61 protein-coding genes and 1 other annotated feature (2 of these 62 running past the window's edge) are annotated in these 57,671 nt (G+C 44.4%); of the genes, 56 read left to right on the top strand and 5 right to left on the bottom strand.

The features are described 5' to 3' along the window. The 5 genes from CS060_RS00910 to CS060_RS00890 all read left to right on the top strand — a co-directional run. A protein-coding gene (locus CS060_RS00910; protein WP_035046505.1) for a YlbD family protein crosses the window boundary here: on the top strand, nt 1–289 show its 3' portion. It extends 41 nt beyond the left edge of the window; only the last 289 of its 330 coding nucleotides appear in the window; the start codon falls outside the window, past its left edge; it ends in the stop codon at nt 287–289. Between the two features lie 11 nt (nt 290–300). Then, entirely contained in the window at nt 301–543 is a 243-nt protein-coding gene (locus CS060_RS00905) for a YlbE-like family protein (protein WP_035046508.1), read from the top strand. A gap of 35 nt (nt 544–578) precedes the next feature. Beyond that, nucleotides 579–947 carry a hypothetical protein gene (locus CS060_RS00900; RefSeq protein WP_099668641.1) on the top strand — a complete coding sequence of 123 codons (369 nt, stop codon included), beginning with the start codon at nt 579–581 and terminating at the stop codon, nt 945–947. A 71-nt stretch (nt 948–1,018) separates the two neighbouring features. Beyond that, nucleotides 1,019–1,468 carry a YlbF/YmcA family competence regulator gene (locus CS060_RS00895; RefSeq protein ID WP_035046509.1) on the top strand — a complete coding sequence of 150 codons (450 nt, stop codon included), beginning with the start codon at nt 1,019–1,021 and terminating at the stop codon, nt 1,466–1,468. Nucleotides 1,469–1,490: 22 nt separating this feature from the next. After that, a complete protein-coding gene (locus CS060_RS00890; protein ID WP_035046621.1) occupies nt 1,491–1,757 on the top strand; it encodes a YlbG family protein in 267 nt (88 codons plus the stop codon). Between the two features lie 36 nt (nt 1,758–1,793). Here the strand turns inward: CS060_RS00890 and CS060_RS00885 are convergent, their stop codons facing one another. After that, a complete protein-coding gene (locus tag CS060_RS00885; RefSeq protein WP_035046511.1) occupies nt 1,794–2,183 on the bottom strand; it encodes a DUF7147 family protein in 390 nt (129 codons plus the stop codon). Between the two features lie 143 nt (nt 2,184–2,326). On the opposite strand from CS060_RS00885, the gene CS060_RS00880 reads away from it, so the two are divergent. From CS060_RS00880 to coaD, 3 genes are all read left to right on the top strand, one after another. Then, nucleotides 2,327–3,655 carry a hypothetical protein gene (locus tag CS060_RS00880; RefSeq protein ID WP_035046513.1) on the top strand — a complete coding sequence of 443 codons (1,329 nt, stop codon included), beginning with the start codon at nt 2,327–2,329 and terminating at the stop codon, nt 3,653–3,655. 275 nt (nt 3,656–3,930) lie between these two features. Then, on the top strand, nt 3,931–4,497 hold the full coding sequence (gene rsmD, locus CS060_RS00875) for a 16S rRNA (guanine(966)-N(2))-methyltransferase RsmD (protein WP_035046515.1): 567 nt from the start codon (nt 3,931–3,933) through the stop codon (nt 4,495–4,497). Nucleotides 4,498–4,499: 2 nt separating this feature from the next. Then, nucleotides 4,500–4,997, top strand: coding sequence for a pantetheine-phosphate adenylyltransferase (coaD, locus tag CS060_RS00870; protein ID WP_035046517.1), 498 nt, complete (start codon nt 4,500–4,502; stop codon nt 4,995–4,997). Here the strand turns inward: coaD and spoVV are convergent. Then, the gene (gene spoVV, locus CS060_RS00865; RefSeq protein WP_035046519.1) at nt 4,994–6,199 is read right to left on the bottom strand and encodes a dipicolinic acid transporter SpoVV; all 1,206 of its coding nucleotides are present in this window, start codon (nt 6,197–6,199) and stop codon (nt 4,994–4,996) included. The two genes, coaD and spoVV, sit on opposite strands and share 4 nt — an antisense overlap. Nucleotides 6,200–6,298: 99 nt before the next feature. On the opposite strand from spoVV, the gene CS060_RS00860 reads away from it, so the two are divergent. Together CS060_RS00860 and CS060_RS00855 are read left to right on the top strand one after the other, a co-directional pair. Next, nucleotides 6,299–7,075 carry a patatin-like phospholipase family protein gene (locus CS060_RS00860; RefSeq protein ID WP_035046521.1) on the top strand — a complete coding sequence of 259 codons (777 nt, stop codon included), beginning with the start codon at nt 6,299–6,301 and terminating at the stop codon, nt 7,073–7,075. Then, entirely contained in the window at nt 7,072–8,085 is a 1,014-nt protein-coding gene (locus CS060_RS00855; RefSeq protein WP_035046523.1) for a SepM family pheromone-processing serine protease, read from the top strand. The genes CS060_RS00860 and CS060_RS00855 overlap by 4 nt, the downstream gene beginning before the upstream one ends. Here CS060_RS00855 and CS060_RS00850 read toward each other — a convergent pair. Next, nucleotides 8,080–9,282: a nucleotidyltransferase gene (locus CS060_RS00850; RefSeq protein ID WP_099668589.1), complete on the bottom strand. Its 1,203-nt coding sequence runs from the start codon at nt 9,280–9,282 to the stop codon at nt 8,080–8,082. The two genes, CS060_RS00855 and CS060_RS00850, sit on opposite strands and share 6 nt — an antisense overlap. 141 nt (nt 9,283–9,423) lie before the next feature. Between CS060_RS00850 and CS060_RS00845 the strand changes: the two genes are divergently transcribed. The 46 genes from CS060_RS00845 (at nt 9,424) to pyrE (ending at nt 55,219) form a co-directional block, all read left to right on the top strand. After that, a complete protein-coding gene (locus CS060_RS00845; RefSeq protein WP_035046526.1) occupies nt 9,424–9,939 on the top strand; it encodes a YceD family protein in 516 nt (171 codons plus the stop codon). Nucleotides 9,940–10,002: 63 nt separating this feature from the next. Next, nucleotides 10,003–10,176: a 50S ribosomal protein L32 gene (gene rpmF / locus CS060_RS00840; protein WP_003395111.1), complete on the top strand. Its 174-nt coding sequence runs from the start codon at nt 10,003–10,005 to the stop codon at nt 10,174–10,176. 103 nt (nt 10,177–10,279) lie between these two features. Continuing rightward, nucleotides 10,280–11,032, top strand: a complete 753-nt coding sequence (locus CS060_RS00835; RefSeq protein ID WP_069201714.1) for an enoyl-CoA hydratase/isomerase family protein — start codon at nt 10,280–10,282, stop codon at nt 11,030–11,032. 57 nt (nt 11,033–11,089) lie between these two features. After that, complete coding sequence (locus CS060_RS00830) at nt 11,090–11,536, top strand: RsfA family transcriptional regulator (protein WP_035046530.1); 447 nt, start codon at nt 11,090–11,092, stop codon at nt 11,534–11,536. A 68-nt stretch (nt 11,537–11,604) separates the two neighbouring features. Continuing rightward, nucleotides 11,605–12,498, top strand: a complete 894-nt coding sequence (locus CS060_RS00825) for a 2-dehydropantoate 2-reductase (RefSeq protein WP_035046532.1) — start codon at nt 11,605–11,607, stop codon at nt 12,496–12,498. Then, complete coding sequence (locus CS060_RS00820; protein WP_035046534.1) at nt 12,495–12,890, top strand: DUF3397 domain-containing protein; 396 nt, start codon at nt 12,495–12,497, stop codon at nt 12,888–12,890. The genes CS060_RS00825 and CS060_RS00820 overlap by 4 nt, the downstream gene beginning before the upstream one ends. A 19-nt stretch (nt 12,891–12,909) precedes the next feature. Beyond that, complete coding sequence (gene bshC / locus CS060_RS00815) at nt 12,910–14,520, top strand: bacillithiol biosynthesis cysteine-adding enzyme BshC (protein ID WP_035046536.1); 1,611 nt, start codon at nt 12,910–12,912, stop codon at nt 14,518–14,520. A 150-nt stretch (nt 14,521–14,670) separates the two neighbouring features. Further along, complete coding sequence (gene rsmH / locus CS060_RS00810) at nt 14,671–15,603, top strand: 16S rRNA (cytosine(1402)-N(4))-methyltransferase RsmH (RefSeq protein WP_035046538.1); 933 nt, start codon at nt 14,671–14,673, stop codon at nt 15,601–15,603. 17 nt (nt 15,604–15,620) lie between these two features. Then, complete coding sequence (gene ftsL / locus CS060_RS00805; protein ID WP_035046540.1) at nt 15,621–15,983, top strand: cell division protein FtsL; 363 nt, start codon at nt 15,621–15,623, stop codon at nt 15,981–15,983. Nucleotides 15,984–15,989: 6 nt separating this feature from the next. Beyond that, nucleotides 15,990–18,167 (top strand): penicillin-binding protein, encoded by a 2,178-nt coding sequence (locus tag CS060_RS00800; protein WP_099668588.1) that lies wholly within the window; start codon nt 15,990–15,992, stop codon nt 18,165–18,167. A gap of 64 nt (nt 18,168–18,231) precedes the next feature. After that, a complete protein-coding gene (locus CS060_RS00795) occupies nt 18,232–20,148 on the top strand; it encodes a stage V sporulation protein D (RefSeq protein WP_035046542.1) in 1,917 nt (638 codons plus the stop codon). 68 nt (nt 20,149–20,216) lie between these two features. Further along, the gene (locus tag CS060_RS00790; protein WP_099668640.1) at nt 20,217–21,683 is read left to right on the top strand and encodes a UDP-N-acetylmuramoyl-L-alanyl-D-glutamate--2,6-diaminopimelate ligase; all 1,467 of its coding nucleotides are present in this window, start codon (nt 20,217–20,219) and stop codon (nt 21,681–21,683) included. A gap of 23 nt (nt 21,684–21,706) precedes the next feature. Continuing rightward, the gene (gene mraY / locus CS060_RS00785; RefSeq protein ID WP_035046556.1) at nt 21,707–22,681 is read left to right on the top strand and encodes a phospho-N-acetylmuramoyl-pentapeptide-transferase; all 975 of its coding nucleotides are present in this window, start codon (nt 21,707–21,709) and stop codon (nt 22,679–22,681) included. Then, the gene (murD, locus tag CS060_RS00780) at nt 22,681–24,015 is read left to right on the top strand and encodes a UDP-N-acetylmuramoyl-L-alanine--D-glutamate ligase (protein ID WP_035046558.1); all 1,335 of its coding nucleotides are present in this window, start codon (nt 22,681–22,683) and stop codon (nt 24,013–24,015) included. The genes mraY and murD overlap by 1 nt, the downstream gene beginning before the upstream one ends. A gap of 32 nt (nt 24,016–24,047) precedes the next feature. Further along, nucleotides 24,048–25,148 carry a stage V sporulation protein E gene (gene spoVE, locus CS060_RS00775; RefSeq protein ID WP_035046559.1) on the top strand — a complete coding sequence of 367 codons (1,101 nt, stop codon included), beginning with the start codon at nt 24,048–24,050 and terminating at the stop codon, nt 25,146–25,148. A 56-nt stretch (nt 25,149–25,204) separates the two neighbouring features. Continuing rightward, nucleotides 25,205–26,296, top strand: a complete 1,092-nt coding sequence (gene murG, locus CS060_RS00770) for an undecaprenyldiphospho-muramoylpentapeptide beta-N-acetylglucosaminyltransferase (protein ID WP_035046566.1) — start codon at nt 25,205–25,207, stop codon at nt 26,294–26,296. Nucleotides 26,297–26,336: 40 nt separating this feature from the next. After that, nucleotides 26,337–27,245 carry a UDP-N-acetylmuramate dehydrogenase gene (gene murB, locus CS060_RS00765; protein WP_035046567.1) on the top strand — a complete coding sequence of 303 codons (909 nt, stop codon included), beginning with the start codon at nt 26,337–26,339 and terminating at the stop codon, nt 27,243–27,245. 131 nt (nt 27,246–27,376) lie between these two features. Then, nucleotides 27,377–28,159 carry a cell division protein FtsQ/DivIB gene (locus tag CS060_RS00760; RefSeq protein ID WP_035046569.1) on the top strand — a complete coding sequence of 261 codons (783 nt, stop codon included), beginning with the start codon at nt 27,377–27,379 and terminating at the stop codon, nt 28,157–28,159. Continuing rightward, the gene (locus tag CS060_RS00755; protein ID WP_082180247.1) at nt 28,122–28,835 is read left to right on the top strand and encodes a DUF881 domain-containing protein; all 714 of its coding nucleotides are present in this window, start codon (nt 28,122–28,124) and stop codon (nt 28,833–28,835) included. Before CS060_RS00760 ends, CS060_RS00755 begins: the two co-directional genes overlap by 38 nt. 11 nt (nt 28,836–28,846) lie before the next feature. Continuing rightward, the gene (locus tag CS060_RS00750; RefSeq protein WP_035046570.1) at nt 28,847–29,563 is read left to right on the top strand and encodes a DUF881 domain-containing protein; all 717 of its coding nucleotides are present in this window, start codon (nt 28,847–28,849) and stop codon (nt 29,561–29,563) included. A gap of 5 nt (nt 29,564–29,568) precedes the next feature. Continuing rightward, entirely contained in the window at nt 29,569–29,928 is a 360-nt protein-coding gene (locus CS060_RS00745; protein WP_006321460.1) for a small basic family protein, read from the top strand. An 80-nt stretch (nt 29,929–30,008) separates the two neighbouring features. Then, nucleotides 30,009–31,289 (top strand): cell division protein FtsA, encoded by a 1,281-nt coding sequence (ftsA, locus tag CS060_RS00740; protein WP_035046572.1) that lies wholly within the window; start codon nt 30,009–30,011, stop codon nt 31,287–31,289. A 28-nt stretch (nt 31,290–31,317) separates the two neighbouring features. Beyond that, the gene (ftsZ, locus tag CS060_RS00735; protein ID WP_035046574.1) at nt 31,318–32,436 is read left to right on the top strand and encodes a cell division protein FtsZ; all 1,119 of its coding nucleotides are present in this window, start codon (nt 31,318–31,320) and stop codon (nt 32,434–32,436) included. A gap of 133 nt (nt 32,437–32,569) precedes the next feature. Beyond that, nucleotides 32,570–33,463 (top strand): sigma-E processing peptidase SpoIIGA, encoded by an 894-nt coding sequence (gene spoIIGA, locus CS060_RS00730; RefSeq protein ID WP_035046575.1) that lies wholly within the window; start codon nt 32,570–32,572, stop codon nt 33,461–33,463. Between the two features lie 48 nt (nt 33,464–33,511). Further along, a complete protein-coding gene (gene sigE / locus CS060_RS00725; protein WP_035046577.1) occupies nt 33,512–34,231 on the top strand; it encodes an RNA polymerase sporulation sigma factor SigE in 720 nt (239 codons plus the stop codon). Between the two features lie 65 nt (nt 34,232–34,296). Continuing rightward, nucleotides 34,297–35,076, top strand: a complete 780-nt coding sequence (gene sigG, locus CS060_RS00720) for an RNA polymerase sporulation sigma factor SigG (RefSeq protein WP_035046579.1) — start codon at nt 34,297–34,299, stop codon at nt 35,074–35,076. A gap of 104 nt (nt 35,077–35,180) precedes the next feature. Continuing rightward, nucleotides 35,181–35,423 carry a YlmC/YmxH family sporulation protein gene (locus CS060_RS00715; protein WP_032101528.1) on the top strand — a complete coding sequence of 81 codons (243 nt, stop codon included), beginning with the start codon at nt 35,181–35,183 and terminating at the stop codon, nt 35,421–35,423. Between the two features lie 69 nt (nt 35,424–35,492). After that, a complete protein-coding gene (gene pgeF, locus CS060_RS00710) occupies nt 35,493–36,293 on the top strand; it encodes a peptidoglycan editing factor PgeF (protein ID WP_035046581.1) in 801 nt (266 codons plus the stop codon). A 1-nt stretch (nt 36,294) separates the two neighbouring features. Next, nucleotides 36,295–36,978: a YggS family pyridoxal phosphate-dependent enzyme gene (locus tag CS060_RS00705; RefSeq protein ID WP_035046583.1), complete on the top strand. Its 684-nt coding sequence runs from the start codon at nt 36,295–36,297 to the stop codon at nt 36,976–36,978. Then, nucleotides 36,978–37,400 (top strand): cell division protein SepF, encoded by a 423-nt coding sequence (locus tag CS060_RS00700; RefSeq protein ID WP_035046585.1) that lies wholly within the window; start codon nt 36,978–36,980, stop codon nt 37,398–37,400. Before CS060_RS00705 ends, CS060_RS00700 begins: the two co-directional genes overlap by 1 nt. 2 nt (nt 37,401–37,402) lie before the next feature. After that, nucleotides 37,403–37,675 carry a YggT family protein gene (locus CS060_RS00695; protein ID WP_035046588.1) on the top strand — a complete coding sequence of 91 codons (273 nt, stop codon included), beginning with the start codon at nt 37,403–37,405 and terminating at the stop codon, nt 37,673–37,675. Then, complete coding sequence (locus CS060_RS00690; RefSeq protein ID WP_099668587.1) at nt 37,675–38,448, top strand: YlmH family RNA-binding protein; 774 nt, start codon at nt 37,675–37,677, stop codon at nt 38,446–38,448. The genes CS060_RS00695 and CS060_RS00690 overlap by 1 nt, the downstream gene beginning before the upstream one ends. A gap of 62 nt (nt 38,449–38,510) precedes the next feature. After that, the gene (locus CS060_RS00685) at nt 38,511–39,014 is read left to right on the top strand and encodes a DivIVA domain-containing protein (RefSeq protein ID WP_099668586.1); all 504 of its coding nucleotides are present in this window, start codon (nt 38,511–38,513) and stop codon (nt 39,012–39,014) included. A 44-nt stretch (nt 39,015–39,058) separates the two neighbouring features. Then, nucleotides 39,059–39,274 (top strand) — a binding site (T-box leader). Nucleotides 39,275–39,318: 44 nt separating this feature from the next. Beyond that, entirely contained in the window at nt 39,319–42,075 is a 2,757-nt protein-coding gene (ileS, locus tag CS060_RS00680) for an isoleucine--tRNA ligase (RefSeq protein WP_035046590.1), read from the top strand. A gap of 72 nt (nt 42,076–42,147) precedes the next feature. Beyond that, a complete protein-coding gene (gene lspA, locus CS060_RS00675) occupies nt 42,148–42,639 on the top strand; it encodes a signal peptidase II (RefSeq protein WP_099668585.1) in 492 nt (163 codons plus the stop codon). After that, a complete protein-coding gene (locus CS060_RS00670) occupies nt 42,614–43,525 on the top strand; it encodes an RluA family pseudouridine synthase (protein WP_035046594.1) in 912 nt (303 codons plus the stop codon). Before lspA ends, CS060_RS00670 begins: the two co-directional genes overlap by 26 nt. Before the next feature lie 154 nt (nt 43,526–43,679). Continuing rightward, nucleotides 43,680–44,216 (top strand): bifunctional pyr operon transcriptional regulator/uracil phosphoribosyltransferase PyrR, encoded by a 537-nt coding sequence (pyrR, locus tag CS060_RS00665; RefSeq protein ID WP_035046627.1) that lies wholly within the window; start codon nt 43,680–43,682, stop codon nt 44,214–44,216. A 118-nt stretch (nt 44,217–44,334) separates the two neighbouring features. Then, nucleotides 44,335–45,627, top strand: a complete 1,293-nt coding sequence (locus CS060_RS00660) for a solute carrier family 23 protein (protein ID WP_035046596.1) — start codon at nt 44,335–44,337, stop codon at nt 45,625–45,627. A gap of 143 nt (nt 45,628–45,770) precedes the next feature. Further along, complete coding sequence (locus CS060_RS00655) at nt 45,771–46,697, top strand: aspartate carbamoyltransferase catalytic subunit (protein WP_099668584.1); 927 nt, start codon at nt 45,771–45,773, stop codon at nt 46,695–46,697. Next, nucleotides 46,663–47,949 carry a dihydroorotase gene (gene pyrC, locus CS060_RS00650; RefSeq protein WP_035046600.1) on the top strand — a complete coding sequence of 429 codons (1,287 nt, stop codon included), beginning with the start codon at nt 46,663–46,665 and terminating at the stop codon, nt 47,947–47,949. Before CS060_RS00655 ends, pyrC begins: the two co-directional genes overlap by 35 nt. Next, complete coding sequence (locus CS060_RS00645) at nt 47,946–49,040, top strand: carbamoyl phosphate synthase small subunit (RefSeq protein WP_035046601.1); 1,095 nt, start codon at nt 47,946–47,948, stop codon at nt 49,038–49,040. Before pyrC ends, CS060_RS00645 begins: the two co-directional genes overlap by 4 nt. After that, a complete protein-coding gene (gene carB, locus CS060_RS00640) occupies nt 49,033–52,224 on the top strand; it encodes a carbamoyl-phosphate synthase large subunit (protein ID WP_035046603.1) in 3,192 nt (1,063 codons plus the stop codon). Before CS060_RS00645 ends, carB begins: the two co-directional genes overlap by 8 nt. Beyond that, the gene (locus CS060_RS00635; protein WP_035046605.1) at nt 52,221–52,985 is read left to right on the top strand and encodes a dihydroorotate dehydrogenase electron transfer subunit; all 765 of its coding nucleotides are present in this window, start codon (nt 52,221–52,223) and stop codon (nt 52,983–52,985) included. The genes carB and CS060_RS00635 overlap by 4 nt, the downstream gene beginning before the upstream one ends. Further along, a complete protein-coding gene (locus CS060_RS00630; RefSeq protein ID WP_035046611.1) occupies nt 52,982–53,920 on the top strand; it encodes a dihydroorotate dehydrogenase in 939 nt (312 codons plus the stop codon). The genes CS060_RS00635 and CS060_RS00630 overlap by 4 nt, the downstream gene beginning before the upstream one ends. Continuing rightward, nucleotides 53,892–54,605, top strand: a complete 714-nt coding sequence (gene pyrF, locus CS060_RS00625) for an orotidine-5'-phosphate decarboxylase (protein WP_099668583.1) — start codon at nt 53,892–53,894, stop codon at nt 54,603–54,605. Before CS060_RS00630 ends, pyrF begins: the two co-directional genes overlap by 29 nt. Then, nucleotides 54,605–55,219, top strand: coding sequence for an orotate phosphoribosyltransferase (pyrE, locus tag CS060_RS00620; RefSeq protein ID WP_035046629.1), 615 nt, complete (start codon nt 54,605–54,607; stop codon nt 55,217–55,219). The genes pyrF and pyrE overlap by 1 nt, the downstream gene beginning before the upstream one ends. A gap of 40 nt (nt 55,220–55,259) precedes the next feature. Here pyrE and CS060_RS00615 read toward each other — a convergent pair whose 3' ends face one another. Continuing rightward, the gene (locus CS060_RS00615) at nt 55,260–55,934 is read right to left on the bottom strand and encodes a hypothetical protein (RefSeq protein ID WP_099668582.1); all 675 of its coding nucleotides are present in this window, start codon (nt 55,932–55,934) and stop codon (nt 55,260–55,262) included. 281 nt (nt 55,935–56,215) lie between these two features. Next, on the bottom strand, nt 56,216–57,671 hold the 3' portion of the coding sequence (locus CS060_RS00610) for an Rqc2 family fibronectin-binding protein (RefSeq protein WP_035046615.1). It continues 257 nt past the right edge of the window; only the last 1,456 of its 1,713 coding nucleotides appear in the window; its start codon lies off the right edge, out of view — the gene reads right to left on this strand; the stop codon is at nt 56,216–56,218.

Raw genomic sequence — 57,671 nt, 5'->3', positions numbered from 1 at the left:
AAAACTGATTGAAGAAGTGCGCCAAGGAAAGAAAACATGGAAAGAATTATATAACGATTGGTACGTGTTTGGCGAAGACGATGACATGTGGGACGAATATCGTTCAAGCGATGTCAAACAAGACCAAGGAGATTTGATGCAAAAGCTAGCAAGTTACGTCAAACATCTTGATGTCAACGAACTTCAAACATACATTACAAACGTTCAGCAAGCGATTGCGTCCATCCAAGAAGTCGTCCGCCAAATGCAACAGACGAAGAAAGATCCGTTTTCGTTTCGAAAAGATTAAGGAGATATGCAATGAGAAAAGACGTATATGAATACATTGTAGCGAAGCCAAAGCTTCATCAATTTTTACGTGAACAGCCGACATGGTATCGGCGACTAACAAGACGCCCGATGGATATAAAAGAAATGGAAAAACAAATGCGTCACTATTATAAACAGACGTTGCCGCATAAAGTGGAACAAGTTGTTCAAACGATCGAAATGGCAAAAATGATGATGGCGATGATGAAACTAATGAAGGACACTCATAATTAAACGAGAAACGCAAACACTATCACTATGAAAGGATGGTGAAAGGGTTGCGTTTCTTTTTTTTATGTGTTGCCCTATTGTTTTCCATGTTTGTATCTCATCATCACCCGATTGCTTTTGCGGAACAGAAACAAATGTTATTTGTAAAACATCATGTGAAAGGAAATGACGTCTTTGTCGAATGCATTGTCGACCAGTTTACTTTTATGAAAGGTACGCATCCAAAAAAAGATGGACAAGGACGTATTCATATTTACGTCAATGGCAAAAGAGTGAGCGAAACGACAACGGCTGCTTTTGTCATTCGCGGCCTGCCTGTCGGAAAACATACGATTCGGTTGGAACTTGTCCATAACGATGCAAGTAAATACAACGTCTCCCACGAATTTACGGTGACGATCTCATAAGTCTGGAGCAACCAGACTTATTTGTTTTGTGCACGAAATCATGGTATGATAACGTTGTGGAGGTGTTGCTCGTGCTTGTAGCAACGGTCGAACGATTGCAGTTGTTAGATGTTGCTGAAGAGCTTGGCAAAATGATTGTCGAATCAGACGTGGCGGAGGAATACCGTCGCTGTTTTTATCATATGCAACAAGATGAGAAAGCGCAGCAACTCATTCGTCAGTTCGTTAAATTGAAAGAGCGATACGAAGAAGTGCAACGCTTTGGTAAATATCATCCAGACTACAAAGAAGTGATGAAACAAGTGCGCGAGGCGAAACGTGAACTTGATTTATACGGTCCGATTGCCGCGTTTAAACAAGCAGAAAAAGAGATGCAGTCATTGTTAGATGAAATTAGCACGATGATCGGTCGTGCCGTATCTGAAAACATTAAAGTACCGACAGGAAATCCGTATTTTGACTCTTTATCTTGCGGTGGAGGATGCGGGTCTGGAGGTGCGTGTGGCTGTCGGACGAAGTGAGAAAAGGGGGATGGGGCTTTTTATGTTTCCAATGCGTCAAGGAATTATCGTTTGGCTGTATTCGTTAAAACATAGTAAGCAGTTGAGGAAATATGGAAACGTTCATTATGTGTCGAAACGATTAAAATATGTTGTTTTATATTGCAACATGGACGAAGCGGAAGATGTGATGAAAAAAATTGCTTCGCTCCCGTTCGTCAAACGTGTCGAACCTTCATATCGTCCGTACGTGAAGGTCGAATTTGAATCGAAAGTTGATAAAGAAAAGGAATACGAATATGGAGTATAAAAAAGGATGTCAACTGCTGACATCCTTTTCGCTTTTCTATTGTAATGGCGGAATAAATCGATTCATGCGCATAATGCCAATTAAATGTTGGTAGTATAGTTGTAAGTCGGCAAAAAAGTTGGATGGTTTGACGTCCAAATGAACAATTTCTTGATTTAATTGTTTCGCTAACTCGATAAACAGTTCATATCGTTTTGTCACTTTCACAGACGGATGTGGAATGCCTTCACGGCAAATGTATAGCGGTTGGAAATCGCCAGGATCCGTCGGATGAAGCACAACGACGAACGACGTGACCGCTTTGCCGTCTTTCATCGTATGAAAAGCAAACAAACCGGACAAACGATGGCGGTTTGACTTTGCAATTTCGATTAACTCATAAATGTCAGAATACCCTTCCCCTAATTCAATAAAACGTTGAATCATCACCATTCCCTCACTTTATGTTTTATTTCCTCATTTACTTTAACACGTTCAACTTTTTTCGACAATTAGTGAAAACGGTGTATGACAACGCGTTGAAATTTTGCTATTGTTATAATATAAAATGGTGAATGAGGAGCCTTTGTATGTGGAAAGTAGCTTTTATTTCAACGCTCCTTTTCCTTGGCGTTAGCGCAGGAGCTTTATATTATCAATGGGATGAATATCATACCGAAGCGACGAAACAATCGGTATTGCAACATGATATTGAAGCGACATTTACTGGAAAAACGATTGAAGTTGTTCATCATATACGTGGAGCGGTCGCTGACATATATGAAGTGACTGTTCCAAAAGAAGTGACACGCCTTTCATGCTTAAAGCAAAAAACATGCGTTAAACAACAAAATGGAAAAACGATTGTGAACGTATCGAAAACAAATACAGTTTCGCTCACTTATCGCATACCGATCGCGCCGAAAGAACCGCTTTTCGTTCAAGAATGGCTCGTTCGTTTTCATACGACACAACCACAACAAACAAACATATCGCTGACCGATATCGTTCATCAGAAAGGGGTATGGGCAGCAGACGGGAAGCTTGTCGGCTATGTATACAAACCGTCTTTTTCCTTTTTCATGTGGGAGAAAAAAGGCGGACAAACCGTCCCGCTTTATTTTCAATCTCAACCGTTGCAGCCAACGTTTAACGATGATTTAGTCGTATATGCGACAAAGCCGCTTCCACAAACAACGTTATCGTTTTGGAAGAAAAGCGATGTACAAACGTTAATTGTTACTTCGTCGCGTCTGCAATACATGACACCGACGTTTGTCATTATATCGGATACGTCGTCTTTTGCAAATGTACAACGCACATATGTTCGTGTACAGTTACAGCAACAGTTTCCAAATAGTGTAGTTCCGGACTGGATATGGGATTTGCTCGTTTCATATATGACAAAAACCGAGCCGATGACAAAAAAAGCGAAACTTGTTTTTCAACAATTGCAACAAACGTTGACGAAAGAAGAACAACAAACGTTTTGGACGTTGGTTAACGGAAACGCTGGTCAACCGTTGACGATGAAAAAATTAGACGAATGGTTAGGCGAAGCGTATGGAGGAAATACGACATTTTTCCAAAATGAACAACCGTACATGACATTTACAGAACGGAAAATGCTCGTCGTTAATGGAGTGGAATTGCCGAATGCGCACGTTTTATTAAAGGACGGTCAACAACTATTCCCGTTCGTTCCGATTATGCGCACGCTTGGCTATACTGTTCAACGTTCAGGTGAGGCGATATTTATTGAAAAAGGGAATGCCCGTTGGCGCTTTTTCACAAACAGCACGAATGCGGTCATTCAAGAATGGGATGGGACGTTATATGTTGAACGGACGGAATTTCCAAAATGGTTTTCAGTTTACATTAGCGAAACGAACGAGGAAATACACGTAGTCGGTCAATAAAATAAAAAAATGCCCTGTGGCATATGCCGCAGGGTCCCTTCCATTCTTTTTCAGCCAAGCCGAAAAAGAGAAGGAAAAAAGGGAGAGGAGAAACCGGAGGAAGAACTTATGGGGAACGTAAGTCTTCTCCGTGGTTGGCAACAACATCATCAACGATGTTGTTACTATCAGTATGACCATTGTTTCGCATTGTATACATCCCCATCATTTTTTTCCTTACAATGATTGTCCATTTCGTCGGTTATGATATGATCATAAAAGCGAGGTGAAATACGATGAGAGTCATATCAGGGAAGTGTAAAGGAAAACCGCTTCAAGCTGTTCCAGGAATGACGACACGTCCAACGACAGATAAAGTGAAAGAAGCGATGTTTAATATGATTGGTCCGTATTTTTCTGGCGGGCTTGGCCTTGATTTATTCGGTGGTAGCGGTGGGCTTGGGATCGAAGCGTTAAGCCGCGGATTAGATCGCGTCATTTTCGTCGATCATGATGCGAAGGCCGTTCAAACGATGAAAAAAAACGTCGCTGCCTGTCGTTTGACCGATCAAGCTGAAATTTATCGCAACGATGCTGAGCGCGCGTTGAAAGCGATCGTGAAAAGAGGTTTGACATTTCGTTTAATTTTCCTTGATCCGCCTTATAAAAATAAGCAGTTGGAAGCGCTTATCGCAATCATCGATGCGCATCAGCTTTTACAACGAGATGGCTTTCTTGTTGCGGAGCACGATGCGCAAGTCGAGCTTCCGACTCACATCGGACGTTTAACAAAAGTAAAACATGAAACGTATGGCATTACGACTGTATCGATTTACGCTTACGTAGACGAGGAAGGGGAATAAACATGGCAAGCATTGCGGTATGCCCGGGAAGTTTTGATCCTGTCACATATGGGCATTTAGACATTATTCGCCGCGGGGCAAAAGTGTTTGACAAAGTATATGTTGTCGTATTAAACAATTCATCGAAAAAACCGTTATTTTCCGCAGAAGAGCGGGTGCAACTGCTCAAGGAAGTGACGAAAGATTTACATAACGTCGTAGTCGACTCTTATCAAGGACTGCTTGTCGACTATGCGAAAAGTAAACAGGCGAGCGCGATTTTGCGCGGATTGCGTGCCGTCTCCGATTTTGAATACGAAATGCAAATTACATCGATGAACCGCATCTTAAACGAACAAATCGAAACGTTTTTTATGATGACGAACAACCAATACTCTTTTTTAAGTTCAAGCATCGTAAAAGAAGTGGCGAAATATAACGGCAACATTTCTGAACTTGTGCCAAAAGTTGTGGAAGAAGCGCTCCGACAAAAGTTTGCTCATGAAAAAAACCACCTTTAAGCAGGTGGTTTTTCACGTCGGAAAGCGATGACGACATATAAAAAGCATACAGTAGCGGTCACAAAAAAGCCGTATTGTTCGATCCAATGTATGTATAACATCGGCCAACGGACCGTCGCTTCAGGAAGCCAAACGGACAACGTTTCTACCGACTCGAGCGGCTGAACATAAAGCGGCTTCCAAAGAAGAAACGCGAAAAAAGAAGCAAAAAACCCATGGAAAATACGAGCGATAAAAAACGGCTGAAAGCGAATATGGGCTTCCGCTAAAATGCTTGCGACTTGTGCTTGTACCGAAAAGCCGCCAAAGGCAAGAATAAAGCTTGTGATCATGACTTTTTGTAATAACGTTGCGCTTGTTACTTCGCTCGTCATTTGGCTGCCGAGTGTAATTTCAAATACCCCTGCGATGAACGGAACGCTTAGTTCCCTCGGTAAATGAAAAAGCGCCAAGGCGTATTGTACGATGTCGGCTAGCCATTTCGTTATGTTTGTAATATAAAGTAGCTTATTTAAAACGGAAAATAAAATAATAAATCCACCGATCATTAAAAGGGTTTGAATGGAGGAACGAACCGCATCTCCAAGCAGTTTTCCGATCGCTTGGCTATGTTTTAAGCGTGTTTCATGCATGGCGCGAAACGCTTGGCGCAAAAGGTTCTTTTTTTGTTTTGGAATCACGTTGTTTTCGTCTTTTCCGTGAAAGCGCATCATGAAACCGACACAAATGTTGCCAAGATAATGAGACAAGGCAAGAATGATGCCGATGTTTGGATTATGAAAAAAGCCGACGGAAATGGCACCGAAAATAAAAAGCGGATTAGACGAATTTGTAAACGAAACAAGCCGCTCTGCTTCAATCGCGGAAAGCTGTTGTTGCTGTCTTAGTCGAGCGGTCAGTTTTGCGCCGGCTGGGTATCCCGAAGCCATGCCCATTGCCCAAACGAACCCACCGATGCCCGGTACTTTAAATAGCGGACGCATAAACGGCTCAAGCAATACCCCGAGAAAATGAACGACACCAAAACCGATTAAAATTTCTGATACAATAAAAAAAGGAAGAAGGGAAGGAAAAACGACATCCCACCACATATGTAATCCACGTACCGCTGCTTCAAACGAATGTTGCGGATAGCGAAGCAATGCGATACATAAACAAATAATGATCGATGATAACAGCAATGTTTTCCATTTTTCTTTCATCGTTCGTTGGCCTCCTCATTCGCCGATCGTACTCGTTTTAATATACGAGTATATGTGGACATTTTAGACCATAGTATTGAACAGGAAGGGGGAGCGGGAATGAAAATCGGGTTGGCGTTAGGTTCTGGCGGTGCGCGCGGTTTTGCGCATGCCGGGGTCATTAAAGTGCTAGAAGAAGAAAACATTCCGATTCATATGATCGCAGGAAGCAGCATGGGCGCCCTTGTTGGAGCGTTGTACGCATCAGGCGTGTCAACAGAACGATTATATCGGCTAGCGACAGCATTTCGGCGCAACGATTATATCGATTGGACAGTACCAAAAATGGGTCTCATCGCTGGGCGTCAAATTAAACATTTCATCTCGGTCATAACGAAACAAAAGCGTGTGGAAGACACGCACATTCCATTGGCAATCGTGGCGACCGATTTACAAAAAGGAGAGAAAGTCGTATTCCGCCAAGGAAGTATAGCGGATGCGGTGCGCGCAAGCATTTCCATTCCCGGCATTTTTGTGCCAGAACAGTGGAACGGGCGCCTGCTCGTTGATGGTGGGGTGATCGATCGCGTACCAGCGACCGTTGTGCGCGAGATGGGTGCTGACGTCGTCATCGCTGTCGATGTCGCTTCCGTCAAAAAGAACGATACGGTTACATCTATTTTCGATGTCATTTTACAAAGTTTAGATATTATTCAAGCTGAACTCGCTTCCCATCGCATCGCCCAAGCCGATGTCGTCATTCGCCCATCACTTGAGCGTTATAGCTCGTATGCGTTCACTCATGCGAAAGAGATGATACAAATGGGAGAGGAAGCAGCGCGCCAACAACTTCCTATCATTCGTCAATTGCTTGCAGAGAAGGGGTTTAAACAATGAATAAAAGACGGTATATTCGAATCACGATCATCATGGCACTATTACTCGCTTTTGCGACTTTTTTTCATTTGCCGTATTACGTGACGATGCCCGGAACGGCTGAACCGTTACGTCCGCTCGTTGAAGTACAAGATGGCTATAAAGAAAAAGGACAATTTATGTTAACGACTGTTCGTATGGGGCAAGCAAACCTTTTTTCGTTTGCGCTTGCACATGTGAGTAAATATAACGAGCTGTACCGAATGGATGAAGTAAGACACGAAGGGGAAAGCGACGAAGAATATACACATCGTCAATTAAAGATGATGGAAAATTCGAAAGAGACGGCGATCGCTGTCGCCTACAAAAAAGCAAACAAACCGTTTTCATATCGAAATAAAGGAGTATATGTGTTGTATGTTGTTGATGGCATGCCAGCAGCCAACGTGTTAAAAAGCGGCGATCAATTAGTTGCGATTGACGGCCGACGTCTCGATGAAGCGGACGAATTTATTCAATACGTCACCGGAAAGAAAAAAGGAGATCGCGTTCGCGTCACATATAAGCGGTCTGGAAAAGAAAAAACAGTAACATTGACGCTTGCGCCGTTTCCGAAAGAAAAGCATCGCGTCGGTCTCGGTCTTTCCGTCATGACCGATCGCGATATCGTTACCGATCCGCCTGTCCGCATTGAATCCGATCAAATTGGCGGACCTTCTGCTGGACTGATGTTTACGCTTGAAGTGTACAACCAACTCGTTCCGCAAGATTTAACGAAAGGCTATCGCATTGCCGGTACAGGAACGATCAATATTGACGGCGAAGTCGGACCGATTGGCGGCATTTCGCAAAAAGTGATCGCAGCTCATAAAGCAGGAGCGGACATTTTTTTCGCTCCGAACGAACGCGGAGCGAAACATTCCAACTATAAAGAAGCGGTGAAAACAGCAAAAGACATCGGCACAAAGATGAAAATTGTACCTGTCGACACGTTGGATGATGCGATTCAGTTTTTACAAAAATTATCATAACGGAGGGGTTTTGTATTCACGTTGCAACGCTTCCGTCCAAAGCGGCTCAGGCAAAATAGAAACATAAGCTTGCGTCGCTTTTTTTTCAATATGATATATCGGATCGTGTCGCATTTGTTTGACGCTTGTCACAAGCGGCAACGTCATTTGCTTTTTGACCGCTTGTAAATACGCTCTCCCTGTTTCGTTCATCGCTAATGGGCGAACGTATGTCGCACCTTTGTTTTCATGCGCTTTTCCCATTTCTTTTTTTGTGACGTTCGTTAGTATATGTGTGCATATGCGCTGCAACCGTGTCCACGTATATCGTTTCGTTTTAACAGCGGAAAGAAAATCGTGAAACGATGTAGCGTGAACGATGGTCTTTTTTAGACGATGCTCGATCCCTTCTTCTACTTCGGCAATTTGCTGAATGTCGTCTACTTCCATCGTCAATAACCGATATTTTAAAAGCGGAAAATATGTTTCCCAATCGTGCCATATCGTATATGTATGGCGATACGTTTGTAACGTTTCATATGTCGTTTTAGGAACGTAGCGTGCGACATCGTCATGACCGGATTGTAAAAAACGGCGAATGCTCGTTGCGCTCGCAATGCTTTGATTAGCAGGAAGCGTCTGATCGTGATAATGAGCGACCGTTCGTTGAATCGTTTCTGGAGTCATATTGCTTCGCTGTTCGATAATCGCTTTGACGTAATGCAATCCTAAAATGTTGTTCGGTTGTGAAACGTCAAGCGTATCGTGACTAATGTCATGAAGGGCAAGGGCATATGCTTTCGCATAGCTCATTCCTTTTTGTATATACTGTTTTACTTTTTCATCATGTTGTTCTTTTTGTTCAACAAGCCGTTGCGCCGTCTTCGTAAACGTTTCTATGTTTCCGTGTTCGCTCCCGAAACATAATTGCGCACAAAAAAGCGCATCGAGAATCGAAACAGCGCCATAGGCGAATCGGTCCGCTGTTTGAACAGCAAATGAATAAGGAAGTTCCACGACGAGATCGACACCGCCTGCAAGCGCCATACGAGCACGCTCCCATTTTGGCACGATCGCCGGTTCCCCTCGTTGCGTGAATGAACTACTCATGACGGCGATGACGCAGTCTGCGTTCGTTTTTTTTCGCGTTTGTTGCACATGATATAAATGCCCGTTATGAAACGGATTGTATTCGACAACGATGCCGACCGCCTTCATTTGTTGTCCACCTTTCTTTTTTGTGTAAAACGTGATACAGTGAGTATAAGCTGATTATAATGGAAGTAGTGTAAAGAAAAAATATTGACAAAACCGTTGTTCAAACGTATAATTTTCTTTGTTGTCTTGAGGTGATTGTCATTGAGATGGTCTATTCATCAACTTCATCAGTTGCAACATAAAGGGTTGACGATTGACGAAGTGGCCGATGTGTCCGAGCTAAAAGAAGTGGATACTTCCATTCGCGACATTTCACCTGTTCGTATTCACGGGCGGGCAGATGTGAGCGCGAAAAAGTTTACGTTTCACTTAACGATTGAGGGAACGATGCAGCTCCCTTGTTCTCGTACGCTTGTGGACGTGTCGTATCCATTCGCAATCGAAAGCACAGAAACGTTTTTTTTAAACGATTATGATGCAACAGATGAAGAGTCACATGTTGTTCAAGGAGATGCGATCGACTTAATGCCGATCGTCAAAGAGCTCATTCTTCTTGAAGTGCCGATGCAAGTGTTTGGCGAGCAACCGGATCATCCAGATGCTGTTCCACAATCAGGAAAAGGGTGGACGGTCATTTCGGAAGAAGAACTTGAAAACAAAATTGATCCGCGCCTTGCGAAGCTAGCGAAGTTTTTCGAAAACAAAAATGAATCTTAAGGGAAGATCCGGAACTACACCGGCCTCCATATTCGCCTAAATCTCTTTAAGGAGGTGGAAATGATGGCAGTACCTTTTAGAAGAACATCAAAAATGAAAAAGAGACTACGTCGTACGCACTTCAAATTGCGCGTACCTGGTATGGTAGAATGCCCAAACTGCGGTGAAATGAAACTTGCTCATCGCGTATGTAAAGTTTGTGGAACATACAAAGGAAAAGACGTTGTAAACAAATAAGAAAAGCGCGGGGAAATACCCTTGCGCTTTTCTTATTTTGAAGGGAAAAAAGGGCGGGAAAGCGAATAAAAAGGATGGACACGCAGTAAAGGGGAGAGGGAAAATGATTGAAAAACAACATGGCATCATCTGGTTCACGATTTGTCGCTCAGCAAGACGAAATGCGATTGATTATGCAGTCATGGACGAACTCGAGCAAGCGCTTACGCTCGTTGAACACGACGATGATGCGAAAGTGCTCGTCATTACAGGGGAAGGAGAAGACGCGTTTTGTGCGGGCGGCGACTTACAAGCGTTTCATCAGCTCAAAACAAAAGAAGAAGCGCATGGGATGTTAGCAAAAATGGGGAATATTTTATATCGTTTATTGACGTTACCAAAACCAACGGTTGCTTTAATAAATGGAACGGCGATTGGCGGAGGTTGTGAATTAGCGACCGCGTGCGATTTTCGCTTCGCTCGTGCCGGGGCGCGCCTTGGATTTGTGCAAGCGAATTTAGCGATCACGACCGGCTGGGGTGGGACCGCGATGTTGTTTGAAAAAATGCCGTACGATAAAGCGCTCGATATATTGTTACGCGCGCAAACAATGACAGCGGAAGAAGCGGCACATATCGGTTTTGTTCATCGTATTTTTCCTGATTCGTTGCGCGAACGGTGTGAAAAAGAGTTAAAAGATTATACAAATAAATCGACGGATGTATTGCGCGCTTACAAAGAAGCGGCCGTCGCACGTTGGAAAACCGAAGCATTTCGCCAACGCTTTTTCCTTGAAATTGAACGATGTGCATACTTATGGGAAAGCGAAGAGCACAATGAAGCGGTACAATCATTTTTAGCAAAACGAAACAAATAGTCTATGTTCTCTATTAGCTGCATACCCATATAGTAAATGCAGCGAGGAGGGATAGAAATGATGCGCCAAGATGCATGGACAGAAGAGGAAGATGTATTGCTTGCTGAAACGGTGTTAGCTTTTGTGAGGGAAGGTAGCACACAATTACGAGCGTTTGAAGAAGTAGGGAAAAAACTATCGCGAACGGCAGCCGCTTGCGGTTTTCGTTGGAACGCATACGTGCGCAAAAAATATGAAGATGCACTAGAGCTTGCGAAACAACAAAGAAAGAAGAAAAAAGAGCCACAACCGCCTGAACGTGACATGACGTTACAAGATGTCATCTCCTTCTTACAAACGTTGCAACAACATCAGGAAGGACATCCTGAAATCGAACAGTTGCGCCAACAAGTACGAACGCTCCAAAAAGAAAAAGAAGCGCTTGAAAAACAACTGCAAGCAGTGCAACAAGAATATCAAGCCGTCATGCACATTTTAGAGCGCGCACGTCAATTGTCCGTATAGTAGCTGATAGACGCCAGCTACTTTTTTTTATACAATAAAACATAGGAAAAAAAGAGGGGGATCGTCGGGTGCGCATCGGAATCATAGGGGGCGGAGCAGTCGGATTGTTGACAGCGGCTTACTTTAGTAAAAACCATGACGTGACGATTTATACACGTCGGCATGAGCAGGCAGAGCAATTATGTACGTATGGGCTGACCGTCATGTATGGCAATGAACGAACGACGTATCGCGTCCATGCTGAACCGTTCGTTCGAGCCATTGAAGAAGACGTGTTGTTTATTGCAGTGAAACAATACGATGTAACACATATATTAAACACGCGCATACATATGCTTCAAGCAAACGCTATTATGTTTTTGCAAAACGGCATGGGACATGTGTTACATTTACCGCATATGCCTCACAACGATATTGCGCTTGCGGTCGTCGAACATGGCGCTTTAAAAATCGATGATACAACCGTTTCGCATACCGGCGTTGGCCGAACGAAATGGAGCGTATGGCGAGGAGAGAAAGAAACATTTTCGTTTTTATCAGTGACAGATGCACGCTTTCCGTTTCAATATGTTGAAGATTGGAAAACGATGTTAATTGAAAAATTAATGGTCAATGTATGTATTAATCCACTTACGGCTTTATTAGGTGTTCCAAATGGCATGTTAGTGACACATGCCCCATATCGGCAAGCGATGGAACAGTTGTTTCACGAGGTGGCGTCCATTTTCGAACTTGAACAACAGGAACGCATATGGCAGCACGTTGAAACGGTTTGTCAACAAACAGCTGTTAATCGCTCATCGATGTTGCGTGACATTGAGGCAGGGCGGAGAACCGAGTTAGATGCCATTTTAGGCTATGTGATCGAGCGGGCGAACGAGCGACATATCCCAGCCCCAATTAGCACGTTTTTATATGCGCTTGTGAAAGGGAAAGAATTAGAGGGGGAGAAGGAAAAATGAAGGATGTGCTCGCCTCTTTTATTGCAGTAATGATTGTTATGCCGTTTTTTTCGTTTTTTTTCATGTTTGTGCTTGCCAAAACGGTTTTTCGGCGAAGAGGAAAACGCGCGTTCCATTTCGCTGTGAACGGATCGACGATTTTTTTTATTTTTGCTGTTCATGTTTTATTACAAGCCATTTTTCAACGATCGTATATCGTTGAATTGCTCATTTTTTTTATTGTAACATTTATGATTGGAATGATTTTATATTGGAAAAAAACTGGGGATGTATCGTTGCAACGAACGTTTAAGCTATATTGGAGAATGCAATTTTTATTATTTACAACCGCTTATATTGGATTGTTTATATATGGGATCATTCATCGTACTATGATCGCATTTTCATCATGAATGAGAAAGGAAGTTTACAATGGAAGTCATCGAGCTGTCATTGCCAGCAACGAACCGTTTAGCAACGGAATACATTGAAGGGACGTTTCCCGTTCACGAGGCGTTTCATCCTTGTTCGTTTGAAGAACGTTTGCACGAGTTACAAAAACGGACGTACTTACGCGACGCCCTCGTTCATCATTTGCTTGCGTATCATGAACAGTTTCAAACAAGCGAGCAAACGATTGTAAACATTGAAAAATTGCGCCATCCTGACAGTGTTGTCGTCATTGGCGGACAACAAGCCGGCCTTTTAACTGGACCACTATATACAATATATAAAATCATTTCCATCATTACATTAGCGAAACAGCAAGAACAACAGCTTGGTGTGCCCGTCGTTCCGGTGTTTTGGATGGCGTCTGAAGACCATGATATTGCAGAAATTAATTATGTGCACGTTGCTGAAGACGGCAAAGTAAAAAAATATGTATATTCGCCACTAGCGAAAGAAAAGCGAATGGCTGCCCATATTGAACTTCATGCAGACGAGCTAAAGGAATGGGTGGATGACGTATTAAAAACATACGGCGAAACAAATGTAACGAATGAGCTGCGGACATACATACATGCATGTATCGCCAAATCGAGAACGGTGGCAGACTTTTTTGTAAACGTTGTTTTGGCGTTGTTTTCCAAAGAAGGAATTGTCGTTGTCGATGCGGCTCATCCACAATTGCGGGCGATAGAGCGCGAATGGTTTATGACGCTCGCTCATGAACATGAGGCGATTACCCGCGCTCTTCAAAACCAACAACAACATCTTGGACGATTAGGCTACAAAAAAGCGATTGATGTGACGCCGATGTGCGCGCATTTGTTTTACGATGACGGTCAACGTCGTTTGTTGTATTATGACGATGCTCAACATTGTTTTTACACGAAAGATGGCGTGTACCGTTTCACACATGATGAATTAAGACAACGAATCGAAAGCGAGCCGCAATCGTTTAGCAACAACGTCGTTACACGGCCGCTCATGCAAGAGTGGTTATTTCCAACGCTCGCTTTTATTGCCGGCCCGGGTGAAATCGCTTATTGGGCTGAACTAAAACAAGTATTTGAACATTTCCGTTGGCATATGCCGCCAATCGTGCCGCGCCTTTCGGTTACACTTGTTGAACGACACATTGCTGCGGATTTGGCAGATGTGCATATGACAGTAGAAGAGGCGTTAACGGCTGGCACGAAGCGAGCGCTAGAGGAATGGATACGAAACAATCAACCTGTCGCATTTGATGAGACGTTTCATGAAGCAAAAAAACAAATGGCGCACATACACGAGCAACTTCGTCAACTCGGCATGCAAGTCGATCCACAACTTGAAGGAGTAATGTTGAAAAATGCCGAACGAATCGAGACACAAATCGATTATCTTCAACAATTGATTACACGTCGCATGCTCCAAAAACATGACGTACATGTGCGCAAATATGAGCGCATCGAACTGTCGCTACGTCCGAACGGCACGCCACAAGAACGCGTTTGGAACGTGCTTTACTATATGAATCGCTACGGTCTAGACTTTGTTGACCGTCTGGTTCATGTCGATTATCGTTGGAACGGCATGCATAAAATTGTATATATTTAACTGTTTTCGTCGATAAAAAAATCCTGTCGCGTACAGGATTTTTTTTGTATACAATAGAATAGTTCGGAAGTAAGTAGTGAATTTTGTGAAATGATGGTACAATACAATTGCACTCATTTTACGTATATGTTGTTTAGGTAGGTGACATCATTGTTTCATCATGTAACCGTATTATTAAAAGAGACAGTTGACGGATTAAATATTAAAAAAGATGGTACATATGTAGATTGTACGCTCGGTGGAGCTGGACATAGCGAATATTTGTTATCGCAATTATCGCCAGAAGGACGATTGTTTGCCTTCGATCAAGATGATGTGGCGATTCGTCATGCACAGCAAAAGCTCGAACGATATAGCGGACAGTTTACGATCATTAAAAGCAACTTCCGCTATTTGAAACAACAGCTAGCGCTTTACGGTGTGCATGAAGTCGATGGCATTTTATTCGATCTCGGCGTATCATCACCGCAGTTAGATATGCCCGAACGCGGCTTTAGTTATCAACATGAGGCGCCGCTCGATATGCGCATGGACCGCGACCAAACATTAACAGCATACGACGTTGTCAACACATGGCCGTATGAGCAACTTGTGAAAATTTTCTTCCAATATGGCGAAGAAAAGTTTTCAAAAGCGATCGCTCGTAAAATTGAGCAAACGCGCAAGCAAAAGCCAATTGAAACGACGACGGAGCTTGCAGAAATCATTAAAGAAGCGATTCCGGCACCAGCGCGTCGCACCGGAGGCCATCCGGCAAAGCGCGTGTTCCAAGCGATTCGCATTGCGGTCAACGACGAATTGCGCGCATTTGAAGAAGCGATTGAACAAGCGATTGATCTATTAAAGCCCGGGGGAAGAATTAGCGTCATTACGTTCCATTCGCTTGAAGATCGCATTTGTAAGCTCGCGTTTAAACAAGCAAGTGAAACGCCGCACTTGCCGCCTGGATTGCCGATCATTCCAGATGAGTATAAGCCGAAATTAAAAATCATTACAAAAAAACCGATCGTTCCGTCCGAAGAAGAATTGCAACATAATCACCGCGCACGCTCTGCGAAACTGCGTATTGCTGAAAAACTGTAAAAAAGGGGGAAAGTTATATGGCTGCTGTTCGTATTCAACAAAAAGTACAACAAGTACAACAAGAACAACACGTGCAACGTATGCCGAGAAAGAAACAGAAACGGAACATACGTTGGACTTTTGGAGAAAAAATCGTATTTGTTTCGTTTCTCGCCTTTACGCTATATAGTAGCGTTACGATCATTTCGAATCAATTTACCATTTATCATGTCAATAAAGAAGTGCAACAGTTGCAAATGAACATTGAAGAGCAAGAAAAACGAAACCGCGATTTATACGTGCAAGTACAAGAGTTAAGCACATACGAACGCATTTTAGCGAAAGCGAAAGAACTCGGCCTTACATTAAACGAAAATAACGTAAAAGTTGTGCAGGACTGATGCCGAATGAGAAAGCATAAACATACACATAGAGGAGCAGCTATATGTTTCGGTTTTTTTAGCTTGCTCTTTTTTATATTGTTTGGACGTTTCGTTTATTTACAAGCTACAGGTGTTGCGGATGGACAAGTGTTAGCGGTCGAGGCGCAAAAACGTTATTTCAAAAAACACACGCTTGAAGCAAAGCGCGGAACGATTTTTGATCGAGACGGAGAAGTAATCGCTGAAGACATTCCTTCATATACGGTTGCTGCCATTCTCGATCCGGACATGCCGCAACATGTGACCGATCCTGAAAAAACAGCGCAAAAGCTAGCGCCACTATTAAAAATGGACGTGGCGGACGTCGAGCGCATTTTAAAAAAGAAGGCGAAGCAAGTTGAGTTCGGCCCGAACGGCCGCGGCATTAGTCAAACGGTAAAGCAAAAAATTGAGGAGCTAAAGCTTCCAGGTATTACTTTTGTACGTGACTCAAAACGATTTTACCCGAACGGTACATTTGCTTCGTACGTTGTTGGCTATGCCCAAAAAGATGAAGCAACGAAACAAGCGGAAGGAAAAATGGGCATTGAAAAGCAGTTTAACGAGCAGCTGAAAGAAAAAGACGGGGAGATCAAGTATGAAAGCGACCCAAAAGGGTTTAAACTCCCGTATGCAGATGAACAAATCGTTCCACCGCAAAACGGTAAAAACATTTATTTAACGATCGATAAACATATTCAAACGTTTTTAGAAGACGCGATGAATGCCGTTGAAAAACAATATGAGCCGAAAAAAATCATTGCCATTGTCGCCGACCCGAAAACAGGAGCGATTTTAGCGATGAGCACCCGCCCGAGTTTTGATCCGAACAAGCGAAACATTGAAAACTATTTTAACGATGCGATTTCGTATCCGTATGAGCCAGGATCAACGATGAAAATTTTCACGCTTGCTGCTGCGGTGAATGAAGGGGTGTTTCAAGCGAACGAGACGTATCAATCCGGTTCTTATCAAGTCGGCCCCCATCGCATTCGCGACCATAATAAAGTAGGATGGGGCAAAATTACGTTTCTTGAAGGGGTGCAACGTTCATCAAACGTCGCATTCGCAAAAATTGTACAGGAAAAATTAGGGGAAGATCGCTTTTTGCAATATTTGCATCGTTTCCATTTTAACGAGCCAACAGGCATTGAGTTGCCGGGTGAAAAAACAGGAAACATTTTATATCGTTATCCGATCGAAAAAGTGACGACAGGGTTCGGACAAGGAACGTCGGTCACACCGATTCAACAAATTCAAGCAGCAACCGCCATCGCAAACGGTGGGAAAATGATGAAACCGTACGTTGTCGATCGCATTGTTGACGAAAACACAGGAAAAACAGTGATGAAGCACGAGCCGACCGTTGTTGATACGCCGATTTCAAAAGAAACAGCTGAAAAAGTATTAGACATTTTAGAAACGGTCGTCACATCTGAGAAAGGAACAGGGCGTCCGTATCAAATTGAAGGCTATCGCGTCGCAGGGAAAACAGGAACAGCACAAATTCCAGACCCAAAAGGCGGATACTTAACCGGTCATCAAAACTACATTTTTTCATTTTTAGGGATGGCACCGCGTGAAAATCCGCGCTTAATTATGTATGTTGCTGTGCAACAACCGAACATTTCATATACGGAAACAGGGGCAGCACCTGTATCGATGATTTTTAATTCTGTTATGAAAAGTAGTCTACAATATTTAAACATTCAACCAACCGTTCAGAAAAAACGAGTGAAAAAAGAAAAAAGCATCGCCCTTCCTTCGTATGTCGGTCATTCGGTTGAACAAGCCACGCAGTCATTGAAAAAACAAGGGTTACATGTAACCATTATCGGAAAAGGAACGAAAGTGCATGCGCAATTTCCAAAAGCAGGCGAACACGTCGTTGTGCCAGATCGCGTGTTGCTACAAACGGATGGGGATGCAATGATGCCAGATGTCACGGGCTGGTCGTTGCGCGATGTCATGAAGCTTGCGGAACTGTTGCAGTTAAAGCCAAGCTTTATCGGAAGCGGATACGTATTTAGGCAAAGTATTACGCCGGGATCAGTCGTCAAACGAAACGACTATATGATTGTCGAACTGGCGAAACCATCAGAAATGGATGAAAAACAACAAACCGAAACAGAACAACAAGAAACAGACGGTCCGGTCGATTAGTTCTATATGAAACGGTACAAGCATATAGTGGAACGAGCCGAAACATATAAGGAGGTTCCGCTATATGCGTGCAGTAACTGTTCGAAAACGGTTGACGACCGTTTTGCTGATCGGATTTTTCATTTTTGCGATTATTGACATTCGTCTCGGTTATGTGCAATTCGTTTTAGGAGATATGTTAACAGAGCGGGCGAAAGATTTATGGAGTCGAAACATCCCGTTTGAGCCAGAGCGTGGAGAAATCGTCGATCGTAACGGGGTACCCTTAGCAACAAATATGAGTGCCCCATCCGTGCTCGTCGTCCCAAGACAAATTGAAAACCCGTCGGAAGTAGCGAAAGAGCTCGCGCGCATATTACACATGTCAGAAGAAAAAGCGTATAAACATGTGACGAAAAAAACATCAATTGAACGTATTCATCCAGAAGGACGCAAAATTTCAAACGAGCAAGCGAAACAAATTCGCGACTTAGGGATGAAAGGTGTATACATTGCTGAAGACTCGAAACGTTATTATCCGTTCGGAAGTTATTTATCGCATGTGCTTGGTTTTGCCGGCATTGACAACCAAGGATTGATGGGGCTTGAGCTTTATTACGATAAGCAGTTGAGCGGCAAGCCAGGTTCTGTTCAATTTTATTCCGATGCGAAAGGAAAGCGCATGCCAGGGATGGCGGACGCGTATACGCCACCGGTCGATGGACTTGATTTAAAATTGACAATCGATACACGTATACAAACGATTTTAGAACGAGAACTAACGATTGCAGAAGCAACGTATCGCCCCGACGGAATCATTGCGATTGCGATGAATCCAAACAACGGTGAAATTTTAGGGATGGCAAGCCGTCCGACATTTGATCCCGCTGACTTTCAAAACGTGCCACCTGAAATTTTTAACCGCAATTTGCCCATTTGGAGCACGTACGAACCGGGATCAACGTTTAAAATTATTACGCTTGCGGCAGCTTTAGAAGAAAAAAAAGTTGATTTATTGAAAGAACATTTTTACGACCCGGGATATGTCAAAGTTGCTGGAGCGACACTTCACTGTTGGAAACGTGGGGGGCATGGCGATCAAACGTTTCTTGAAGTTGTCCAAAACTCTTGCAACCCCGGATTTGTAGAACTCGGTGACCGGCTCGGTAAAGAAAAACTATTCGAATATATTCGGGCATTTGGTTTCGGTGAAAAAACGGGCATTGATTTACAAGGAGAAGGAAAAGGTATTTTGTTTCCACTTCATCGTGTCGGACCGGTCGAACAAGCAACGACCGCTTTCGGTCAAGGGGTAGCTGTCACGCCGATTCAACAAGTGGCGGCGGTCGCCGCTGCGGTAAATGGAGGGATTTTATACCAACCTTATATTGCAAAAGAATGGCTTGATCCGGTCACAGGAGAAGTGATCCAACGACAAACGCCAAAAGCGAAAAGAAGGGTTATTTCCGAGGAAACGTCAAAACAAATTCGTTATGCGCTTGAAAGCGTTGTAGCGCAAGGAACAGGGAAGGGAGCGTTTGTCGATGGATATCGCGTCGGCGGAAAAACGGGAACAGCTCAAAAAGCAAAAGACGGTCAATATTTAAAAGACAATCACATCGTTTCATTTATCGGCTTTGCGCCAGCGGACGATCCACAAATTGTTGTCTATGTGGCGGTCGACAATCCGAAAGGAACGGTGCAATTTGGTGGCGTTGTTGCTGCCCCGATTGTTGGAAACATCATGGAAGATAGTTTACGCGCGCTCGGTGTCAAACCGCGCAAACAGCAAATTGAAAAAGAAACGACATGGCTTGATCCACGCTATGTAGAAGTGCCAAATTTAATCGGTTTAACAAAAAAAGATTTGCAACAGCAACTTTTTCACTTAAAATTAGATGGTAGTGGCGAAGGCGATACAGTCGTTGAACAGGCTCCGAAGCCTGGAGTTAAAGTGAAAGAAGGAGCAACGATCCGGGTTTATTTTGGAACGAAACGGTAAAGCCTAGAGGGAGTATCCTCATGGCTTCTTTTTCTGTTTATATAGTAATAAAGAAAGGAACGATCGGTATGAAGTTACAAACATTACTTCAACATTTACATAGCTTTACCCCACTTGTAACAGAAAATCCAACGATTACATCGATCGACATGGATTCAAGGGAAGTCAAACAAGGCTCATTATTTGTTTGTATCAAAGGATTTACAGTAGATGGGCACGATTTTGCTGAACAAGCTGTGGCGCGCGGAGCAGTTGCAGTCGTGGCAGAAAAACCGCTCACATTGCCTGTACCGGTCATTTACGTGAATGATAGCCGCCGTGCGTTAGCGGTGTTAGCTGATACGTTTTACGGCCAACCGACGCATCAGCTTCATTTAATTGGTGTGACAGGAACGAACGGAAAAACGACGACGACGCACTTAATTGAACGTATATGTCGTCACGCTGGGAAAAAAACCGGACTCATCGGCACGATTAACATGAAAATTGGTGATGAAACGTATGATGTAAAAAATACAACACCTGAATCGCTCGTTTTACAAAAAATGTTTCGTAAAATGGTTGACGCGCACGTGGACATCGCTGCGATGGAAGTATCGTCACATGCGCTACATATGGGAAGAGTACACGGGTGCGATTTTGATGTTGCTGTGTTTACCAATTTAACGCAGGACCATTTAGACTATCATCAAACGATGGAGCATTATCGTTGGTCGAAAGGACTTCTGTTTGCACAACTCGGCAATCGTTTTGATCATCAACGTCCGAAGTTTGCAATACTGAATGCTGACGATGCTGCCTCAGAAGAATATAAAAAAAGCACAGCAGCAACAGTCGTGACGTACGGCATTCATCATAAAAGCGACATTATGGCGAAACATATTGAAATAACAACGAGCGGTACAACATTTCAACTTGTGACCCCGAATGAAATCGTACAAGTGAAAACGAAGCTCATTGGCATGTTTAATGTATATAATTTATTAGCCGCGGTGGGCGCTTGCCTCGTATCAAACATTCCGCTTCGTACGATTGTGGAAGCCATTGCTGACATCGAAGGTGTTTCGGGGCGTTTTGAAGTCGTTGATGCCGGTCAACCGTTTACCGTCATCGTTGATTACGCTCATACGCCAGATAGTTTAGAAAACGTATTGCAAACGATTCGGCAGTTTGCCAAAAAGCGCATATTCGTCGTAGTCGGCTGCGGCGGGGATCGCGATCGGACGAAGCGTCCATTGATGGCGCAAATCGCTGTCAAATATAGCGATGTCCCGATTTTTACATCGGATAATCCGCGCTCAGAAGACCCGATTGCCATTTTAAACGACATGAAACAAGGCGTAGCTGAAGACGTCGTATGCATTGTCGATCGAAAAGAGGCGATTACATATGCGATTGAGCACGCTGAAAAAGACGATATCGTTTTAATTGCTGGAAAAGGGCATGAGACGTATCAAATCATCGGGAAAGATGTGTTCTATTTTGATGATCGTGTCGTCGCACGCGAAGCTATTCAACGAAGAAAAGATCAATAGAAGATGGGGAAGGTGCAACGATCATGAACGAAAAAGTCATTTTGTTTACGGCAGGGCTTGCCTTTATCATCACAGTTGTGTTATCGCCCATTTTTATTCCATTTTTAAGGCGATTGAAGTTCGGGCAAAGTATTCGTGAAGAAGGCCCAAAATCTCATCAAAAAAAATCAGGGACGCCAACGATGGGCGGATTAATGATTTTATTATCGCTTTCCATTACAACGTTTATGATGAGCGATATATTTTTTGAACGGACACCCCAAACATATTTATTGTTGTTTGTGACGCTTGGCTACGGATTGCTCGGTTTTGTTGATGACTTCATTAAAGTTGTCATGAAACGTAACCTTGGTTTAACGAGCAAACAAAAACTAGCAGGACAATTATTGATTGCGCTCATTTTTTACTTTTTCTTTCAACATTACAGCATTTCAACGGTCGTTTCGATCCCAGGTACGAACGTTTCCGTCGATTTAGGCGCTGCGTATATTTTGCTTATTATTTTTATGCTTGTTGGCGGATCGAATGCAGTTAATCTAACGGACGGCTTAGACGGGTTGCTAGCAGGAACAGCGGCAATTGCTTTTGGTGCATATGCTGTATTAGCATGGAATCAAGGGCAATACGACATCGCCATTTTTAGCGTTGCTGTCGTCGGGGCTGTGCTTGGATTTCTCGTCTTTAACGCACACCCTGCTAAAGTGTTTATGGGTGATACTGGTTCGCTTGCGCTTGGCGGGGCGATTGTCGCCATTGCGATTTTAACGAAACTTGAAATATTATTGGTGATTATCGGTGGCGTATTCGTCATTGAAACGTTATCGGTCATCATTCAAGTCATTTCGTTTAAAACGACAGGGAAACGCGTGTTTCGTATGAGTCCGTTGCATCATCATTACGAGTTAATCGGCTGGTCGGAGTGGCGCGTTGTCGTGACGTTTTGGGCAGTCGGCTTATTGTTTGCCATCTTAGGAATTTATATTGAGGTGTGGGTATAATGTATAACGGAAAAAAAGTGTTCGTATTAGGTTTAGCAAAAAGCGGATGGGCAGCGGCGAAACGGCTTCGTGAGCTCGGCGCCGATGTCGTCGTCAACGACCGCAATGAACCGAGTGAGCAAGAAAAGCAAGAGTTAGAAGCGCTTGGCGTCCGTCTCGTATGCGGCGGGCATCCACTTGAGTTGCTTGATGAGCCGTTTGATTTTGTCGTAAAAAATCCCGGCATTCCGTACTCAAACGTGCTCGTTCAAAAAGCGCTCGACAAACATATTCCGATCATTACGGAAGTAGAAATTGCGTACGAAACGTCACAAGCTCCTATTATCGGCATTACAGGTTCAAACGGAAAAACGACGACAACGACCTTGATTTATCACATGTTGCAAGAAGCGAAACGTCGACCGTTAATTGCAGGAAATATTGGGACAGTGGCATGCGACGTTGCAAAACATGCGACAAAAGATAATATGATCGTGATGGAATTATCTTCGTTCCAACTGCTCGGAACGATTCGCTTTCGTCCGCACATCGCGGTGTTGTTAAATATTTTCGATGCGCATTTAGATTATCACGGCACGAAAGAAGCGTACGCAGAAGCAAAAGGAAACATTTTTAAAAACCAAACAGAAACGGACTATGCTGTCGTCAATGCAGATGATCCAATCGTCATGCAATTAGCTGAAAAAAGCCGCGCGCAAAAAGTGCCGTTTTCTGTGAAAACGCCATTATCGCATGGGGCAACGGTGAAAGAAGGAGCCATTTATTTTCACGACGAGCGCATCATCGACATCACAGATGTGGCACTACGCGGAACGCACAATCTCGAAAACATATTAGCCGCTGTTGCCGCAACGAAACTTGCAGGTGCAGACAACGACTCGATTCGCCGCGTATTAACGACGTTTACAGGCGTTCCTCATCGCTTGCAGTTTGTCGCTGAAATTAATGGACGAAAATTTTATAACGACTCGAAAGCGACAAACATATTAGCGACACAAAAAGCGTTAAGCGCTTTTCATGAGCCGGTCATTTTACTGGCCGGTGGATTAGATCGCGGCAACGAGTTTGACGAGTTACTGCCTTACTTCAAACATGTGAAAGCCGTCATTACGTTCGGACAGACAGCGCCAAAAATTGAACGCATTGCGCGCGAAGCAGGAATACAGCGAGTGAAACGTGTCGATAATGTGGAACAAGCAGCTTTTGCCGCATATGAATGGTCGTCATCGGGCGATGTCATTTTACTTTCTCCGGCGTGTGCAAGTTGGGATCAATATAAAACTTTCGAACAACGTGGGGACATGTTTGTACATGCGGTGCATAAGCTTAAATAAGACGAATTTTAAGTAAATTGAGGTGTTCCGCATTGCATGGAAAAAAGTCTGCACCTGATTTTTTGTTAATGATCATCACGTTTTCGTTGTTGGCGATCGGGCTTGTTATGGTGTATAGCGCTAGCGCCATATGGGCGGATTACAAGTTTCACGATTCGTTTTTCTTTGCTAAACGCCAGCTGCTGTTTGCAGGAGTTGGCATTGTTGCGATGTTTTTTTTCATGAACATCGACTATTGGACGTGGCGCACGTGGGCAAAAGTGTTGCTTATTGTTTGTTTTATCCTTCTCGTCCTCGTCTTAATTCCGGGCATCGGCATGGTGCGCAACGGTTCGCGTAGCTGGATTGGCGTTGGTGCATTTTCCATTCAGCCATCTGAATTTATGAAAATGGCGATGATCGCATTTTTAGCGAAATACTTATCTGAAAACCAAAAAAAAATCGCATCATTTAAACAAGGGTTACTCCCGTCTTTAACGCTCGTGTTTATTGCATTCGGAATGATTATGTTACAGCCCGATTTAGGAACGGGAACGGTCATGGTTGGCACGTGCGTCGTCATGATTTTTGTCGCTGGCGCGCGCATGAGTCATTTCCTCGTTCTCGGCTTGCTTGGATTGGCAGGGTTTGCTGGACTTGTGTTATCTGCCCCATATCGCATCAAGCGCATTACGTCATTTTTAAACCCATGGGAAGATCCGCTAGGCAGCGGTTTTCAAATCATTCAATCACTTTATGCGATCGGGCCAGGCGGGCTATTTGGGCTTGGACTCGGGCAAAGCCGCCAAAAGTTTTTTTACTTACCTGAACCCCAAACGGACTTTATTTTTGCTATTTTGGCGGAAGAACTCGGATTTCTTGGCGGTTCGCTTGTGTTACTTCTTTTTAGTTTATTGCTTTGGCGCGGTATTCGCATCGCTTTAGGAGCTCCTGATTTATACGGCAGTTTTTTAGCTGTCGGTATCATTGCGATGGTTGCCATTCAAGTGATGATCAATATTGGAGTCGTAACTGGATTAATGCCGGTGACAGGCATTACGTTGCCGTTTTTAAGTTACGGTGGTTCGTCATTGACTCTTATGCTCATGGCGATTGGCGTCTTGTTAAACATTAGCCGTTATGCGCGGTATTAAAGGCTGACTTCACGGAAGTCAGCTTCTTCTGTTACGTTCGATGAGGGGGGAAAACGATGAAAATTGTAGTAAGTGGTGGCGGAACAGGAGGTCATATTTATCCTGCACTTGCGTTTATTCATGAAGTAAAAAAACAACACAAAAACGTCGATGTATTATATATTGGGACAAAAAAAGGGTTAGAAAGTACGATCGTTCCAAGAGAAAACATCCCATTTCATGCCATTGACATTAGCGGATTGAAACGTAGTCTTTCATTAGAAAACGTCAAAACGGTCGTGCGTTTTATAAAAAGTGTGCGCGCATGCAAAAAACTGTTGAAACAATACAAACCAGACGTTGTGCTCGGCACAGGGGGATACGTGTGCGGACCTGTTGTGTATGCGGCGGCTAAACTAGGTATTCCAACGATCATTCATGAGCAAAATAGCATTCCGGGATTGACAAATACATTTTTAAGCCGTTATGCCGATAAAGTCGCCATTTGCTTCGAAGAAACAAAGGAATATTTTCCAAGTGAAAAAGTCGTATTAACAGGAAACCCGCGTGCATCAGAAGTCGTAGGAAAAGATGGACGAGAAGCGAGACGGTTGCTCGGATTAGATGAGAAGAAAAAAACGGTGCTCATTGTCGGTGGCAGTCGCGGCGCCCGTCCGATTAATGAGGCGTTTTTACAAGTGCTTCATGAAGTTGAACAAAAACCGTATCAATTTTTATATGTTACAGGTGACGTTCATTATGATAAAGTAATAAAGGCAGTGAACGATGTCGGCAATCCATCAAACGTCATCATTCGTCCGTTTATTCATAATATGCCCGAAGTATTGGCCGGAGTCGATGTCATCGTCGCGCGTGCAGGTGCAACGACGCTTGCAGAAATTACAGCGCTTGGCATTCCAAGTATTTTAATTCCGAGCCCGTATGTGACAAATAATCATCAAGAAAAAAATGCGCGTGCGCTTGAAAAAAAGGGAGCAGCGATCGTCCGTTTAGAAAGCGAATTGACAGGTGCGCGTTTGCTTGACGATATCGACCGCGTCTTGTTAGACGAGCAAACGTTGACAAATATGAAAGAAGCGGCGTTTCAATTAGGCATTCGCGATGCCGCAGAACGTTTATATCGCGTCATGGTGGAGATGATTTCATAAATTGCATACGATATAGGAAAGAGGTAGAGGAGGTAGACCATTGGAAAAACTACGTGAAGAGCTCCTGCAAGCTAACGTTGGAACAGTGAAAGAAAACGAACGTATGGCCAGTCATACGACGATCAAAATCGGTGGACCAGCTGATTTGTTTGTTGAACCGAAACATATAGACGGTTTAAAAAAGACGATGGAAATCATCCGAAAATATGACATACCTTGGCGCGCGATCGGTCGCGGTTCGAACTTACTTGTGTTAGATGAAGGTATTGAAGGCGTTGTCATTAAACTTGGCGAAGGATTAGATGACTTATATATTCATGATACAGAAGTCACAGTTGGCGGGGGATATTCGCTTATTAAACTGGCAACGGTCATTAGTAAGCAAGGATTGTCTGGGCTGGAGTTTGCGGGAGGTATTCCGGGCACAGTTGGCGGAGCGGTATATATGAACGCCGGCGCTCACGGATCGGATATGTCGCGCATCGTCAAAAAAGCACAAATTTTATTTGAAGACGGAACGATTGAATGGTTAACAAATGAACAACTGGAGTTTTCGTATCGTACGTCCGTTCTACAAACAAAGCGCAAAGGCATTTGCATCGCAGCAACGCTTGAAATGAAAAAAGGAAACCGCGATGAAATTGTGGCAGCGATGCAAAAAAATAAAGATTACCGCCGTGAAACGCAACCGTGGAATTACCCGTGTGCGGGAAGCATTTTCCGTAACCCCCTTCCACAATACGCTGGACAGTTAATTGAACAAGCGGGACTAAAAGGATATACGATCGGTGGAGCGAAAGTTTCCGAACAACATGCGAATTTTATCGTTAACGCAGGTGGAGCAACAGCAAACGACGTGCTCCAGCTCATCGATTATGTGAAAAAGACGATTTACGACTTATATGGCGTGTCATTGCAAACTGAAGTCGAAATTGTTGGCCGAAAGTAATACATTTTCCCCATCCTAATTTTTTCTATATTATGCTATAATAGAAATGGAGACAACGAACTAACGGTTGCTCATATGCGCCGTTAGTTTTCTTGTTATTTTGATTTGGTCCATCGACCGAGGTGGAATGAATGGGAAAAGGAAAAGTTGTTGTTCTTGAAGAACGTGTGCCAAAATTAAAAGAGCAGCGCAGACAACGCGCGAATCGTTTACTCATTGCATACATCGCTTTATTTTTTATGCTTTTGTTAGGCGTTGTTTATGCGCAGTCGCCACTAAGCAACGTTGCCGTCATCCACGTCGAAGGAAATCACCATGTCGCTTCCAAAGATATTATTCAATTAAGTGGTGTGACGAAAAAGACGAGCTTTTGGAAAGTAAAAAAAGCCGAAGTCGAACAGCGAATAAAAGAACATCCAGAAATAAAAGAAGTGCACGTAAACAAACGAATCCCGAATCGCATCGACATCGTTGTCGTTGAGCGAAAGCGGATCGCTTACATTTTGGACAAGCATTCCTTTTTGCCGATTTTAGATAACGGAAAAGTGCTGACGCATGCAAAACGAGCGATTCCGAGCGATGCCCCGATTTTAGTCGGATGGAAAGAAGGGGAGGCTATTCAAGAGATGGCTGCCCAATTGGCAAACACGCCAAGTTCAATTTTAAACCTCATCTCAGAAATTCATTATACCCCAAACTCATCGGATCAAAGGCATATTACTGTCTATATGAATGATGGCATAGAAGTGAGTGCTACCGTCGATCGTTTTGCGGAAAAAATTGTGCATTATCCTTCGATCGTTAGCCAGTTACAGCCGGGGGTGAAAGGCGTCCTTCATTTAGAGATGAGCACATATTTTAAACCGTACGAAGCGGATGAAGGGAATGACAAAAGCGATGAAAATGAACGGTAGCCATGTCATTTTGTCGTTCGTTTGTTTAGTTTTAGGCTTTATGTTGGCCTTCTCTTATCAACTGACGAAAAAAGAGACGGCCAATCGACAGCTTGAACGCCAATGGAATAAGGAATACGAGTATCGTCAACAGCTTATTGAACAGCAAGAACAAAACAAAAAGTTACAAGCCGAATTGTTTAAAAAACAGCAACGCGTTCGCGAAATGGAAAAGGAATTAGGAAGCGAGGAGCAAGTATACTTTAACCTTGTCGAAGATGCCGAACGGTTGCGCATGTATCTTGGCAAAGTGAAAGTAAAAGGAAAAGGAGTAGAAGTGACGCTATCCGATGCTTCATACATCCCTTCCGAAGCGAACGCCACAAACTATATTGTTCACGAACAACATGTGTTTCAAGTCGTCAATGAACTATTGATTGCGGGGGCGTCTGCAATATCGATTAACGGTCAACGATTATCACACCGGTCGTATATCGTTTGCAACGGTCCGGTCATTGAGATTGATGGGATGCAACACCCAGCCCCGTTCGTTATTCAAGCGATCGGCGATCCGAACGTACTTATCCCTGCGTTAACGATCGCTGGAGGCGTTAAAGACCAATTGACGAGCGACCATATTGTTGTTGACATTGTAGAAAAATCAGAAATAACGATGGAGCCACTTATACAAAAATAAAAGGGGGAGCGATGTTGACGCGAAAAACGATATGGCATTTTACGTTTGTGTCGCTTATTATCGGTTTCATGTTGGCAATTCAATTTCAAACAAGCCATGAACCAAACGTGCGCGACACACGTGACATATGGGAAATACGACAAGATTTAAAAAAAGAGCAAGAGTTACATAAACAACTGTTACATGAAATACGAAAATATGAAGAAACGTTAGAAAAATATGAGCAGCAACGTTCAGAAAACAAAGGAGCGATTCTTCGTCAAACGGTAGAGGAGCTGAAAAAAGAAGCAGGGCTAACGGAAGTTGTCGGAGAAGGTGTCGTGCTTTATGTTGAACAAATGTATGATGAATCGTATGTCGGTCCGGTTAAAGATACGGTGTCTGCTGAGCTGCTTCGCCGACTCATGAATGAATTAAATATGTATGGTGCTCAATATGTATCGATTGCTGATCAACGCATCGTCAACACGACGGTCATTCGCGACATTAACGGTGTCACGAAAGTCGATTCGTATCCGCTTCGTTCTTTCCCGTTTGAAATCAAAGTCATTGCAGCGGACGCGGAAAAACTATACAACCGACTAAAAGCTTCTACGCTTGCCGATGATTTTGCGATTGAAAATTTACTCCTTACGATTTCAGAACCACAATCACGTGTCGTTATCCCTCCATACGATGGGACGGTGCGCGTCAAACAAATGGAAGCAGTCGAAGATGCTAGGAGGTGAACATGATGTGGCTTCCGTTGCTCGGCCTCGTCATTGGCATATTGCTCGGATTGTTGACGGATTGGCGTATTCCGAGCGAATATGCCAACTATTTATCGATCGCGGTGCTCGCAGCGTTTGATACGCTCATCGGTGGCATTCGCGCACATTTGCAAAATATTTACGATGAGCACGTATTTGTATCTGGATTTTTTTTTAATATTATTTTAGCAACAAGTTTAGCTTTTCTCGGTGTGCATCTTGGTGTAGACTTGTATTTAGCAGCTGTATTTGCGTTCGGTGTGCGCCTGTTTCAAAACATCGCTGTCATCCGCCGAATTTTGCTAACGAAATGGTTAGAAAGCCGCCAAAAAAATCGTTTATAAAAAAGGGAATGCTGTTCGAATGTGGAATATAGTGTTGATATACATAACAACGTTCATTTTGTAAAGGAGGTGCCACCAGAATGAACAGCAACGATTTTTATGTTAGTCTTGACATCGGTACGTCCAGTGTAAAAGTCATCATTGGCGAAATGATTAACGATCAGTTAAACATTATCGGTGTCGGCAATGTGAAATCGCAAGGGCTGAAAAAAGGCTCCATTATTGATATAGATGAAACGGTACAATCGATTAAACGAGCGATTGAACAAGCGGAACGGATGGTCGGCGTAACGATTAAAGGCGCCATTGTCGGAGTGAACGGCAATCACATTCAACTTCAACCGTGCAACGGGATTGTCGCTGTATCAAGTGAAAATAAAGAAATTACAAATGAAGACGTCACGCGCGTCATTGAAGCGGCACAAGTCGTTTCCGTTCCACCAGAGCGTGAAATTATTGATGTTATTCCAAAACAGTTTATCGTTGACGGACTTGATGGAATTAACGATCCACGCGGCATGTTAGGTGTCCGATTAGAAATGGAAGGAACGATGATTACCGCATCGAAAACCGCTTTACATAATGTGCTTCGCTGTGTTGAACGAGCGGGGTTAGAAGTGCTTGATGTATGTCTTCAACCGCTAGCGGCAGCCTCGATTGCGCTATCGAAAGATGAAAAAAACTTAGGTGTGGCACTGATTGACATCGGTGGCGGTTCAACGACGGTCGCTGTATTTGAACAAGGGTTTTTACAAGCAACGACCGTACTTCCGATCGGTGGTGAACATATTACAAAAGATTTATCGATCGGCATGCGTACGTCGACAGAAGATGCAGAACGCATTAAACTAAAACATGGACATGCGTTTTACGATCTTGCTTCTGAAGAAGAAGTATTTAGCGTTCCGATCATTGGCACGGACCAACACCAACAATTTAGTCAATTAGAAATTGCAGATATGATTGAAGCGCGTGTAGAGGAAATTTTGCAAATGGCACAAGCTGAAATTCGTCGACGCGGATTTCGTGATTTGCCTGGCGGATATGTGTTAACCGGGGGGACAGCCAATATGCCGGGCGTATTAGAACTTGCCGAAGCGATTTTTGAACATACCGTTCGCGTGGCGATGCCAGATTACATTGGCGTGCGCGACCCACAATATACAAACGGTGTCGGATTAATTCAATTCGCCTATAAAAATGCAAAGTTGCAGGGAAGAGACGTTCCCGTTCTTTCTACTAGCACGGCAAACGATTTCCAAGTGGAGAAAAAGGTGCATAAAGCGCCGGCAAAACCGAAACAAAAAGAAGAACATTTCGGACATAAAGTTAAGAAATTTTTCGGATACTTTTTTGAATGACAATTTGAATGGCTAGGAGGATTATGTCATGTTGGAGTTTGACACGACTGTTGATCAGTTAGCGACAATTAAAGTAATTGGTGTCGGCGGCGGCGGAAATAACGCTGTCAATCGCATGATTGAACATGGAGTACAAGGTGTTGAATTTATCGCGGTCAATACAGATGCCCAAGCGTTAAACTTATCCAAGGCACCAATTAAGCTACAAATTGGCGCGAAATTGACGCGTGGATTAGGTGCAGGAGCAAATCCAGAAGTAGGAAAAAAAGCGGCCGAAGAAAGTAAAGAACAAATTGAAGAGGCGCTCAAAGGTGCCGATATGGTATTCGTCACAGCCGGCATGGGCGGAGGAACAGGAACAGGGGCGGCTCCAGTCATCGCTCAAATTGCGCGCGATTTAGGTGCGCTTACTGTTGGCGTCGTCACACGGCCGTTTACGTTTGAAGGAAGAAAGCGCGCGATGCAGGCGGCAAGCGGTATTGCGGCGATGAAAGAAGCAGTCGATACACTTATCGTCATTCCGAACGATCGTCTATTAGAAATTGTTGACAAAAACACACCGATGCTAGAAGCGTTCCGCGAAGCAGATAACGTGCTTCGTCAAGGGGTACAAGGCATCTCTGACTTAATTGCCGTACCGGGATTAATTAACTTAGATTTTGCTGATGTGAAAACGATTATGTCCAATAAAGGTTCAGCTCTTATGGGAATCGGCGTAGCAACAGGAGAGAACCGCGCCGCAGAAGCAGCGAAAAAGGCGATCTCGAGCCCGCTATTAGAAACGTCAATCGACGGTGCCCAAGGCGTATTAATGAACATTACAGGGGGTACAAACTTAAGCTTGTACGAAGTGCAAGAAGCAGCTGATATCGTCGCATCCGCTGCTGACCAAGACGTCAATATGATTTTTGGTTCGGTCATTAACGAAAACTTAAAAGACGAAATTATCGTTACGGTTATCGCGACAGGATTTAACGAAGAAGTGAATCAAGCAAAAGCAACGCGACAAGCGGTTGTCAAACCGAGCGTTGGCGTCAAGCGCGAGAAAAAAGAAGAGCCAGTTGACTACTCGCCAACACGCGGACAACAAGCGGAAGATCCACTCGACATCCCTGCCTTTTTACGCAATCGTAACCGTCGTCGTTAAAAAAAACGCTCACTACGTGTGGGCGTTTTTTTATTTCCATCACCATATGACAAAATCTCTAAAAAAATGACGTCATCGTTTGACATACTTTTCTATTGGAAGTGCTATATACTAGTTTCAAGATAAGGAGGGGATGCCGCTGATTTATGCCGATCTCGTATGGTTATTAAATCTTTGTTTTGATGCGATGTTGCTATGGCTTGCGGCGATTATGTTAAAGCGCCGCATTCAGTTATGGCGACTAATGCTTGCGGCATTATTCGGTTCGCTGCTCGTCTTGCTTACTTTCACACCTTTTGCTTATATGACGTCTCATTTCGTAACGAAACTCGTCATCTCTTTTGTCATCGTTTGGATTTGTTTCGGTTTCCATCGGTTTCGTTTTTTTATCGAAAATGTACTCGCTTTTTACTTTGCAACGTTTATGCTTGGCGGAGGGATGGTCGCCTTTCACTTTTTGCTAGAAAGTGAAATGACGCCTTATTCATCCGGATGGCTCACACATTCGACTTCTATTAGTTGGTTGTTTGTTATCATCATGTTTCCAATTTTATGGCTACTATCAAAAGTGCAAATGGGAACGATTCGCGAAAAAAAGTTGCGGTTTGAACATGTCATTCATGTGCGTGTGACATGTGTTGGACAAACGGTATCGTTAAAAGGATTAGTCGATAGCGGAAATCAATTGCGTGACCCGTTAACAAATACACCGGTCATCATCGTCGAATTGCAACCGTTCGCACACATCTTCCCTCAAGCTGTTTTACAAATGATTCAAAAACGGACGTACACAGATGACATCCCGAGCGAATGGGTGAGCCGAATACGTTTCGTCCCGTATCGTGCCGTTGGCGTCGAGCAACAGCTACTCGTAGCGATCAAGCCAGACGAAGTGCAATGGTCGGACGGAAAACAATGGACATCTGTCAAAAAAGCTCTCATTGGCTTTTCTCCGTCATCGCTGTCAGCGGACGGTGAGTACAACTGCATCGTTCATCCGCATATCGTGATGTCGCAAGCTTCGTAATTATTATGATTATACGGCCGATCGTGCTGAAATAGAAGGAGGTTTTTTATGAAGTTATTCAAATTACGTCTCACATATGTATGGTACAAACTATTAAAAAAATTAGGGCTCAAAGCGGACGAAATTTATTACATCGGTGGGAGCGAAGCGTTGCCACCTCCGCTTACAAAAGAGGAAGAAGAAATGCTTCTAAAAAAACTTCCTTCTGGAGATGAAACGGCGCGTTCGCTACTTATTGAGCGAAATCTTCGCCTCGTCGTCTACATTGCTCGAAAATTTGAAAATACCGGCATTAACATCGAAGATTTAATTAGCATTGGTACGATCGGACTAATTAAAGCGGTCAATACGTTTAATCCGGAGAAAAAAATTAAACTCGCTACATATGCGTCGCGCTGTATTGAAAATGAAATTTTAATGTATTTACGGCGCAACAATAAAGTGCGTTCAGAAGTATCGTTTGATGAACCGTTAAACATTGACTGGGACGGCAACGAACTGTTGTTGTCGGACGTATTAGGCACAGAAGATGATATCATTACGAAAGATTTAGAAGCAAACATTGACCGCAACTTACTATTTCGTGCTCTCGATCAATTGAGTGATAGAGAAAGACAAATTATGGAACTTCGCTTCGGTTTAACTGGAGGAGAAGAAAAAACACAAAAAGATGTCGCCGATTTATTAGGCATTTCCCAATCGTACATTTCCCGTCTAGAAAAGCGAATTATTAAACGATTGCGAAAAGAATTTAACAAAATGATGTAATGCATATTTTTCCCTTCAAAGGAGATACTGAAAGCTGACAGCATCTCCTGTAAGGAGGGAAAGACATGGCAAGAAACAAAGTTGAAATTTGCGGCGTTGATACATCGAAACTTCCCGTACTAAAAAACGAAGAAATGCGTGAATTATTTCGGCAAATGCAAGCCGGTGACATATCCGCACGCGAAAAATTAATTAACGGGAATTTACGGCTCGTATTAAGCGTCATTCAGCGATTTAACAATCGTGGTGAATATGTCGACGATTTGTTTCAAGTCGGCTGTATCGGACTTATGAAATCGATTGATAATTTTGATTTAAGTCAAAACGTGAAATTTTCAACGTATGCCGTACCAATGATTATCGGTGAAATTCGCCGATATTTACGTGACAATAATCCGATTCGCGTGTCCCGCTCGCTGCGCGACATTGCATACAAAGCGTTACAAGTGCGCGAAAAAATGATGAGTGAAACAGCAAAAGAACCGACGGCAGAAGAAATTGCGAAAATTTTAGACGTCCCGCAAGAAGAAATTGTATTTGCATTAGATGCCATCCAAGACCCTGTTTCGTTATTTGAACCGATTTACAATGATGGTGGCGACCCCATTTATGTGATGGATCAGTTGAGCGATGAGAAAAACCGCGATACGAATTGGATTGAAGAAATCGCGCTCAAAGAAGGGCTTCGCCGATTAAATGAACGTGAAAAAATGATTATTCGCAAACGATTTTTTCAAGGAAAAACACAAATGGAAGTGGCTGAAGAAATCGGGATTTCCCAAGCACAAGTATCTCGTTTAGAAAAAGCCGCCATTAAACAAATGAATAAAAATATTCAATGGTAACATCCCCCAAGCAGTTGGGGGTTTTTCTATGGCCTCGAAATGACTACAACCCCTCCCTTGCGCATACATATAGGAGATAGAAAGAAAAAAAGGAGCGGTGGAACATGGTGAAAATTTCTGAACTACAACAAAAAGACGTTGTCAATGTCGCAAATGGCAAACGCCTCGGAAATATTGGAGATATTGATATTAATTTAACGACCGGTCAAATTGAAGCCATTATTATTATCGGTGCAGGGAAAGTGCTCGGCTTATTCGGACGGACGGATGAAATCATCATTCCGTGGCGCGATATTGTCAAAGTCGGTGCTGACGTCATTCTCGTTCGATTAGATGGCGATGAATAGTTCAGGTTTTCGTCAAGCTGTGATAAAATAGGAAAAAAAGTGATAAAATTGTACAAAGGATGTCGGACGATGAGTGAAATATTTCGACAAGCGCATGAGTCATTGCTTTTGTTTGATGGCTGGGAAAACGTCATCGTTGCGTTTACAACAAAACGAGGTGGAGTAAGCAGCGAGCCATTTGCGACGTTAAACGTTGGCATGCACGTTGATGATGATCGAAACGCGGTGTATGAAAATCGGAAAAAAGTAGCCGAGCTGTTAAACGTTTCGCTTAATCGCTGGGTATGTGCCGATCAAGTGCACGGTATACACATCGAAAAAGTGACGAACGAACATGCGGGAAAAGGGGTGCGCACGTACGAAAGTGCTATACCACATACAGACGGACTATATACGAATGAACAGCAGCTCATGTTGGCGCTTTGTTTTGCGGATTGTGTTCCGCTTTACTTTTTTGCCCCAAGTAAAAAGCTAATTGGACTTGCACATGCCGGTTGGAAAGGAACCGTGCATAACATCGCTGGCGAAATGGTGAAGCGGTGGAAAGAAGAAGGGGCTGATGATATTTACGTTGTCATTGGCCCGTCGATCGGCCGTTGTTGTTACATTGTTGATGACCGTGTCATTACATTCGTCGAAAAGGCGCTAGTCAACTCGCCTCAATCTCTTTATAATGAAACAAGTAAGGGACAGTATGCACTCGATTTAAAAGAAATGAATAAACAGCTTTTGCAGCAAGCAGGTGTTCCGAGCGAACACATCGCTATGTCATCGCATTGCACAAGCTGTGAGCAGTCATTATTTTTCTCCCACCGTCGCGATGGTGGCAAAACAGGAAGAATGATGGCGCTTATTGGCTGGAGGGAATGATATGTCAGTAAAGCAACGGTTACAAACGATTCAACAACATATTGCTGACGCGTGTGAAAAAACAGGACGCAACGCCATAGACATCCAAATTGTGGCAGTGACAAAATACGTAAGTATCGCACGTGCAAACGAGGCGATCGAAGCGGGCATCGTTCATTTAGGTGAAAGTCGTTCCGACGGTTTTTTACAAAAATATGAAGCGGTCGGAAAAAGAGCGACTTGGCATTTTATTGGCACGTTACAATCAAGAAAAGTAAAACAAATCATCGATTACGTCGACTACATTCATTCGCTCGATCGTCTTTCGTTAGCGGAAGAAATCGACAAGCGAGCCAATCGGACGATCAAATGTTTCGTGCAAGTAAATGTTTCAGGCGAGCAATCGAAACACGGATTAGCGCCAGAAGACGTATTGCCGTTTATTGAAACATTATCCGCTTTTTCACGTATTGAAGTTGTCGGGCTGATGACGATGGCACCGTATACGGATGATGAGGAAACGATTCGCCGTTGTTTTCGAACGCTACGTCAGCTAAAAGAACGCGTGCAAGAAAAACAATTGCCGCACGCCCCTTGCACACAATTGTCGATGGGAATGTCAAACGATTATGTCATTGCCGTTGAAGAAGGGGCTACGTTTCTTCGACTCGGTACATGTCTTGTCGGTGAAGAGGAGGTGGAATAATGGGATTTGTGAAAAAAATTCGCGATTTTTTCGACTTAGATGAAGAAAAATGGGAAGAAGATGAATACGAGCAAGAAGAAGTTGCCCAACAACCAAAAGCCGAACAAAAGCAAAACGTCGTTAGTTTGCAAAGCGTGCAAAAATCGTCCAAGCTCGTTTTATTTGAGCCGCGCGCTTATGCCGAAGTACAAGAAATTGCCGACCATTTGAAAAATCGACGTGCCGTTGTCGTCAATGTCCATCGTGTTGACCGCGATCAAGCGCGGCGCATCGTCGACTTTTTAAGCGGAACGGTGTATGCGATTGGCGGGGACATTCAACAAGTCGGCTCTACCATTTTTTTATGCACGCCAGATAATGTCGATGTAAGCGGCTCGATTTCGATTGTTTCTGATGATGAACCGACAATAAAGAGGTGGTAAATGTGTATCAAATAGCAAGCTTTGTCGCAACAGTTATTGAAGTATATTCGTATGCGATTATTGTTTACATTTTAATGTCATGGTTTCCGAATGCGCGCGAAACGAAAGTGGGGCAGTTTTTTGCGACCATTTGTGAGCCGTATTTAGAGCCGTTCCGTCGTTTTATTCCGCCCATTGGTATAATTGACATTTCACCGATCGTCGCCTTGCTCGTTTTACGCTTTGCGACAGCAGGTGTTTACGGATTAGTCGATATGGTAAGTCGAGGGCTGTAATGGACATTTATCAACATTTTCGAAAGGAAGAGCATCATTTTATTGATCTCGTTTGTGAATGGAAGCGGCTCGTGACGGAACAATATGCTCCGAAACTCACTGATTTTTTAACTCCGCGCGAACAACAAATCGTCCGCTCGATTGTCGGCAATCACGATGAGGTGCACGTTGCTTTTTTTGGCGGTTCACCGTCGGTAGAGCGAAAGCGTGCACTACTATACCCGCCGTACTTGCAACCGAATGAAGATGATTTTCAATTATCGTTGTTTTCCGTTCGCTATCCGAAAAAATTTGTGACGCTTGGGCATCGTGATGTGCTCGGTGCCTTGTTGTCGCTCGGCGTAAAGCGTGAAAAGTTTGGCGACATCGTCATCGTTGAAGATGTCATTCAGATTGTCGTCGCTAAAGAAATTGCGCCGTTTGTTCAAATGAACGTGACAGCGATTGGAAAAGCAAAAGTATTGTTAGAGGAACAACCGCTTTCAAAACTTCTCGTCGTGGAAGAACAGTGGGAGGAAGAGACGTTTACCGTTTCTTCTTTGCGCCTCGATGCGATTTTGGCCCAATGTTTCCGTATATCGCGTCAAAAAGCGCAAGCACTTATTGAACAAAGCTTCGCGAAAGTCAATTGGAAAACGGTTGACCAAGCGCATATGGAGTGCCGAGAAGGCGATTTATTTTCGCTGCGCGGGTATGGGCGTTGCCGACTGCAAGCGATTGTCGGGCAAACAAAAAAAGAAAAATGGCGCATCGTTGTCGAAAAAGCAAAATAAAAGCAGGATTTTCGCAAAACATGTCGAATGACACATACGTACATAAGATGGAGGTGGGCCACATGCCGTTAACGCCGTTAGATATTCATAATAAAGAATTTAGCCGAGGCTTTCGCGGATATGATGAAGATGAAGTGAACGAGTTTTTAGACCAAGTCATTAAAGACTATGAAATGATTCTACGTGAAAAAAAACAGCTTGAAGAAAAAGTAAGGGAACTGACAGAAAGGCTCAACTATTTTACAAATATTGAAGAAACGTTAAATAAATCGATTTTAATTGCGCAAGAAACAGCGGAAGAAGTGAAGCGAAACGCACAAAAAGAAGCGAAGCTCATCATTAAAGAAGCGGAGAAAAACGCGGATCGCATCATTAGCGAAGCGCTTGCAAAAACGCGGAAAATTGCGATGGAAGTGGAAGAATTAAAGCGTCAAGCGAAAGTGTTTCGCAATCGTTTTAAAATGTTAATTGAAGCACAGCTTGATATGTTAAATAACGGCGATTGGGATCATTTATTAGACTACAAGCTTGACGATGAAGCGGTGCAAGAAATAACCGAGTCTTGACGAGCAGCGTTGTTATTGCCTATAATATCGAATACAGTTATATCGCAAAAACGATGAAGGGGACAGTAGTTCTTTCATCAGCTTATTTCAGCGAGTCGAGGGCGGTGGAAGCTCGGCATAAGCGAAAGAATGAAAATCACCCCGGAGTTCCGTGCCGAACGAATCGTAGGCCACGGCGCGTCATTCCCGTTACGAATGTCGAGTGGGCTATGTTTACATAGTCAATAAGGGTGGTACCGCGAGACCTTCTCGTCCCTTTTGGGCATGAGAAGGTTTTTTATTTACATAAAAGGAGGTTGACATAATGGATTACAAAGATACGTTACTCATGCCAAAGACCGATTTCCCGATGCGTGGAAATCTTCCACAACGTGAACCACAAATACAAGTGAAATGGGAAGAAATGGATATTTACCGTAAAGTGCAAGAGCGCACGAAAGATCGTCCGTTGTTTGTGCTGCATGACGGACCGCCGTATGCGAACGGTGACATTCATATGGGTCATGCGCTCAACAAAATTTTAAAAGATTTCATCGTTCGTTATAAATCAATGAGCGGCTATTGTGCCCCGTACGTGCCAGGTTGGGATACGCACGGTTTGCCAATTGAAACGGCGCTGACGAAAAATAAAGGCGTCAATCGGAAAGAAATGAGCGTTGCGGAGTTTCGTAAGTTATGTGAGCAATATGCATATGAGCAAATCGACCGCCAGCGCGAGCAATTTAAACGACTTGGCGTGCGCGGCGACTGGGACAACCCTTACATTACATTAACGCCAGAATACGAGGCACAACAAATTAAAGTGTTTGGTGAAATGGCGAAAAAAGGGTTAATTTACAAAGGATTAAAACCGGTATATTGGTCTCCATCAAGCGAATCGGCGCTTGCGGAAGCGGAAATCGAGTATAAAGATAAACGTTCGCCGTCTATTTACGTTGCATTCCCTGTCAAAGACGGAAAAGGTGTGCTTGATGGCGATGAAAAAATCGTTATTTGGACGACAACGCCATGGACGATTCCAGCGAACTTAGGTATCGCTGTGCATCCACAGTTGCAATATAGCGTTGTTGAGGCAGATGGTGGCAAATACGTCGTTGCTTCCGAGCTATTACAATCGGTACAAAAAGAAATCGGTTGGGAACATGTCACTGTATTAAAAACAGTCAAAGGAAGCGAGCTTGAGTATGTCGTGGCGAAACATCCGTTTTATGACCGCGATTCGCTCGTCATTTGTGGTGAGCATGTCACAACAGACGCTGGAACAGGTTGCGTCCATACGGCTCCAGGACACGGGGAAGACGACTTTATTGTCGGCCAAAAATACGGCTTAGGTGTGCTTTGTCCAGTTGACGAGCGCGGCTATATGACAGAAGAAGCGCCAGGGTTTGCCGGCATGTTTTACGATGACGCGAACAAAGCGATCACAGAAAAGCTACAAGAAGTAGGTGCTTTATTAAAACTATCGTTTATTACGCACTCATATCCGCACGACTGGCGGACGAAGCAACCGACGATTTTCCGTGCGACAGCTCAATGGTTTGCGTCCATCGATAAAATTCGCGATCAATTGTTACAAGCGGTTGAAGAAACAAAATGGGTGCCAGCATGGGGTGAAATTCGCATCCATAACATGATTCGCGATCGCGGCGACTGGTGCATTTCGCGTCAACGCGCATGGGGAGTACCAATTCCAGTCTTTTATGCGGAAAACGGCGAACCAATTATTACAGATGAAACGATTGAACACGTATCCAACTTGTTCCGCCAATACGGTTCGAACGTTTGGTTTGAACGCGATGCAAAAGACTTACTTCCAGAAGGGTTTACGCATCCGGGTAGCCCGAACGGACGCTTTACGAAAGAAACAGATATTATGGACGTATGGTTCGACTCCGGTTCTTCTCATCAAGCGGTATTAGAAGAACGCGATGATTTGCAACGGCCAGCAGACCTTTATTTAGAAGGATCCGACCAATATCGCGGCTGGTTTAACTCGTCGCTTTCCACAGCGGTTGCGGTTACTGGAAAAGCGCCGTATAAAGGCGTATTAAGCCACGGCTTCGTACTAGATGGAGAAGGACGAAAAATGAGCAAATCGCTCGGCAACGTCGTCGTACCAGCGAAAGTCATGGAACAGCTCGGTGCCGACATTTTGCGCCTTTGGGTTGCTTCTGTCGACTATCAAGCAGACGTACGCATTTCTGACAACATTTTAAAACAAGTCGCAGAAGTGTATCGCAAAATTCGCAACACGTTCCGTTTCATGCTCGGTAACTTGTTCGATTTCAATCCTGCAGAACATACGGTAGCCATCGAACAGTTGCGCGAAGTAGACCGATACATGCTCATTAAATTAAATCGCCTTATCGAAAAAGTAAAACAAGCATATGAAACGTATGAATTTGCGACGATTTACCATGAAGTAAACAACTTCTGTACGGTTGATTTAAGCGCATTTTACTTCGACTTTTCAAAAGACGTGTTGTACATCGAAGCAGCAAATAATCATGAACGTCGTTCGATTCAAACGGTGTTGTATGAAACGCTTGTTGCGTTGACGAAACTTGTTGCACCGATTTTGCCGCATACGGCAGATGAAGTATGGTCATATATTCCACACGTCAAAGAAGAAAGCGTACAGCTTGTCGATATGCCAGAAGCCGTGCATATTGATGATGCCGATCGCATCGTTAAAAAATGGGATGCTTTCATGGAGTTGCGCGATGAAGTATTAAAAGCGCTAGAAGTGGCGCGTAACGAAAAACTGATTGGTAAGTCGCTTACAGCACATGTCATTTTATATCCGACAGATGAAACGAAAGCGCTCATCGATTCGATCGAAGAAGATATGAAACAGCTATTAATCGTTTCAGCGTTTTCGATTGGCGGAACATTTGCTGATGCACCGAGCGAGGCGCAAACATTTACGAAAACAGCGATTGTCGTTAAACAAGCAGAAGGAAAAACGTGCGCACGTTGCTGGGTCGTTACACCAACAGTCGGCGAAGATGCAGACCACCCAGAGCTATGTCCGCGTTGTGCGACAATTGTCAAGCAATAACACATATCCCCCCTAGCTTTCAAGGGGGGATTGTTTATGATAAAATGAAAAAGAATTTTGCTTTGGAGGGGTATGATGTTATATTATTTGCTTGCTTTTGTCGTCATTGTCATCGACCAATGGACGAAATGGCTCGTCGTTCGCTATATGGAGTTAGGTGAAAGCATTCCAATTATCGAAAACGTGTTATACATGACGTCGCATCGCAATCGAGGGGCGGCATGGGGCATGTTGCAAGGACAATTTTGGCTGTTTTATGTCATTACAATTGTCGTCGTTGTCGGCATCGTCATATACATTCAACGGTTGCAGCCGACGCAACGACTATTTGGCATCGCGCTTGGACTTATGCTTGGCGGCGCGCTCGGTAACTTTATTGATCGCGTGTTTCGAAAGGAAGTTGTCGATTTTGTGCATACGTATATTTTCAATTATAGCTTTCCGATTTTTAACGTCGCCGATGCAGCATTGACAATCGGTGTTGCGCTCATGTTTATTTATACATGGACCGAAGAAAAACAACGAAAGGGAATGAGCGATGGAGCAAATTCAACTCACGATTGAAGAACAACATGATGGGGAACGCATTGATAAGGTCATTGCCGAATTAAATGAACAATGGTCGCGTTCTCAAGTACAACAATGGTTAAAAGAAGGGCATGTGCTTGTGAACGGCAAAGCAGTAAAACCGAACTACAAATGCCACGTCGACGATGAAGTGGTTATTTCCATTCCTGATCCGGATCCGTTACATGTGGAACCGGAGCCAATTCCGCTTGATATTTATTACGAAGATGCAGATGTAGTCGTCGTCAATAAGCCGCGCGGCATGGTCGTTCATCCAGCGCCAGGGCATATGCGCGGGACGCTCGTTAACGCATTGCTTGCTCATTGTCAAGACCTTTCAGGCATTAACGGCGTATTGCGACCAGGCATCGTTCATCGCATTGATAAAGATACGTCTGGTTTATTAATGGTCGCCAAAAATGATTTGGCGCATGAGTCGCTTGTCAATCAACTTGTCAACAAAACGGTGACGCGCAAATATGTCGCGATCGTTCACGGTGTCATTCCGCACGATTATGGGACAATTGATGCACCGATCGGACGCGATCCACGCGATCGTCAAAGCATGGCCGTTGTTGAAAATGGAAAAGAAGCGGTGACGCATTTTCGCGTCCTCGAACGATTTGACCATTATACGTTTGTGGAGTGTCAACTCGAAACTGGGCGAACGCATCAAATTCGCGTTCATATGAAATATATCGGCTATCCGCTTGCTGGGGATCCGAAATACGGTCCGCGCAAAACGTTACCGATTGACGGACAAGCGCTTCATGCCGGCGTATTAGGGTTTCATCACCCACGCACAGGCGAATATTTGCAGTTTGAAGCCCCGATTCCTCATGAATTCGAACGATTGCTCGATATGTTGCGAAATAATCGTTGACAAACGAAACAAGGAAACGTAAAATAAACTCAAGTGAACAAGGACCTTTAAATTCAGTCCCGTGAGGCTGAGAAGGTGTCGGATTTAGGTGACGTATGCCTACATGTACCCTCTCGCCAAACGGTGAGAGGGTTTTTTGTCTGGAGGTGAAACGATGCAAAAAGCCATTGTATTAGATGAACAATCGATTCGACGTGCGTTGACGCGCATTGCTCACGAAATTATTGAGCGCAATAAAGGGATTGACGGCTGTGTGCTCATCGGCATTAAAACGCGCGGCATTTACTTAGCAAAACGATTAGCCGAACGCATTGAGCAAATTGAAGGAACATCCATTCCTGTTGGTGAGTTAGACATTACGCTATATCGCGATGATTTAACGGTAAAAACAGACGATCGTGAACCGCTTGTGAAAGGAACGGACGTCCCGTTTTCCGTTACGAATCAAAAAGTCATTTTAGTTGATGACGTATTATTTACAGGCCGAACGGTGCGCGCAGCGATGGATGCCGTGATGGATCTTGGGCGTCCGGCGCAAATTCAATTAGCTGTGCTCGTTGATCGCGGTCATCGCGAATTGCCGATTCGCGCCGATTTCGTCGGCAAAAACATTCCGACGTCAAGCTCGGAAATGATCGTCGTTGAGTTAAAAGAAGTAGACGACATCGATCAAGTCAGTATACATGAATAAAGCACCCTTTTTAAAGGCAGTCCAGCGAGGCTGACAAAGGGGATTCGTTTCTCACGCCCTCTTTGTGCCTTCGTACGGACAAAGAGGGTTTTTTATATAAAAGAAAGGGAGAGAGAAGATGAACAAACCAGTATTAGACGTGAAAGATGTCCCTTCTTTTGGGCAGCTTGTTACACTTAGTTTACAACATTTATTTGCGATGTTTGGTGCAACGATTTTAGTGCCATATTTGGTCGGATTAAGTCCAGCGATGGCACTCATTTCAAGCGGACTCGGAACACTCGCCTTTTTAATCGTGACAAAATGGCAAGTCCCTGCTTACCTCGGCTCATCGTTCGCATTTATTACGCCAATTATTGCAGCAAAAGCAGCAGGTGGTCCGGGCGCGGCGATGATCGGAAGCTTTTTAGCGGGACTCGTATATGGCATCGTTGCTTTAGCGATTAAAAAAGCAGGTTATCGTTGGATTATGAATTTACTTCCGCCAATTGTCGTCGGTCCGGTCATTATCGTCATCGGCTTAGGATTAGCAAACGTTGCCGTCAGCATGGCGATGAACGGCCCAGATGGAAAGTATAGCTTGACGCACTTTTCTGTTGCAGTTGTGACGCTTGCTGCGACGATTATGTTTTCGATTTTATCAAGAGGAATGTTTAGCTTAGTACCTGTTTTGATGGGCATTATCGTCGGCTACGTGTACGCGTTAGCTGTCGGCGTTGTAGATTTATCAGGGGTGGCAAAAGCAAAATGGCTTGAGATGCCTGATTTCTTGTTACCGTTCGTTCATTATGACGTGCGTGTGACACTCGATATTGTACTTTTGATGGTGCCTGTGGCCATTGTGACATTATCTGAACATATCGGTCATCAGCTCGTATTAAGCAAAGTCGTTGGGCGCGACTACATTAAAGAGCCGGGGTTACACCGCTCGATTTTCGGTGACGGACTAGCAACGATGATTTCTGCGCTCATCGGTGGTCCGCCAAAGACGACATACGGAGAAAATATCGGTGTATTAGCAATTACGCGCGTATATAGCGTATATGTGTTAGCTGGTGCAGCTGTTCTTGCGATCGCGTTCGGATTTTTAGGAAAAGTGACAGCACTCATTAGCTCGATTCCGACACCGGTCATGGGCGGCGTATCTATCTTATTGTTTGGGATTATCGCCTCTTCTGGTTTGCGTATGCTTGTCGATAGTAAAATCGACTTTGGCGACAAACGAAACTTAGTCATTTCATCTGTTATTCTCGTCATTGGCATCGGGGATGCCGTTGTGAAAGTATCAGAACAATTTGAAGTGCACGGTATGGCGCTTGCGGCAATTACAGGTATCGTGTTAAACCTCATTTTGCCTGGTCGCCCGAAAGTGTCGGATAGCGTATTTGAACAAAAACATGATGTTGCATAACACACCTTTTAAAAGAAGTCCAGCGAGGCTTACAAAGGTGTGCTAGAGGAAATCCGTTCAGCGAAACGGTCTCTTTCCTCATGCTTGTAAACACCTTGCCTCGCTCGGCAAGGTGTTTTTTTACTAAAAAGGAGGAATGTTGCATGAACCATTTACTAACGTTAGCAGAGCTCTCAGTTGATGAAGTGCTTGCCATTTTGCATGAAGCGGAACGATTTGCGAACGGTGAGACGTGGAAAGTCAATAAACAAACGTTTGTCGCCAACTTATTTTTTGAACCGAGCACGCGCACAAAATGTAGTTTTGAAATAGCGGAACGAAAGCTTGGGCTTGAAGTCATTCCGTTTGATGCAGAGATGTCGAGCGTCCAAAAAGGAGAAACGTTGTACGATACGATTCGGACGTTGCAAGCGATCGGAGTAGAAGCCGTCATCGTTCGCCACCCATCCGATCATTACTTTGAATCGCTTCGCGAAACGATTCATATCCCGATCATTAACGCAGGTGACGGATGCGGTCACCATCCAACGCAATCGTTATTAGATTTACTAACGATTCGTCAACAATTTGGCACATTTATCGGGCTAAATGTAGCGATTGTTGGTGATATTCGTCATAGCCGAGTAGCACGCTCTAATGCTGAAATATTAACGAGGCTCGGCGCAAACGTCTTCTTTTGCAGCCCTTCTGAGTGGCAAGATATAACGAATCCGTATGGCACATACGTTGATCTTGACACGGCAGTGAAAGAGGCAGATGTCGTTATGCTTCTTCGCATTCAACATGAGCGGCATGAAGAAAAAATGGGATGGACGAAAGAGCAATATCACGAGCAATACGGATTAACGATCGCGCGGGAAAAACAAATGAAAAACACGAGCATCATTTTGCATCCAGCCCCAGTCAATCGCGACGTCGAAATCGCAAGCGAGCTCGTTGAATGTGAACGTTCACGCATTTTTAAACAAATGGAAAATGGCGTATACGTGCGCATGGCTGTCTTAAAACGGGCATTACAAAAAGGAGGAACGAAACATGGCTATCATTTTCAAACGTGCGCGCTTGCTTAATGAACAAGGAGAGCTGACGTTAGCCGATATAAAAATTGACGACGGGCGCATCGTTCAAATCGCACCTCACATCGCTTCAAGCGATAATGACGAGGTGATCGACGTGTGTGAACAGTTTGTCGCACCAGGATTGATCGACGTACACGTTCATTTACGTGAACCAGGTGGCGAGCATAAAGAAACGATTGCGACAGGCACGCTTGCTGCGGCGAAAGGCGGATTTACAACGATTGCGGCGATGCCAAACACAAAACCTGTTCCTGATACGAAACAACAAATGGAATGGCTCGTTAACCGCATTCGTGAAACCGCGCATGTGCGCGTGTTGCCATACGCTTCAATTACGATACGTCAAGCAGGAAAACAGCTCGTTGATTTTGCCGCCTTAAAAGAAGCAGGAGCGTTTGCGTTTACAGATGATGGCGTTGGCGTGCAAAGTGCGCGCATCATGTATGAGGCGATGCAACAAGCGGCTGCTCTCGATATGCCCATTGTCGCACATTGTGAAGACGAAACGCTCACATATAAAGGATGCGTACATGACGGATCATTTGCAAAACGACATGGGCTTTTAGGCATTCCTTCCGTTTGCGAAGCGGTACATATTGCGCGCGATGTGTTGTTAGCGGAGGCGACGGGATGTCACTACCACGTTTGCCATATCAGTACGAAACAATCGGTGCGCATCGTGCGCGAGGCGAAGCAAGCAGGCATTCGCGTTACTGCCGAAGTGACACCGCATCACTTACTGCTTTGCGATGAAGATATCCATACGTTAGATGCGAACTTTAAAATGAATCCACCATTACGAACAAAGGAAGATCAACAAGCGTTAATCGAAGGATTATTGGATGGAACGATTGATTTTATTGCGACTGACCATGCACCACATACGGAAGAAGAAAAAAGTGAAGGGATGGTGCTTGCCCCATTTGGAATTGTCGGATTAGAAACGGCTTTCCCGCTTTTATATACACATTTTGTTGAAAAAGGAGTATGTACGTTAAAACAGCTCGTTGATTGGCTGTCGAAAAAACCAGCGGAGACGTTTCGTCTCGATGGCGGACAATTAAAAGTTGGCGCAAAAGCAGATTTCGTCGTTATCGATTTACATACCGAACAAGTCATTGATCCTGCGACGTTTGTATCGAAAGGAAAAAATACACCGTTTGTCGGCTGGGCATGTAAAGGATGGCCAACGATGACGATTGTAGATGGAAAAATGGTTTGGCAGAAAGGAAGAGGGGAATGAAACGACAACTTATTTTAGAAGATGGTACACGTTTTGTTGGCGAAGCGTTTGGAAGTGAACGACAAACAGTCGGTGAAGTCGTTTTTAACACAGGAATGACAGGATATCAAGAAATTTTAACGGACCCGTCGTATTGCGGACAAATCGTAACGATGACGTATCCTTTAATCGGAAACTACGGCATCAACCGTGATGATTTCGAATCGATTGAACCGCATGTGTTCGGTTTTATCGTAAAAGAAGCGTGTACATCTCCGTCCAATTGGCGAAGCGAGCTAACGATTGATGAATATTTGCGCATAAAAAACATTCCTGGGTTAGCCGGTGTCGATACACGGAAACTGACGCGCATCATTCGCCAATACGGCACGTTAAAAGGAATGATTTGCGACATGGACGTGTCCGTTTCAGAGGCGATCTCGTATTTAAAAGAAACGGAGCTTGCGCGCGATCAAGTGAAGCGTGTATCGACAAAAAGTGCGTACGCTAGTCCGGGACGCGGTCATCGCGTCGTTTTAATCGACTTTGGCATGAAGCACGGCATTTTGCGTGAGTTAAATAAACGTCATTGTGATGTCATCGTATTGCCGTACAATGCAACGGCCGAAGAAGTATTGCAATGGCATCCCGACGGTGTCATGTTATCGAACGGACCTGGGGATCCGAAAGATGTCCCAGAAGCGATTGACATGATTCAACACATACTTGGTCACGTTCCGCTTTTCGGGATTTGCCTTGGCCATCAACTATTTGCACTCGCTTGCGGGGCGAATACAGAAAAAATGAAGTTCGGCCATCGAGGTTCCAATCACCCTGTGAAACATCTTGAAACAGGAAAAGTAGCAATTACTTCACAAAATCACGGCTATACCGTTACAGAGCAGTCGCTCGTTCATACGCGGCTAGAAGTGACGCACGTCGCATTAAACGACGGAACGATTGAAGGGCTTCGTCATCGCGATGTTCCTGCGTTTACGGTGCAATATCATCCAGAAGCGTCACCAGGTCCAGAAGATGCAAACCATTTATTCGATGATTTTATCGCAATGATTGAACAGTTTAAAAAAGAAAGAGGTGTCGTCCATGCCTAAACGTCAAGATATTGAAACGATTCTTGTCATCGGTTCTGGACCGATCGTCATCGGGCAAGCAGCAGAATTTGATTATGCAGGGACGCAAGCTTGTTTAGCATTAAAAGAAGAAGGGTATAAAGTTATTCTCGTTAACTCCAATCCGGCAACGATTATGACCGATACACAAATTGCCGACAAAGTGTACATGGAGCCGTTAACGCTCGAATTTGTCGCGCGCGTCATTCGGAAAGAGCGTCCCGATGCCATTTTGCCGACGCTCGGTGGACAGACGGGATTAAACTTAGCGGTCGAATTAGCAAAAGCAGGAGTGCTCCAAGAGTGTGGTGTTGAAATTCTCGGTACGAAATTAGAAGCGATTGAAAAAGCAGAAGACCGCGAACAATTTCGTGCGCTTATGAACGAGCTTGGCGAACCTGTGCCAGAAAGCGCGATCGTTCATAGTTTACAAGAAGCGTATGCATTCGTTGCACAAATCGGATATCCAGTCATCGTTCGTCCTGCGTTTACGCTCGGTGGAACAGGCGGAGGCATTTGTACGAACGAAGCAGAGCTTGTCGACATCGTCTCAAGCGGTTTAAAAATGAGCCCTGTGCATCAATGTTTACTAGAAAAAAGTATCGCAGGCTATAAAGAAATTGAATACGAAGTGATGCGCGATGCGAAAGACAATGCGATCGTCGTCTGCAATATGGAAAATATCGATCCCGTCGGCATTCATACGGGCGATTCCATCGTCGTCGCTCCGAGCCAAACGTTAAGCGATCGCGAATATCAACTGTTGCGAAACGCCTCGCTGCGCATTATTCGCGCGCTCGGCATCGAAGGGGGATGCAACGTCCAGCTTGCTCTTGATCCGTACAGCTTCCGATACTATGTCATCGAAGTAAACCCGCGCGTCAGTCGCTCATCGGCGCTTGCATCTAAAGCGACGGGGTATCCGATTGCCAAACTCGCCGCAAAAATCGCGGTTGGCTTAACGCTGGATGAAATGATGAATCCGGTCACAGGAAAAACGTATGCTTGCTTTGAACCAACGCTTGATTACGTCGTCACAAAGATTCCGCGCTTTCCGTTTGACAAATTCGAATCAGCGAACCGTCATCTCGGCACACAAATGAAAGCGACAGGGGAAGTGATGGCGATCGGGCGCACGTTTGAAGAGTCGCTATTAAAAGCAGTACGCTCGCTTGAAACGAACGTCTATCATTTGGAATTAAAAGAACAAGTCGATGATGCGCTGCTACAAAAACGTATTCGAAAAGCGGGTGATGAACGGTTATTTTACATTGCAGAAGCGTTTCGCCGCGGCGTAACGGTCGAACAAGTGCATGCATGGAGTCAAATCGATCCGTTCTTTTTAACGAAAATCGCAAGTATCGTACAGTACGAAGCCGTTTTACACAAACATGTTGGCGATATCGAAGTACTAAAAAAAGCGAAAGAAATGGGCTTTTCCGATGTAGCAATTGCGAAATATTGGGAGATGACCGAACGCGATGTGTATGAGATGCGTAAGCGCGCCCAAATCACACCTGTATATAAAATGGTTGATACGTGCGCGGCGGAATTTGAATCCGAAACGCCGTATTATTACAGCACGTACGAAGAAGAAAACGAATCCATTGTCACACCGCGTGAAAGTGTCGTCGTCCTCGGCTCTGGTCCGATTCGTATTGGACAAGGAATTGAGTTTGACTACGCGACCGTTCATTGTGTATGGGCGATTAAAGAAGCGGGATATGAAGCGATTATTATTAACAACAATCCAGAAACAGTTTCAACCGACTTTAGCATTTCCGATAAGCTATACTTTGAACCATTAACGATTGAAGATGTGATGCACGTCATCGATTTAGAACAACCGATTGGCGTCATCGTCCAATTTGGTGGACAAACAGCGATTAACTTAGCCGCCGAATTAGCCGCACGTGGCGTTCGCATTCTCGGCACATCGCTTGAAGATTTAGATCGCGCCGAAAATCGCGACAAATTTGAACGGACGCTTGCGCAACTAGGCATTCCACAGCCGAAAGGAAAAACAGCGTTTTCCGTTGAAGAGGCGGTACGCATCGCTGAAGACATCGGCTATCCTGTTCTCGTGCGCCCGTCGTATGTGCTCGGTGGTCGAGCGATGGAAATCGTGTATAAGGAAGAAGAACTACTACATTATATGGAGCATGCGGTGAAAGTCAATCCGCAACATCCCGTATTAATTGACCGTTATTTAATTGGAAAAGAAATTGAAGTCGACGCCATTTCCGATGGGGAAGATGTGTTTATCCCAGGTATTATGGAGCATATTGAACGCGCTGGCGTCCATTCCGGCGATTCGATCGCCGTCTATCCGCCACAAACGTTAACGAAAGACATTAAGCAGAAAATTGTTGACTATACGATTGCGCTTGCGAAAGGATTGCGTATCGTCGGGTTGTTAAACATTCAGTTCGTACTATATGACGGTGACGTGTACGTGTTAGAAGTGAATCCACGTTCAAGCCGCACCGTTCCATTTTTAAGTAAAATTACGAACGTACCGATGGCAAATATCGCAACAAAAGTCATTTTAGGCGCAAAGTTAAACGAGCTTGGTTACTACACCGAATTAAAAGAAGAAAGCGACGGTGTATATGTGAAAGCCCCTGTCTTTTCGTTTGCGAAATTGCGCAACGTCGATATTTCGCTCGGACCAGAAATGAAATCGACAGGTGAAGTCATCGGAAAAGATGAAACGTTTGCGAAGGCGCTTTATAAAGCGCTTGTCGCTTCAGGCATTCACATTCGGCCGTACGGGGCAGTTTTATTGACTGTTGCCGATAAAGATAAAGAGGAGGCGATTGACATCGCGCGTCGCTTTTACAATATTGGCTATCAGTTGCTGGCGACAACGGGCACAGCGCAAACGTTACGGGAAGCGAACATTCCGGTAACAGTCGTCAATAAAATTCATACCAGCTCACCAAACATTCTTGATGTGATTCGTCAAGGCAAAGCGCAAGTCGTCATTAACACATTAACAAAAGGAAAAGAAACGGAAAGCGACGGCTTCCGCATTCGTCGCGAGGCAGTCGAAAATGGCATTCCGTGTTTAACGTCGCTCGATACGGCGAAAGCGATGCTTCTCGTTTTAGAAGCGATGACGTTTTCGACAATGGCGATGACGGAAAAGAAGGTGAATGTATGAAGGAGAATATGACGATCATCTCCAACCGTCAAATCGCAACAGGCATTTATGAATTGACGCTTGCTGGTTCACTCGTTCAGCGCATGCATACGCCTGGGCAATTTGTGCACGTCAAAGTGGGGGATCGCGAACCGTTATTAAGACGTCCACTCAGTCTTTGCGACATCAATCACGAAGCGGGAGAATGTACGATCATTTACCGTGCGGAAGGGGCAGGCACGACGCTCCTTTCGCAAAAATTGCCCGGCGACACGGTCGATGTGCTCGGTCCGCTCGGAAACGGTTTCTCGGTTTCGGCGCTGTCAAGCGGACAACGCGCACTTCTTGTCGGTGGGGGAATCGGTGTGCCACCGTTATATGAATTGGCAAAACAACTAGTGAACAAAGGAGTATTTGTGACGATTGTGCTTGGCTTTCAAACGAAAGATGTCGTATTTTACGAGGAGCGATTCGCATCGTTTGGCGGGACGTACGTTGCGACCGTAGACGGCTCGTACGGCATGAAAGGATTTGTCACCGATGTTATTCAACATCACGCCCTTTCGTTTCATGTGTTATATGCGTGCGGACCGAAGCCGATGCTACGGGCGCTCGCAAACGAGTTTCCACATCAAGACGTATATTTGTCGCTCGAAGAACGAATGGGTTGTGGCGTCGGTGCTTGTTTTGCATGCGTATGCCGCGTGCCGCATAGCGAAACAGCATATAAAAAAGTGTGTAGCGACGGTCCGGTATTTCGGGCGGGGGAGGTCGTGTTATGAATCGGTTAGCAGTAGAGTTGCCAGGACTTTCATTAAAAAATCCGATTATGCCTGCCTCAGGTTGTTTCGGATTCGGCCGAGAATACGCGAAATTTTACGACTTAAGCGTCCTCGGAGCAATGATGATTAAAGCGACGACGCTTGACGCGCGCTTCGGCAATCCGACGCCACGTGTTGCTGAGACACCAAGCGGCATGTTAAATGCGATCGGACTGCAAAACCCCGGGGTTGATTATGTGCTTGCTGAGGAGCTACCTTGGTTAGCGCAATATGATGTACCAATTATCGCCAATATTGCTGGCTCAACGGTGGAAGAATATGTGGAAGTCGCCAAGCGCATCTCGAAAGCGCCAAACGTTCATGCGCTCGAGTTAAATATTTCATGCCCGAACGTGAAAAAGGGTGGTATCGCATTCGGAACAGTTCCAGAAATCGCTGCAGAGTTGACGCGGGCGGTAAAAGAAGAGTCTGCTGTGCCTGTGTATGTGAAACTATCGCCAAATGTGACCAATATCGTCGCGATGGCGAAAGCGGTTGAACAAGCGGGAGCGGACGGATTAACGATGATTAATACGTTAGTTGGCATGCGCATTGACGTCAAAACAGCGAAGCCGATTTTAGCGAACGGAACAGGCGGATTATCTGGCCCAGCCATTAAGCCAATTGCGATTCGGATGATTTATGAAGTAAGCCAAGCGGTATCGCTTCCGATTATCGGCATGGGCGGCATTCAAAGCGCGGAAGATGTCATCGAGTTTTTTTATGCCGGTGCAAGCGCTGTGGCGATCGGCACAGCGAACTTTATCGACCCGTACGTTTGTCCGCATATTATTCACGATTTGCCACCGCTTTTAGATGAACTTGGCATTCAACACATTTCGGAATGTACGGGAAGGAGCTGGAACAATGGACAAACCGTTTATTGTGGCACTTGATTTTTCATCAAAGGAGGAAGTGTGGTCGTTTTTACAACCATTTTCCGATACGTCGCTCTTTTTAAAAGTCGGCATGGAGCTATATTTTCAAGAAGGTCCAGCGCTCATCGACAAATTAAAACAGCGCGGACATGATATTTTTTTAGATTTAAAGCTTCATGACATTCCGCATACAGTGAAGAAAGCGATGAAAGGGTTGGCGAAATTAGGCGTCGATTTAGTAAACGTTCATGCATCGGGAGGAAGCGCGATGATGCGCGCGGCGATCGAAGGATTAGAAGAGGGAACACCACACGGGATGAGCCGTCCGTGTTGCATTGCTGTGACGCAACTGACGAGCACAAGCGAACGAATGCTTCACGATGAATTGTTGATCGACCGGACGATGAACGAAACGGTACTTCATTACGCCACGCTTGCCTATAATAGTGGGCTTGACGGCGTCGTTTGTTCCGCAAAAGAAGTGCCGTTTCTTCGCGCATCACTTGGCGCATCGTTCATCACTGTCACCCCAGGCATTCGTTTTGCGGATGATCAAGCGGACGATCAAGTGCGCGTTGTAACACCGCATGAGGCGAAACAGCTTGGGACAAATTATATCGTCATCGGACGAAGCATCACAAAAGCCCAAAATCCATATGCGGCATATGAGCGGCTAAAACGAGAGTGGGATGGTGGACAATGATGAATAAAGAAATCGCAAAACAATTGCTTTCGATTGGCGCGGTGTCGTTAAGCCCAAACGAACCGTTTACGTGGTCTTCAGGCATACAATCGCCCATTTATTGCGACAATCGGTTGACGTTAGCGTACCCAACGACGAGACGAATGATTGCTGATGAACTAACCGCACTTATTCGCACGCATTTTCCAACCGTTCACGTCGTTGCTGGCACGGCCACCGCAGGCATTCCGCATGCGGCATGGGTGAGCGAACGGTTGAATATGCCGATGTGCTACGTGCGCAGCCAAGCGAAAGGATACGGAAAAGGAAAGCAAATTGAAGGGAAAGTAGAACAGGGACAACACGTCGTCGTCATTGAAGATTTAATTTCAACAGGTGGCAGTTCACTAAATGCCGTGCGCGTTTTGCGCGAAGCAGGATGCCATGTGCTTGGCGTCGTTGCGATTTTTACATACGGATTAGAAAAAGGAAAACGAGCATTTCAGCAAGAACAAGTCCCATACTACACCGTGACCGATTACGATGCGCTCATCGAAACAGCGACGGAACTTGGCATCATCACCGAAGAAGAGCGGGTCACGTTACATCATTGGCGTGAACAGTTAGAAGCATAAAAACGAGGGTGTCCAACGAGCGACACCCTTTTTGATCTAATTATTTGGTAGAAATGGCGTTTGTTTTTAAATAGTGGATATCGTTTGCTTGTTGAATCGAACGGAGTGATAACGCTTGTAGGATCGTTTCTTGATGCGCTATTTTCTCAAACCCTTCTTCCATTTGTTGCGACAACTGTTCGATTTGCTGTTTCATGGCTGGAATTTCTTGAACATGCAACTCAACAACAGTCATTCGTTCCATTAATTGACCAACCATCTCCCGAATCGCTGGCACAAGCGCCACATCTTCTTTTGTGGCCATTGTCTGTTCAATATGCTCCACTCGATGTTCAAGCGTACGCATACCAACTTGCAGTGCTACAACATCGTCTTTCGTCGCCATGCGCTGTTCGATGCTCGCGATATCGTCTTTTGTTGCCATGCGCTGTTCGATGCTCGCGATATCGTCTTTTGTTGCCATGCGCTGTTCGATGCTTGCGATATCGTCTTTCGTCGCCATGCGCTGTTCGATGCTCGCGATATCGTCTTTTGTTGCCATGCGCTGTTCGATGCTTGCGATATCGTCTTTCGTCGCCATCGTCTGTTCGATGTGATTGACGCGGCTTTCTAATGCACGAATATCATCTTTCAACATAGCGACGTCTTCTTTTGTTGCCATGTTTGCACGCAAAAATGCCAGCTCATCAAAAATGCGCTGCAACAACTGCTCCATCTCATTCACCTCCTTTTTTCCGCCTATATTATATCATGATTCGACAAAAAGAAGAGAGATTGGACAGAACATACGACAAAAAATTTTTGAGTCATCACCACAACATGTACTTGACAAGCAATACGGTTTCCTGTATAAAGATGTGCAAAAATCATTGATTTACTGATTTTTCCTCGCAACCGTAAATAGGGTATGTTCAGAAAAAAATCAAGTACAACCTTTGGTGAAGAGCCTATTTTATAGATCTTCGCTACAAGTTGTAAATGAAAAAACCCGCCTATCTAGACGGGTTTTTTCATCCTCACCACCATCTCCTCATCCGGCGTGACGTAGATCGTTTGTTGGTTTTCGTAGATGACGAAACCAGGCTTTGCCCCGCTCGGTTTTTTAACGTAGCGGATGCGCGTGTAGTCGACCGGAACGGAGCTGGAGTGGCGCGCTTTGCTGAAGTAAGCGGCTAAGTGGGCAGCTTCGATGATCGTTTGTTCTGATGGTTTTTTGCTTTTAATGACGACGTGCGAGCCAGGGATGTCTTTCGTATGAAGCCAAATGTCGTCTTTGCTTGCGAATTTGTTCGTTAAATAGTCGTTTTGTTTATTGTTTTTGCCGACGAAAATTTCTGTTCCGTCGCTTGATACGTAGCGTTCGAGTTCGATTGTGCGCGGCTTTTGTTTTTTCTGTTTTGTTGCTTTCGCGCGCAAATAGCCTTGTTCGATTAACTCGTCGCGAATGTCGTCAATGTCTTTCGGTGATGCCGTTTCAAGCTGTTGCAACAGCGTATCGAAATATATGATTTCTTCTTTCGTCCGCTCGATTTGTTCCTGCACGATGGAAAGCGAATTTTTCGCTTTTTGGTATTTTTGAAAATAGCTTTGTGCATTTTCTGACGGCGATTTTTGTTGATCAAGCGGAATGGTGATTGTGGCACCGTTTTCGTCATAATAGTTGACGACTTCGATTTCGCTCATTCCTCGCTTCATAGCATAAAGATTTGCGGTCAACAATTCCCCATATAGCCGATATTGTTCCGCCTGTCTTGCTTCTTCAAGCGTTTGTTGAAGTTTCAACAGCTTTTTTTCATTTTTCGCTTTTTCGTTCGCGACAAATCGTTCTAAATCGTGCGCTTGTTGTTTCACGCGATCGCGTTCTGCTTTGCCGAAATAAAAACGGTCAAGCATCTCGCTTAACGTAGCAAAATGTTTTCCTTCCCCTTCGATATGGGTAAGCGGCAACGCGTAAAAGATGTCTTTTGTCCCGTTTGTATATATACATGGAGCAAATTTCTCGTTTCGCACATCTTCCATAAGCGTGATAAAACTTTTCGGCAACGTCGCTCGGTTAGCAAGCCCTGCCCGATGAACAGCTTCGCGCGCAAACAGGGGGGAAATGCCCATAAATGTCGCAATGAGTTGATCGGCTAATTTTCCGGAGAGAAAATCAATTTTTTTTAACACCGTCTCTTCCGTCGCGTGAAGCGGATTTATTTTGTCGTGTGATGGCGGTGCAATGTAAGGCGTCCCTGGTAGCACCGTTCGGTAGCGATTCACAGCAGGTGAGAGATGTTTGACGCTATCGATGATTGTGTTCGTCTGTTCATCGACGAGAATGATGTTGCTGTGGCGCCCCATAATTTCGATAATCAGCTGTTTCGTGCATACATCGCCAAGCTCATTTCTTGCTTTCACGTGAATGATCATAATGCGATCAAAATCGACTTGCGTAATCGCCTCGATGACG

It is taken from the genome of Anoxybacillus flavithermus (genome assembly GCF_002742685.1).
Lineage (GTDB): Bacteria > Bacillota > Bacilli > Bacillales > Anoxybacillaceae > Anoxybacillus > Anoxybacillus flavithermus_E.
The sequence above is the reverse complement of the archived record's forward strand: the minus strand, read 5'-3'. Positions and strand labels throughout refer to the sequence as shown.

Excerpts from the sequence above, each read along its gene's own strand:
- CS060_RS00905 (WP_035046508.1), top strand. The coding sequence starts at position 301 with ATGAGAAAAGACGTATATGAATACATTGTAGCGAAGCCAAAGCTTCAT.
- CS060_RS00890 (WP_035046621.1), top strand. The coding sequence starts at position 1,491 with ATGTTTCCAATGCGTCAAGGAATTATCGTTTGGCTGTATTCGTTAAAA.
- CS060_RS00885 (WP_035046511.1), bottom strand. The coding sequence starts at position 2,183 with ATGATTCAACGTTTTATTGAATTAGGGGAAGGGTATTCTGACATTTAT.
- CS060_RS00880 (WP_035046513.1), top strand. The coding sequence starts at position 2,327 with ATGTGGAAAGTAGCTTTTATTTCAACGCTCCTTTTCCTTGGCGTTAGC.
- rsmD (WP_035046515.1), top strand. The coding sequence starts at position 3,931 with ATGAGAGTCATATCAGGGAAGTGTAAAGGAAAACCGCTTCAAGCTGTT.
- coaD (WP_035046517.1), top strand. The coding sequence starts at position 4,500 with ATGGCAAGCATTGCGGTATGCCCGGGAAGTTTTGATCCTGTCACATAT.
- spoVV (WP_035046519.1), bottom strand. The coding sequence starts at position 6,199 with ATGAAAGAAAAATGGAAAACATTGCTGTTATCATCGATCATTATTTGT.
- CS060_RS00860 (WP_035046521.1), top strand. The coding sequence starts at position 6,299 with ATGAAAATCGGGTTGGCGTTAGGTTCTGGCGGTGCGCGCGGTTTTGCG.
- CS060_RS00855 (WP_035046523.1), top strand. The coding sequence starts at position 7,072 with ATGAATAAAAGACGGTATATTCGAATCACGATCATCATGGCACTATTA.
- CS060_RS00850 (WP_099668589.1), bottom strand. The coding sequence starts at position 9,282 with ATGAAGGCGGTCGGCATCGTTGTCGAATACAATCCGTTTCATAACGGG.
- rpmF (WP_003395111.1), top strand. The coding sequence starts at position 10,003 with ATGGCAGTACCTTTTAGAAGAACATCAAAAATGAAAAAGAGACTACGT.
- CS060_RS00835 (WP_069201714.1), top strand. The coding sequence starts at position 10,280 with ATGATTGAAAAACAACATGGCATCATCTGGTTCACGATTTGTCGCTCA.
- CS060_RS00830 (WP_035046530.1), top strand. The coding sequence starts at position 11,090 with ATGATGCGCCAAGATGCATGGACAGAAGAGGAAGATGTATTGCTTGCT.
- CS060_RS00820 (WP_035046534.1), top strand. The coding sequence starts at position 12,495 with ATGAAGGATGTGCTCGCCTCTTTTATTGCAGTAATGATTGTTATGCCG.
- bshC (WP_035046536.1), top strand. The coding sequence starts at position 12,910 with ATGGAAGTCATCGAGCTGTCATTGCCAGCAACGAACCGTTTAGCAACG.
- ftsL (WP_035046540.1), top strand. The coding sequence starts at position 15,621 with ATGGCTGCTGTTCGTATTCAACAAAAAGTACAACAAGTACAACAAGAA.
- CS060_RS00800 (WP_099668588.1), top strand. The coding sequence starts at position 15,990 with ATGAGAAAGCATAAACATACACATAGAGGAGCAGCTATATGTTTCGGT.
- CS060_RS00795 (WP_035046542.1), top strand. The coding sequence starts at position 18,232 with ATGCGTGCAGTAACTGTTCGAAAACGGTTGACGACCGTTTTGCTGATC.
- CS060_RS00790 (WP_099668640.1), top strand. The coding sequence starts at position 20,217 with ATGAAGTTACAAACATTACTTCAACATTTACATAGCTTTACCCCACTT.
- mraY (WP_035046556.1), top strand. The coding sequence starts at position 21,707 with ATGAACGAAAAAGTCATTTTGTTTACGGCAGGGCTTGCCTTTATCATC.
- murD (WP_035046558.1), top strand. The coding sequence starts at position 22,681 with ATGTATAACGGAAAAAAAGTGTTCGTATTAGGTTTAGCAAAAAGCGGA.
- murG (WP_035046566.1), top strand. The coding sequence starts at position 25,205 with ATGAAAATTGTAGTAAGTGGTGGCGGAACAGGAGGTCATATTTATCCT.
- CS060_RS00760 (WP_035046569.1), top strand. The coding sequence starts at position 27,377 with ATGGGAAAAGGAAAAGTTGTTGTTCTTGAAGAACGTGTGCCAAAATTA.
- CS060_RS00755 (WP_082180247.1), top strand. The coding sequence starts at position 28,122 with ATGAAGGGAATGACAAAAGCGATGAAAATGAACGGTAGCCATGTCATT.
- CS060_RS00750 (WP_035046570.1), top strand. The coding sequence starts at position 28,847 with ATGTTGACGCGAAAAACGATATGGCATTTTACGTTTGTGTCGCTTATT.
- CS060_RS00745 (WP_006321460.1), top strand. The coding sequence starts at position 29,569 with ATGTGGCTTCCGTTGCTCGGCCTCGTCATTGGCATATTGCTCGGATTG.
- ftsA (WP_035046572.1), top strand. The coding sequence starts at position 30,009 with ATGAACAGCAACGATTTTTATGTTAGTCTTGACATCGGTACGTCCAGT.
- ftsZ (WP_035046574.1), top strand. The coding sequence starts at position 31,318 with ATGTTGGAGTTTGACACGACTGTTGATCAGTTAGCGACAATTAAAGTA.
- spoIIGA (WP_035046575.1), top strand. The coding sequence starts at position 32,570 with ATGCCGCTGATTTATGCCGATCTCGTATGGTTATTAAATCTTTGTTTT.
- sigE (WP_035046577.1), top strand. The coding sequence starts at position 33,512 with ATGAAGTTATTCAAATTACGTCTCACATATGTATGGTACAAACTATTA.
- sigG (WP_035046579.1), top strand. The coding sequence starts at position 34,297 with ATGGCAAGAAACAAAGTTGAAATTTGCGGCGTTGATACATCGAAACTT.
- CS060_RS00715 (WP_032101528.1), top strand. The coding sequence starts at position 35,181 with ATGGTGAAAATTTCTGAACTACAACAAAAAGACGTTGTCAATGTCGCA.
- pgeF (WP_035046581.1), top strand. The coding sequence starts at position 35,493 with ATGAGTGAAATATTTCGACAAGCGCATGAGTCATTGCTTTTGTTTGAT.
- CS060_RS00705 (WP_035046583.1), top strand. The coding sequence starts at position 36,295 with ATGTCAGTAAAGCAACGGTTACAAACGATTCAACAACATATTGCTGAC.
- CS060_RS00700 (WP_035046585.1), top strand. The coding sequence starts at position 36,978 with ATGGGATTTGTGAAAAAAATTCGCGATTTTTTCGACTTAGATGAAGAA.
- CS060_RS00690 (WP_099668587.1), top strand. The coding sequence starts at position 37,675 with ATGGACATTTATCAACATTTTCGAAAGGAAGAGCATCATTTTATTGAT.
- CS060_RS00685 (WP_099668586.1), top strand. The coding sequence starts at position 38,511 with ATGCCGTTAACGCCGTTAGATATTCATAATAAAGAATTTAGCCGAGGC.
- ileS (WP_035046590.1), top strand. The coding sequence starts at position 39,319 with ATGGATTACAAAGATACGTTACTCATGCCAAAGACCGATTTCCCGATG.
- lspA (WP_099668585.1), top strand. The coding sequence starts at position 42,148 with ATGATGTTATATTATTTGCTTGCTTTTGTCGTCATTGTCATCGACCAA.
- CS060_RS00670 (WP_035046594.1), top strand. The coding sequence starts at position 42,614 with ATGGAGCAAATTCAACTCACGATTGAAGAACAACATGATGGGGAACGC.
- pyrR (WP_035046627.1), top strand. The coding sequence starts at position 43,680 with ATGCAAAAAGCCATTGTATTAGATGAACAATCGATTCGACGTGCGTTG.
- CS060_RS00660 (WP_035046596.1), top strand. The coding sequence starts at position 44,335 with ATGAACAAACCAGTATTAGACGTGAAAGATGTCCCTTCTTTTGGGCAG.
- CS060_RS00655 (WP_099668584.1), top strand. The coding sequence starts at position 45,771 with ATGAACCATTTACTAACGTTAGCAGAGCTCTCAGTTGATGAAGTGCTT.
- pyrC (WP_035046600.1), top strand. The coding sequence starts at position 46,663 with ATGGCTATCATTTTCAAACGTGCGCGCTTGCTTAATGAACAAGGAGAG.
- CS060_RS00645 (WP_035046601.1), top strand. The coding sequence starts at position 47,946 with ATGAAACGACAACTTATTTTAGAAGATGGTACACGTTTTGTTGGCGAA.
- carB (WP_035046603.1), top strand. The coding sequence starts at position 49,033 with ATGCCTAAACGTCAAGATATTGAAACGATTCTTGTCATCGGTTCTGGA.
- CS060_RS00635 (WP_035046605.1), top strand. The coding sequence starts at position 52,221 with ATGAAGGAGAATATGACGATCATCTCCAACCGTCAAATCGCAACAGGC.
- CS060_RS00630 (WP_035046611.1), top strand. The coding sequence starts at position 52,982 with ATGAATCGGTTAGCAGTAGAGTTGCCAGGACTTTCATTAAAAAATCCG.
- pyrF (WP_099668583.1), top strand. The coding sequence starts at position 53,892 with ATGGACAAACCGTTTATTGTGGCACTTGATTTTTCATCAAAGGAGGAA.
- pyrE (WP_035046629.1), top strand. The coding sequence starts at position 54,605 with ATGAATAAAGAAATCGCAAAACAATTGCTTTCGATTGGCGCGGTGTCG.
- CS060_RS00615 (WP_099668582.1), bottom strand. The coding sequence starts at position 55,934 with ATGGAGCAGTTGTTGCAGCGCATTTTTGATGAGCTGGCATTTTTGCGT.